This window comes from Streptococcus sp. 1449, assembly GCF_013276805.1.
Classification (GTDB): Bacteria; Bacillota; Bacilli; order Lactobacillales; family Streptococcaceae; genus Streptococcus; species Streptococcus pseudopneumoniae.
The window spans coordinates 1-43184 of sequence record NZ_VMLS01000027.1 but is presented as its reverse complement, the minus strand read 5'-3'; the positions used below and the strand labels follow the sequence as shown (position 1 = coordinate 43184).

44 protein-coding genes are annotated in these 43184 nt (G+C 41.0%); 2 read left to right on the top strand and 42 right to left on the bottom strand.

Annotated elements, in window-relative coordinates:
• Positions 1–204: 204 nt before the first annotated feature.
• The 11 genes from HT687_RS06495 to HT687_RS06445 all read right to left on the bottom strand — a co-directional run bounded on the left by HT687_RS06495 (position 205) and on the right by HT687_RS06445 (position 11605).
• On the bottom strand, positions 205–870 hold the full coding sequence (locus HT687_RS06495; RefSeq protein WP_001283900.1) for a TrkA family potassium uptake protein: 666 nt from the start codon (positions 868–870) through the stop codon (positions 205–207).
• Positions 871–883: 13 nt separating this feature from the next.
• Positions 884–2263 (bottom strand): TrkH family potassium uptake protein, encoded by a 1380-nt coding sequence (locus HT687_RS06490; RefSeq protein WP_000897723.1) that lies wholly within the window; start codon positions 2261–2263, stop codon positions 884–886.
• 213 nt (positions 2264–2476) lie between these two features.
• Entirely contained in the window at positions 2477–3241 is a 765-nt protein-coding gene (locus HT687_RS06485) for a nucleoside phosphorylase (RefSeq protein ID WP_000614982.1), read from the bottom strand.
• A 140-nt stretch (positions 3242–3381) separates the two neighbouring features.
• Entirely contained in the window at positions 3382–4236 is an 855-nt protein-coding gene (locus HT687_RS06480) for a VOC family protein (protein WP_000220696.1), read from the bottom strand.
• A 206-nt stretch (positions 4237–4442) separates the two neighbouring features.
• The gene (locus tag HT687_RS06475) at positions 4443–5480 is read right to left on the bottom strand and encodes an aldose epimerase family protein (RefSeq protein ID WP_138706905.1); all 1038 of its coding nucleotides are present in this window, start codon (positions 5478–5480) and stop codon (positions 4443–4445) included.
• Positions 5481–5595: 115 nt separating this feature from the next.
• Positions 5596–6762, bottom strand: a complete 1167-nt coding sequence (locus tag HT687_RS06470) for an SIS domain-containing protein (protein ID WP_023932934.1) — start codon at positions 6760–6762, stop codon at positions 5596–5598.
• A 436-nt stretch (positions 6763–7198) separates the two neighbouring features.
• Positions 7199–7603, bottom strand: a complete 405-nt coding sequence (locus HT687_RS06465) for a PTS sugar transporter subunit IIA (RefSeq protein ID WP_023932930.1) — start codon at positions 7601–7603, stop codon at positions 7199–7201.
• A gap of 6 nt (positions 7604–7609) precedes the next feature.
• Positions 7610–8425: a PTS system mannose/fructose/sorbose family transporter subunit IID gene (locus HT687_RS06460; protein ID WP_000185298.1), complete on the bottom strand. Its 816-nt coding sequence runs from the start codon at positions 8423–8425 to the stop codon at positions 7610–7612.
• On the bottom strand, positions 8412–9317 hold the full coding sequence (locus HT687_RS06455; RefSeq protein ID WP_000617007.1) for a PTS mannose/fructose/sorbose/N-acetylgalactosamine transporter subunit IIC: 906 nt from the start codon (positions 9315–9317) through the stop codon (positions 8412–8414). The genes HT687_RS06460 and HT687_RS06455 overlap by 14 nt, the downstream gene beginning before the upstream one ends.
• Positions 9318–9344: 27 nt before the next feature.
• Complete coding sequence (locus tag HT687_RS06450) at positions 9345–9821, bottom strand: PTS system mannose/fructose/N-acetylgalactosamine-transporter subunit IIB (RefSeq protein ID WP_000156972.1); 477 nt, start codon at positions 9819–9821, stop codon at positions 9345–9347.
• A complete protein-coding gene (locus tag HT687_RS06445) occupies positions 9818–11605 on the bottom strand; it encodes a beta-galactosidase (RefSeq protein ID WP_023932928.1) in 1788 nt (595 codons plus the stop codon). The genes HT687_RS06450 and HT687_RS06445 overlap by 4 nt, the downstream gene beginning before the upstream one ends.
• A 346-nt stretch (positions 11606–11951) precedes the next feature.
• On the opposite strand from HT687_RS06445, the gene HT687_RS06440 reads away from it, so the two are divergent.
• Positions 11952–12668 (top strand): GntR family transcriptional regulator, encoded by a 717-nt coding sequence (locus HT687_RS06440; protein ID WP_001007202.1) that lies wholly within the window; start codon positions 11952–11954, stop codon positions 12666–12668.
• Between the two features lie 314 nt (positions 12669–12982).
• Positions 12983–16936 (top strand): LPXTG-anchored beta-N-acetylhexosaminidase StrH, encoded by a 3954-nt coding sequence (gene strH, locus HT687_RS06435; protein WP_119919952.1) that lies wholly within the window; start codon positions 12983–12985, stop codon positions 16934–16936.
• A gap of 54 nt (positions 16937–16990) precedes the next feature.
• Here strH and purB read toward each other — a convergent pair whose 3' ends face one another.
• From purB to HT687_RS06290, 31 genes are all read right to left on the bottom strand, one after another.
• Positions 16991–18289: an adenylosuccinate lyase gene (gene purB, locus HT687_RS06430; protein WP_000610743.1), complete on the bottom strand. Its 1299-nt coding sequence runs from the start codon at positions 18287–18289 to the stop codon at positions 16991–16993.
• Positions 18290–18352: 63 nt separating this feature from the next.
• Positions 18353–18580, bottom strand: a complete 228-nt coding sequence (locus HT687_RS06425) for a hypothetical protein (RefSeq protein WP_000614702.1) — start codon at positions 18578–18580, stop codon at positions 18353–18355.
• A 9-nt stretch (positions 18581–18589) separates the two neighbouring features.
• On the bottom strand, positions 18590–19681 hold the full coding sequence (purK, locus tag HT687_RS06420; protein WP_000099011.1) for a 5-(carboxyamino)imidazole ribonucleotide synthase: 1092 nt from the start codon (positions 19679–19681) through the stop codon (positions 18590–18592).
• A complete protein-coding gene (purE, locus tag HT687_RS06415) occupies positions 19668–20159 on the bottom strand; it encodes a 5-(carboxyamino)imidazole ribonucleotide mutase (protein WP_000165489.1) in 492 nt (163 codons plus the stop codon). The genes purK and purE overlap by 14 nt, the downstream gene beginning before the upstream one ends.
• A gap of 193 nt (positions 20160–20352) precedes the next feature.
• The gene (purD, locus tag HT687_RS06410; RefSeq protein WP_172924116.1) at positions 20353–21615 is read right to left on the bottom strand and encodes a phosphoribosylamine--glycine ligase; all 1263 of its coding nucleotides are present in this window, start codon (positions 21613–21615) and stop codon (positions 20353–20355) included.
• 121 nt (positions 21616–21736) lie between these two features.
• On the bottom strand, positions 21737–23284 hold the full coding sequence (purH, locus tag HT687_RS06405; protein WP_000161907.1) for a bifunctional phosphoribosylaminoimidazolecarboxamide formyltransferase/IMP cyclohydrolase: 1548 nt from the start codon (positions 23282–23284) through the stop codon (positions 21737–21739).
• A 1-nt stretch (position 23285) separates the two neighbouring features.
• The gene (locus tag HT687_RS06400) at positions 23286–23750 is read right to left on the bottom strand and encodes a GNAT family N-acetyltransferase (RefSeq protein WP_023935456.1); all 465 of its coding nucleotides are present in this window, start codon (positions 23748–23750) and stop codon (positions 23286–23288) included.
• A gap of 43 nt (positions 23751–23793) precedes the next feature.
• The gene (locus HT687_RS06395) at positions 23794–24162 is read right to left on the bottom strand and encodes a hypothetical protein (protein WP_002224354.1); all 369 of its coding nucleotides are present in this window, start codon (positions 24160–24162) and stop codon (positions 23794–23796) included.
• A 2-nt stretch (positions 24163–24164) separates the two neighbouring features.
• On the bottom strand, positions 24165–24719 hold the full coding sequence (gene purN, locus HT687_RS06390) for a phosphoribosylglycinamide formyltransferase (RefSeq protein ID WP_002256676.1): 555 nt from the start codon (positions 24717–24719) through the stop codon (positions 24165–24167).
• Positions 24716–25738 (bottom strand): phosphoribosylformylglycinamidine cyclo-ligase, encoded by a 1023-nt coding sequence (purM, locus tag HT687_RS06385; RefSeq protein WP_023935458.1) that lies wholly within the window; start codon positions 25736–25738, stop codon positions 24716–24718. The genes purN and purM overlap by 4 nt, the downstream gene beginning before the upstream one ends.
• Before the next feature lie 216 nt (positions 25739–25954).
• The gene (purF, locus tag HT687_RS06380) at positions 25955–27397 is read right to left on the bottom strand and encodes an amidophosphoribosyltransferase (protein ID WP_000220653.1); all 1443 of its coding nucleotides are present in this window, start codon (positions 27395–27397) and stop codon (positions 25955–25957) included.
• Between the two features lie 92 nt (positions 27398–27489).
• Complete coding sequence (locus HT687_RS06375; protein WP_023935460.1) at positions 27490–31215, bottom strand: phosphoribosylformylglycinamidine synthase; 3726 nt, start codon at positions 31213–31215, stop codon at positions 27490–27492.
• A 55-nt stretch (positions 31216–31270) separates the two neighbouring features.
• A complete protein-coding gene (locus HT687_RS12345; RefSeq protein WP_079211609.1) occupies positions 31271–31414 on the bottom strand; it encodes a phosphoribosylaminoimidazolesuccinocarboxamide synthase in 144 nt (47 codons plus the stop codon).
• 1 nt (position 31415) lies between these two features.
• Complete coding sequence (gene purC, locus HT687_RS06365; protein WP_000043297.1) at positions 31416–32123, bottom strand: phosphoribosylaminoimidazolesuccinocarboxamide synthase; 708 nt, start codon at positions 32121–32123, stop codon at positions 31416–31418.
• A gap of 169 nt (positions 32124–32292) precedes the next feature.
• Positions 32293–33642: a competence pheromone export protein ComB gene (gene comB, locus HT687_RS06360; protein WP_023935462.1), complete on the bottom strand. Its 1350-nt coding sequence runs from the start codon at positions 33640–33642 to the stop codon at positions 32293–32295.
• Positions 33643–33654: 12 nt separating this feature from the next.
• Positions 33655–35808, bottom strand: coding sequence for a peptide cleavage/export ABC transporter ComA (comA, locus tag HT687_RS06355; protein ID WP_023935464.1), 2154 nt, complete (start codon positions 35806–35808; stop codon positions 33655–33657).
• A 381-nt stretch (positions 35809–36189) separates the two neighbouring features.
• Positions 36190–36681 (bottom strand): hypothetical protein, encoded by a 492-nt coding sequence (locus HT687_RS06350; RefSeq protein WP_000671988.1) that lies wholly within the window; start codon positions 36679–36681, stop codon positions 36190–36192.
• A complete protein-coding gene (locus HT687_RS06345; protein WP_000687786.1) occupies positions 36662–37258 on the bottom strand; it encodes an ATP-binding cassette domain-containing protein in 597 nt (198 codons plus the stop codon). The genes HT687_RS06350 and HT687_RS06345 overlap by 20 nt, the downstream gene beginning before the upstream one ends.
• Positions 37255–37737 (bottom strand): stage II sporulation protein M, encoded by a 483-nt coding sequence (locus tag HT687_RS06340; RefSeq protein ID WP_001232096.1) that lies wholly within the window; start codon positions 37735–37737, stop codon positions 37255–37257. The genes HT687_RS06345 and HT687_RS06340 overlap by 4 nt, the downstream gene beginning before the upstream one ends.
• A complete protein-coding gene (locus HT687_RS06335; protein WP_000698830.1) occupies positions 37734–38870 on the bottom strand; it encodes a hypothetical protein in 1137 nt (378 codons plus the stop codon). Before HT687_RS06335 ends, HT687_RS06340 begins: the two co-directional genes overlap by 4 nt.
• 6 nt (positions 38871–38876) lie before the next feature.
• On the bottom strand, positions 38877–39173 hold the full coding sequence (locus HT687_RS06330) for an uberolysin/carnocyclin family circular bacteriocin (RefSeq protein WP_000837727.1): 297 nt from the start codon (positions 39171–39173) through the stop codon (positions 38877–38879).
• Positions 39174–39714: 541 nt separating this feature from the next.
• Entirely contained in the window at positions 39715–40608 is an 894-nt protein-coding gene (locus HT687_RS06325; protein ID WP_000343893.1) for an XRE family transcriptional regulator, read from the bottom strand.
• A gap of 20 nt (positions 40609–40628) precedes the next feature.
• Positions 40629–40823: a hypothetical protein gene (locus tag HT687_RS11910; protein ID WP_000757185.1), complete on the bottom strand. Its 195-nt coding sequence runs from the start codon at positions 40821–40823 to the stop codon at positions 40629–40631.
• Between the two features lie 496 nt (positions 40824–41319).
• Complete coding sequence (locus HT687_RS06320; protein ID WP_000673799.1) at positions 41320–41526, bottom strand: bacteriocin immunity protein; 207 nt, start codon at positions 41524–41526, stop codon at positions 41320–41322.
• Positions 41527–41603: 77 nt separating this feature from the next.
• On the bottom strand, positions 41604–41783 hold the full coding sequence (locus tag HT687_RS06315) for a hypothetical protein (RefSeq protein WP_000846995.1): 180 nt from the start codon (positions 41781–41783) through the stop codon (positions 41604–41606).
• A gap of 80 nt (positions 41784–41863) precedes the next feature.
• Positions 41864–42079, bottom strand: a complete 216-nt coding sequence (locus tag HT687_RS11905) for a bacteriocin immunity protein (RefSeq protein WP_079247587.1) — start codon at positions 42077–42079, stop codon at positions 41864–41866.
• 3 nt (positions 42080–42082) lie between these two features.
• On the bottom strand, positions 42083–42250 hold the full coding sequence (locus HT687_RS06310) for a class IIb bacteriocin, lactobin A/cerein 7B family (RefSeq protein WP_001047582.1): 168 nt from the start codon (positions 42248–42250) through the stop codon (positions 42083–42085).
• 8 nt (positions 42251–42258) lie between these two features.
• On the bottom strand, positions 42259–42459 hold the full coding sequence (locus HT687_RS06305) for a hypothetical protein (RefSeq protein WP_000478865.1): 201 nt from the start codon (positions 42457–42459) through the stop codon (positions 42259–42261).
• Positions 42460–42486: 27 nt separating this feature from the next.
• The gene (locus HT687_RS06300; RefSeq protein WP_000180814.1) at positions 42487–42681 is read right to left on the bottom strand and encodes a class IIb bacteriocin, lactobin A/cerein 7B family; all 195 of its coding nucleotides are present in this window, start codon (positions 42679–42681) and stop codon (positions 42487–42489) included.
• A 34-nt stretch (positions 42682–42715) separates the two neighbouring features.
• On the bottom strand, positions 42716–42871 hold the full coding sequence (locus HT687_RS06295; protein ID WP_001004586.1) for a hypothetical protein: 156 nt from the start codon (positions 42869–42871) through the stop codon (positions 42716–42718).
• An 11-nt stretch (positions 42872–42882) separates the two neighbouring features.
• Positions 42883–43011 carry a smi_0059.1 family bacteriocin-like peptide gene (locus tag HT687_RS06290; RefSeq protein ID WP_000658224.1) on the bottom strand — a complete coding sequence of 43 codons (129 nt, stop codon included), beginning with the start codon at positions 43009–43011 and terminating at the stop codon, positions 42883–42885.
• Between the last annotated feature and the right edge of the window lie 173 nt (positions 43012–43184).

Here is a 43184-nt window from a genome sequence, read left to right as displayed (position 1 = left end):
TAAGACTGACGAAGTCAGTTACCTATACCTACGGCAAGGTGACGTTGACGTGGTTTAAATTTGACTTTCGAAGAGTATTACTCTCTCTTGTCACTGCTTTCTATTCTACCATAAAGTCCAGCCTTTGAAGAACTTTTACTAGAATACAAGGCTTCTGTCTCTATTTACCATCTTAAGCATCAAAAAAGAGGGAAGCTCCCTCTTTTACAAATTCAATGCTGCTAGGGTATCCAAATACTGGTTGTTGATGACCGCCAAAATATAGGTATCTGCCTTCAAGAGGTCATCTGGTCCAAATTCAACATCCAATGGGGAATTTTCCTGCTCTCGGAAGCCCAAAATATTCAGATTATATTTGTCACGGAGGTCTAATTTACTCAGACTTTGACCTGCCCAAGACTGAGGAATTTTCATCTCCACAATAGAGACATTTTTATCCAACTGAAAGACACCAACACTATTATGGAAAAGAATGGTATGTGCTAGAGACTGCCCCATTTCATACTCTGGCGAGACAACCGAGTCAGCTCCAATCTTTTCTAGCACTTTCTTAGCAGTCTGACTTTTGACCTTAGCAATAACAGTCGGTACCCCCAAACTCTTACAGTGCATAACCGCAAGCACACTCGACTCCAGATTTCCACCTGTCGCGACGACAACGGTATCGCAGGTATCAATCCCTGCTGATCTCAATAATTCTTCATCTGTGATGTCACCAATCACTCCACGCGCCAAAACTGGCTCAAACTGATTGATGCGCTCTGCGTGGTCATCAATAGCGATAATATTCATATCCTGCTTGGCTAGGGCAGCTAGGACACTGCTCCCAAAAATTCCCAATCCTAAAATTCCAATCGTACGATCTGACATTCTCTTTCCTTTCTTAACCAATACTAATATCTGCTTTCATATAGTGAATCATATCTTTCTTTTCTGGATGGTAATCTGCCAAGCTAACAAACAAGGTCAAGGGACCAATTCGTCCCATAAACATAAGTGGCATGATAACACTGAGAGCCAATTTCCCAAGATCAGAAGTCAAATTTGCCGTTACACCAACTGTACTAAGAGCTGAAATGGTTTCAAATATGAGGTGGATAAAGGGAGGATTGCCTTTGGCTGTCATCCCTAGCAGAATCAATCCTACCAAGAAGCTCATCAAAAAGATAATAAAGACACTAAAGGATTTTTGAACCGTTCGCGGCGCAATCGTTCGTCTCGCAACATTGGCATGAGGCAAGCCCAAAAGCTCACTTCGCGCAAAGACCAAGAGGACAAAAAATGTCGTAATCTTGAGCCCCCCAGCCGTTCCCCCAGGTGCCCCACCTAGAAACATCTGTAAGATATAAATCAAAAGAGTCACAGGATGAGCCTGAGTATAATCTATCGTAGAAAAGCCTGCTGTTCGCATCGTCACTGTTTGAAAAAAGCTAACTAAAACCTTATCGGCAACAGGGAGATTGCCAATCGTTCCAGCATTGTTCCACTCAAGAAAGAGAGTAGTTGCCGTTCCAAATAACAACAAACCTAGAGTCAATAATAGTACAAGCTTCGTATGAAAGTGCAGGCGCCCTTTTTTCTTTCTTCCTACATGACCAGCCAAATCAAACCAGACCATAAAGCCAAAACCACCTGTAATAATTAAGCCTGCAATCACCAGATTGACCAGTAAATCGGTCTGAAAAGCAAATAAACTGGTGCTCCCCAAATTATCAAAACCTGCATTACAGAAGGCGGATATAGCTAGAAAAATGGAACTAAAAAGACCGCGCCCCCAGCCAAGTTGTGGAACAAAACGAAAACTGAGGAATAGAGCTCCCAAACCCTCAACTAGAAAAGTTGTGAGAAAAATAGAATGGACAAACTTTCTCAAAGATCGAGTTTCTCCATAACTAAAACTATCCTGAATAGTTGCACGGCTACGAAGACTAAGCTTTTGCTTGCTCTGGATATAGAAAACTCCAATAAAGGTCATGAGTCCTAGACCACCGATCTGAATCAAGAGCAAACAGATTATTTGACCCCAGATATTATATGTGTGAGCTACTGGAAGGGTTGAAAGACCTGTCACACAGACTGCAGAGACAGCAGTGAAAAGATGATCAAAATAAGTCGCTCGTGAGCTTTCAACTTGGACAAAGGGCAAGCTCAAAAGAAGAGAGCCTAGTAAAATGACCAAGGCAAAACTCAAAAAAATACGACGGGCTGGCGATAAACGAGATAAGCCTAGCTCTATTTTTTCCTTAGATAATTTGAATAACATGTTTCCATTGTACCATAAAACAAAAGAAATATCTCAAATAGGAATGGACAAAACATCGCGTACGCTTATCCTAAAAAAGAGGTTATCCAAACTCGTCCATTTCTAGAAACGTCTAAAAACTACCGACTTCCTATTTTATTCGGCAAAAAATAATCATCAATCAAGCTTTTAAAGTTCTCCTTCACTAAGATAAGAAACTGCCGAGAAAAGCGACTAAAGTTGCACAACACTTGCTAAACTCAGTTCTAACGCCTTCTCAAAAGCTTCCGATCCCCAGTCACGACTATCGTACTGGTCCAAGTCTGCTAAGGAATCAGCTGTGAACAACAATTCTCCCCAGAGAACCCCTCGCAGTTGGGCTACTGCCACAAGCGCAGAACACTCCATCTCCACAACAGCACAGCCCTCTTCCTTACGATAAGCCACCTTTTCAGCCGTTTCTCGGTAAAAACCGTCTGTCGTCCAGGTCAGGACTTCTTCATAGGGAATCCCTCTGACTTCCAAAACTTGCTCAATGGCAGCAATAGCCTCTGGCTGCATTTCCATATAACGAGAAGGTGCCACATAGTGGTAACTGGCTCCTTCATCTCGCAGAGCGCGAACAGGGACTAGAAAGGCATTTTCCTCTATATCGGCTAGCACACCACAGGTACCTGTGGAAATAATCTGCTCCACACCATAGCCAATCAACCAATCCATAAACTGGGCTGCTGGAGCTGAACCAACAGGAGCCTGAGCCAGACAAATCTCCTCGCCTTTGTAGTTCACGACATAGACTGGATAGGTCTTGGTGGCTGAAACGAATTCGCCGACACAGTCCGCCCCTACTTCCCTCGCATAGCGGTCAATCTCTTCACCTAAAAATGCATAGACACATTTCTTGGGCAAGTGCAAGTCCAGCCCCTCGTGATTGGGCATGATAACCGCCTGAGGATTATCATCAAACTCTAAAATGGGAATCGCATGTTTCTGAATCATAACCCACCTCCTCTAATTTTGTACTATTGTATCAAAAACTGACAAAGTGTCAAGGAGGAAGCTGATGAACTGAGGAAAAGCTAATACTAGAATAAAAACCACTTTCTACAATTGATGCTCTGATTTTCATCACATCCTGTCTATCGAGCTAAACGAATACGGGTCACGATGCCATCTGAGTCTGTGATTTCCAATTTGCTCGATGTCATCCATTTGATTGGTGCGTCAACTTCTTGTGCTCGTTGGGCAATCGTTAACAGTTCTTTTTTATGTGCGACTTCGATGACATAGTAGGCTAAACCTGGTAAGCCTTGCTTACGCGAAGCCAGACCTTTTCCTCTCCATTCGTTAACTGCTAAATGATGATGGTAATCTCCAGCCGCAATCCAACTAGCGCCAGGCACACTGAATTTATTCTCTAGCCCTAACACCTTTTGATAAAACTGGCTGGACTTTCGACTATCCTTGACGGAAAGATGAATATGCCCCATTCTTGTACCTTCTGCCAGGATAAAGGGCTCTACTCTTTCCCCCAACTCATAAATGTCCTGCGCCGCAAGAGCCTCCGTCACTCCGATAATGCGTCCATCTTCTCGAATATCCCATGTGGAAACTGGCTTATCTCGATAGAGTTCAATGCCATTTCCCTCCAAATCTTCCAAGTAAATAGCTTCACTGTAACCATGGTCTGCACCGCCGACAAGAGGAATTTGCAAATCTGTCAGGTGTTTCAAGACATCAGCCAAAGCCTTGCGTGTGGGCAAGAGAATGGCCAAATGGTAAAGACCATAATGTTCCCTCACTTCTCCGCTCTCTTGTGCTTGAATCAGCTGTACCAAGACTTTTCCACCAAGGCCTAGAATGGACTCTGTCTCAGTTTGAGATAAGATTTCTAAACCAATAACTTGCTGATAAAAGGCTGTTTGACTGGCCAAATCCTTTACATTTAAAGCTGTCTCTGCCAAATAAATGTGACTCTTATATTCATAGGTCATAAATGGTCCTCTTTTCTCGTTGTAATTATTATTATTACAACTATTATATAATTTCCATCAAGAAAGTCAAGCCAGATAACTCAAAAATAACACCATTTCAGGATAATATAAAGTAAATCATTTCATAATAAAACGCATATTATCAAACTTTTCATCACCTGACAATATGCGTTATTTTAATTTTAAAGACTTTTTGACCAGCTTTTTTATTTCACAACAAGTTCATAACGTGTCTTACTGGTGAAGGTTTGACCAGCTTTAAGAATGACTTGGCCTTTAAGGTCACTGTGAATGGCATCTGGTAAAGCTTGCGCTTCAAGAGCAATCCCATTGTGCTGTAGCATTGGCTGACCTCCTATGATGACACTTTCATCCACAAAGTTTGCTGTGTAGACCACAAAGCAAGGAGCTTCTGTCTTGAAAAGCAGGAAGCGACCTGAATTTTGGTCATAAAGGAATCCAGCATTGTCATGGCCTGCAGGAAGGGCAAATGGATGATCCAAACCTGATGCCAGCTGGATTTGCTCATCTTCTTCTGCAAAGATATCCTTCAACAAGGTACCATTGTAGACGTGTTTGACCACATCACGGTTGGCTTCTGGAGTTTTGGCAGGAACACCGTCAGGAGCGATTGAGTAAATGCCCTCTGTGTTTAGTTGGAAGACATGACGGTCAATCGTCTGCGTGAAATCACCAGACAAGTTGAAATAGCTGTGGTTGGTTGGATTGACCAGCGTATCCTGATCGGTCATTACCTTGTAGCTGATTTCATAGGCACCAGTTTCTTCCAAGTTGTAGCTAATCCAAATCTTGAGATTACCAGGAAATCCTCCTGTCCCATCTGTACGCTCTGTGTAGAGGGTCAAGCCATGGTCGCTCACTTCAACCAATTCAAACAAACTCGAATCCCAACTAGTTGAACCACTGTGGTTACAGTTGCTAGCATTGTTGACTTCAAGGTCATAGGTCTTGCCATTAAGCTCAAAGGTCGCGCCAGCAATACGACCTGCCACAGGACCTACGCTAGCTCCATGCTTGGGGCTATTACCTACATAGCTATCAAAGTCATCAAATCCCAAAATAACGTTGGCAAAATTTCCAGCCTTATCAGGTGTGACATAACGCAAGATAGTCGCACCATAAGTCATGACTTCAAGCTGGTAGCCACCGTCCGTCTCAAAACGATAGGCCAAGACATCCTTGCCCTCAACATTTCCAAACACACGCTCTGTGTATGCTTTCATTCTGTTCTCCTTTTACTATTTCTCTCAAGCAAACAAACCATAGAAAGCCTACTGACAATCTATGGTTTATCTGATAATTTACAAATCCTCTTGTCAAGAATTCATAAACACTGTCTTACTTTTGATATTCGTGGATGATAACACCTTGTACCACACGGTTTACGGTACCTGTAGGAGACGGTGTATCTGGTTTATTTTCTACCTTGAGTGAAGTCAATAGAGCAAAGAGTTGGGCATAAACGATGTAAGGGAAGACACGATAAATATCATTCAAGACACCGCCACAACCAAGGACCACTTCTTTGACATTTTCAAGACCAAAAGCTTGATCACTCAAAAGCACAACACGACGAGCAATCTGGTCACCAGCAACTTCACGAACCAAGTCTAAGTCGTACTTGCGAGTGTAGTCTGTCCTTGTACCAAAGACCAAAACAACTGTATTTTCGTTGATAAGAGATTTTGGACCGTGACGGAAGCCAACTGGGCTTTCATACATGGTCGCAACTTGACCAGCAGTTAATTCCAAAATCTTGAGCTGAGCTTCATGAGCAAGTCCAAAGAAAGGACCAGCGCCTAGATAGATGACACGGTTAAAGTCTAAATCAACGAGCTCTTTGACATCTTCTACCTTGTCTAAAACTTTACGGGCAAGACTAGATACAACTTCAAAACGTTCAGACTTAACAGCAAATTCTGTAGGATCAAAGACCAAGAGAGCTGTCAACATCATAGACGTAAAGCTAGAAGTCATGGCAAATCCAGCATCATTAGAGACAGCTGGTTGCAAGAGCAAGAGATTACGGTCATCACCGTGAGCTTGAAGAGCCAATTTACCATCTGCTGCACAAGTAATCGTCACTTGATAAAGCTCATCCACCAAGGATTTGGCCAAATCAACAGTCGCCACACTTTCAGGCGAGTTCCCACTACGAGCAAAAGACACAAGGACAGTTGCCACATCTTTTTTCAAATAGGTTGCTGGATTGGCAACGATATCTGTTGTTGCAATGGCATTGAAATTCCATTTGCGTTCGTCATAGACTTCCTTAAAATAAGGTAGCAAGGTATCTCCCACATAAGCAGAAGTCCCAGCACCTGTCAAGATAACCTTAATATAGTCATGTTTATCAGCGATTTCTTGTAGGAAGGCTGCAATTTCTTCACGTTTTGCTTGATAAAATTCAAAAGCTTCTCTCCATACATCAGGCTGTTGGTAGATTTCACGCGTAGTGATTTCTGCACCCAATTCGAGCAAGTCTTCTTTTGTATAATATAGCATTGAGTTCCTCTTTTTCTATTAAAGATGGGAATGGGAGTAAACTCCATTCCCATGTATATTCTATATAAAATGCTCTAACGATTTTCACGTTGTCACATGAATTGAATCGAGTTCCAACTAAAATCTGTAGGAAACTAGCCGCAGGCTGCTCAAAGCACTGCTTTGAGGTTGTCGGATAAGACTGACAAAGTCAGCTCAAAACACCGTTTTGAGGTTGCCGGATAAGGCTGACGAAGTCAGCTCAAAGCACTGCTTTGAGGTTGCCGGATAGGACTGACAAAGTCAGCTCAAAACACCGTTTTGAGGTTGCCGGATAAGATTGACGAAGTCAGCTCAAAACACTGCTTTGAGGTTGCCGGATAAGACTGACGAAGTCAGTAACATATACCTACGGCAAGGCGACGTTGACGTAGTTTGAAGAGATTTTCGAAGAGTATTATTCATCTTCGTCATCATCGAAGTCCGCTAACAGATCATTAACTTTCACAATGCTTTCTGCAGCACGGATCTTATAGTCCGCATCTGCGCCTGTCAGGCTCGCATTGATAAATTCAATCACCATTGGAAGATTCATCCCTGCGTAAAGTTCGATGTCACGACCTTCCATAATCAAACGACTGACCACGTTACACGGTGTTCCACCGAGAAGATCCGCAAAAACTAGGAAATCATCTAACCCTTCAATAACAGCTTCAAATTTAGCAGTAAATTCTTCTGGGCTATCTTCTGGAAGAAGAGCTACTGTGTAAATGTTGTCTTGTGGGCCCATAATCATTTCTGTGCTACCTCTAAGCTCCTCACAGAAGCGACCATGGCTCACCAAAATTAATGATTTAGTCATAAGAAATTACATTCCAAGTGCAAAGTGACCAAGGGCAGAAAGAGCTAAAGCAAGTACGATAATAATACCGATAGCTTTAGTAGAGTTCATACCTTTCTTACCAAGCAACCAGAAGATAAAGGCAGTAAAGATTGCTGGAAGCAAACGTGGGAAGATTTGGTTCAAGATGTCTTGGAAATCAATCATCTTTTCACCGATTGGCAACTTGTAAGAAATTTCAAAGTTAATCACTGTTGCTACAAGAGCACCCATCATGAAGACACCAAGTACAGATGCAGCGTCAATCAAAGCTGTCAAGGTACTTTGCATATTGTTGATAAGGTTAACCCCTTCTTTGTAAGCAAATTCCAACTGTTTCCAACGGAAGATGTCATACGCTACTGCAACTGCAATCCAAAGGAAGATCCCCCAAGGTTGGCCAGCGATAGCCATAGTTGCTGCGACTGACCCCATGATAGCAGGTACAAGTGAACCAAAGATTGTATCCCCAAGAGGAGCGAATGGTCCCATCAAACCTGTCTTGATACCGTTAACGGCGTCTTTTGAACCTACACCATCTTTTTCTTCCATGGCAAGGTCAAAACCAGCGATAATAGTATGGAAGAATGGTGAAGTATTGAAGAATTGAGTATGAACTTTCATCATTTCTTTCAATTCAGGAGTTCCATCCCCATACATTTTACGCAACTGAGGCAAGATCATGTAAAGGTAACCAGAAGCTTGCATACGTTCGTAGTTCCAACCTAATTGGAAAGTAAACAAGCTACGTTTGTTGATTTGATTAAAATCTTCTTTTGTTAGTTTGTAATTAGAATTCGTCATCTTCGATTTCCCCACTTTCTGATGGTGTAGAAGGTGCTGCTACAGCTACTTTTTGGCTATTTTTGAAGTGAAGCACTGCAAGGAAAATACCTACGATAGAGATACCAATCATAGACAATCCTTTGAAGTTGTTCACGAAACCAATTTTTTCAGCAACTTCAGCAGGAAGAGTACCTACGATACCAGCAACAGCGCCACCAAGACCTGTTACATATGAGTAAAGAACAGTCAACATAGCTGTCAAACCAAATCCCATAGCAAGGTAATGAAGGTTACGTTTAACTGGAAGGTAACGAAGCAAGATTGCAAATCCAAGACCTGGAAGCATACGTCCTGCGAGTGTCAAACCATCTGCAATCCATTGGTATTTTGTAACGAAGTCTACTACGCCTTGTACAAATTCACCACCAAAAGCAAGGGCAAAGAAGACTGGAAGGGCACGAGATAAAGCCCAAGGAATCGCACCAAGCAAGTAGTTGCGTTCAATACCTTTATAGTCAAAGCGTTCGATGGCAGCATCCACACGGTGAGCGAAGAAGGTAGTAGTCATACGACCAAGAACGTCGAAGTAAGTCAAGAGAGTTGCTACTGGTACAGCGATTGTAGTAATGGCAAGCGGTGCATCAATTCCTTGTGAAACAGAGAAGGCTGTCGCAAGAACCGCACCAGAAGTTGCGTCGATACGAGAAGCACCACCGAAGGTACCAACCCCAAGAACGAACAGTTGCAAGTTACCACCGATAAGCAAACCAGTAGTCACATCTCCCATGATTAAACCAGTAATGAAACCAGCAAATACAGGGGAACCTGCAGATGAAACGATCGTCAACTCATCACAGATTTGATAAGCTGAGTACAAAGTGAGAAGTAAAATTTGCCACCATTGTATCATAACAATGACCTCCTAAAAAATTTTTTCCTATTTTAATAAGCTCAAAAAGTCTGAAATTGGATCATTTGGAACCATTTGAGCAGTAAGTTTAACACCTTTTTCTGCCAATTTGTGGAAATCTTCCACATCCTTGTCTACTACGTTGATAGAACGTGTGATAGGGCGAGTTTCTGGTGTTTGAGACATATTCCCAACATTAAGGGTTTCAAGTGGTACACCTGCTTCTACCAAACCAAGGAAGCGGTCTGGTTTACGAGCAACGATAAAGAGACGTTGGCTATCGTATTTACCAGCAAGAATATTGGCTGCCGCTTTCTCAATTGGCAAAATACTCAATTTTACACCTGGTGGTGTCGCAAGTTTCAAACCACTCTTTTCAACATCGTTGTTGACAACTTCGTCATCTACAACCATAATACGTGAAACATTTAGTTTTCCAGCCCAAAGATTGGCTACTTGTCCGTGGATCAAACGTCCATCGATACGGCATCCTACAATTGTCATAAGTTTTCCCCCTTTATGTGTTTTAGTGTAGGTTTACGAGTTAAATGAATCTCTTCTTTATATTGGCCCTCTGTTTCAAAGATGATGATGCGGTTGGCACCTTCCTTGAGATAGCTATGAGGGATATAAAGTGAGAGGGTTGGGCCGACGTTCCAAAAACGTCCTAGATTCTGCCCATTGACAAAGGCAACTCCCTTACCAAACTCAGACAAGTCTAGGTAAGTATCTTTTGGCTCTTGGACTGTAAAGTCATAAGCGTAAAAGGCTGGTTGTCCTTGAGTCCATCCTTTTGAAAAATCAATTTTCTTAGGATTGTCTAGTGGGAGTGGATAGTGTTTCCAGTTCAGTAAGAAATGCAAATCCTTACAAACCCCTGTCCGAATTCCCTTACGTTGCGTATCTGCTAAGAACTTATGCCCATAGTTGACACGCCCCATATTTTCTATCAATATGTCAATCCTAGATAACGCTTTCTTTTCACCTTGATAAAAAATATCTTCCCCAATCTCTGTCTGATATTGGGTTTTAATCCACTGACCATCGACATACAGCTGGGCCCTATCTCGACCGTCAATGATACGAAGTCTTTCTTCTTCTGCATCCCAGTTTGTTTCTGTTCGATAGAGTAAGTAACCATAGCTTTGTCCCAGCTCCTCCATCTTTTTAGGATAGAGGCTTTCTACTGGACTTGACAAGCTATCCAAGGTTTCAAACAAGGAAACTTTTTCTACTATTGGTATAGCATCCAACTCCATACTCTCTTTGTAGAGTGGTTCCAACTGCGGATACTCTGAAAAATGTGTTGCCATCATCTTCTTGACTGCAAGATATTTAGCAGTTGGATTTCCTTCTTCATCCAGAAGGGCATCGTAATCATAAGATGTAACTTGTGGCAGGTCCAAAGTTCCTCGAGCTGAGCAACCATTCATGAAACCAAAGTTTGTACCACCGTGGAACATGTAAAGATTGATAGAGCCTTGTTCCAAAACCTCTCGAACTGCATCTGCCAATTCCTTAGGATCCCGTGTGATAATCGGTTCTTTCCAGCGATTGAACCAACCATCCCAGAACTCCATACACATGAGTGGCCATTTCTTACCATGTTCATCAAAGAATTCCTGCATCTGCGAAAAGTTGTAAGGTGCCTTAGAACCAAAGTTTCCTGTTACAAAGAGGTCCTCTTCAATTAAGGTTCCAGCTTTCAGAGTAGCTCGCCATGGACCATCTGATGTAAAGAGGGGACAGGTTACGCCACACTCTTCCATCAACTGTCGAACAGCTCTTAGGTAAGCCTTATCTTCTCCGTAAGAACCATACTCATTTTCAACCTGCATCATGAGGATATTGCCACCATTGTCCAACAGATGTGGAACCAGTCGTGGCAAGAGCTGGTCATAATAGCGACCGACAGCCTCAATATAGGCTGGATCTGAGGAACGAATCCTCATATCCTTGGTTAAAAGCCAAGCCGGTAAGCCACCGAATTCCCACTCCGCACAGATAAAGGGAGAGGGCCGTACAATAGCGTAGAGACCCAAGTCTTGCGCTGTCTGTAGAAATCGCTCCAAATCCAGAGCCCCTTCAAAGTGAAACTCGCCCTCACGAGGCTCGTGTAAATTCCAAGCCACATAAGTCTCTACCGTATTAAAACCAAGAGCCTTCAAGTTATAGAGCGAATGATACCAATCCTCTGGAGGAACCCTAAAATAATGAATGGCGCCAGATAAAATCTTGAACGGTTTCCCATCTAAATAGAAATCGTCTCGTATCTCAAATCGTGTCATAAAACTACCTTCTGACTGCGAAAGTTTGCACTTTCATTTGTTGTTATAGTCATTATAAACCAATCTGTTTGAATTGTCAATAGAAATTGTAGGGATATTTACTGCAATTTTACTATTATACACACGTTCAATTAATTTCAAACATTTTCAGACCCATTTCAAACGCTCTTTAAATTCGGAATAGAGAACCTAAAATAATTTTGCACAAAATACATTTATAAAATACGTACAATGCCTATGTAACTTAATTTTTTAATCTGTTATCTAATTTTTTATTCAAAAGACTACTATTTTTTTCGCTTTTATGGTAAAATTTTCTATGGAGAAGGAAAATAGAGGTAAAAATATGGCAATTCCCAAATATCAATACATAAAAGACGAATTAAAAAATAAAATCATCTCTGGGCAGTTTAGCAGTGGAGATAAATTTTACACTGAAGCAGAGCTCATTTCAATGTACGATGTCAGCTCTATCACAGTTGTCCGCGCCTTAAACGACCTTGCTAAAGATGGCTATATTGTCCGCCAACAAGGAAAAGGAACCTTCGTTTCACGTGCACGCAAACACAAGCTTGTAGAGTTTTCAGATATTGAACTCTTTAATGCTAAAGATGATAAGGTAACTGTTCTTTCAATTGAACGCGGAAACAAGCTCGTTTACTTGGAAAAATTGGGTCTACGTGGCGATCAATTCTACTACAAGATTGAACGTATCCGCGAATCAAACGGTGTCGTTTATATCTACCATACATCCTACATCCCAGAACAATATATCAACGCAAATTATCCAAACCTTGAATACTATAGTTCTATCTATAATCGTTTCAAGTTAGACTACCACATTCACATGAATGATGAACACTTTGAAGAAATCAACGAAATAGTCTTTCCAACTCCAGAACATGCGGCTTCAGTCCTCGGAGTCGATGAACAATTCCCTACTGTCCTACAAACTAAAATCACCAAACTCGAATCAACTGGCCAAGTTTTAGAATACAGTGAAACTTACAAACGATCTGATTACTACAAGATTAAATTCATCTCATGTGACCGTGATCACTAAGAAGAAAGCCTGAGCTAATCGCTTGGGCTTTTTCTATGCTTATTATACCACACCAAAAAGGTAGCGCTTACCTATTTTTGGAAAATTCTATAATTTGTGGAATATTTTATAGAAATAGAACCAAAAATTATACTAGATATATATACATATTTTTTCTGACCAATCTGAAATCTTAAGTTTAAATTTTATATTTTTTTATACTTATTATAGTTTTTTGTCATCTCCTCTTGACTCTCGTTAATATAAGAAATAAAATAAAGGCGTTGATTTATATAATCGCTATCAATATAACAATGCAATCAGGAGGTTTTGCAATGAAACATGAAAAACAACAGCGTTTTTCTATTCGTAAATACGCTGTAGGAGCAGCTTCTGTTCTAATTGGATTTGCCTTCCAAGCACAGACTGTTGCAGCCGATGGAGTTACTCCTACTACTACAGAAAACCAACCGACCATCCATACGGTTTCTGATTCCCCTCAACCATCCGAAAATCGGACTGAGGAAACACCTAAAGCAGAGCTTCAACCAGAAACTCCAAAAACTGTAGAAACAGAAACTCCAGCTACTGATAAGGTAGCTAGTCTTCCAAAAACAGAAGAAAAACCACAAGAGGAAGTTAGTTCAATTCCTAGTGATAAAGCAGAAGTGGTAACTCCAACTTCTGCTGAAAAAGAAACTGCTAATAAAAAGGCAGAAGAAGCTAGCCCTAAAAAGGAAGAGCAGAAAGAGGCTAATTCTAAAGAGTCGGATACAGACAAGACTGATAAGTCAGAAGCTGACAAGGAAAAATCAGCTAAAAAAGATGAAACGAAAGCTGAGGCTGACAAACCAGCAACAGAGGCAGGAAAGGAACGTGCTACAACTGAAAATGAAAAATTAGCTAAACGAAAAATCGTTTCAATTGATGCCGGACGTAAATATTTCTCACCTGAGCAACTCAAAGAAATTATCGACAAAGCTAAAGAATATGGTTACACAGATCTTCATCTCTTGGTAGGTAACGATGGCCTCCGTTTCATGTTGGATGATATGTCTATGAAAGTGGGCGATAAAACCTACTCTAATGATGATGTCAAACGCGCCATTGAAAATGGAACAAATGCCTATTACGATGATCCAAATGGTAACCATCTCACTGAAAGTCAGATGACAGATTTGATTAATTATGCCAAAGATAAAGGAATTGGAGTAATTCCAACTGTCAATAGTCCTGGACATATGGATGCTATGCTCCATGCTATGAAAGAACTTGGCATTGAGAATCCTAACTTTGATTATTTTGGTAAAAAATCGGAACGAACTGTTGACTTAAATAATAAACAAGCAGTCGATTTCACAAAAACTCTGATTGACAAATACGCTAACTACTTCTCTAACAAATCTGAAATTTTCAATATTGGACTAGATGAATATGCTAATGATGCGACAGATGCTAAAGGTTGGAGTGTGCTTCAAGCTGATAAATATTATCCAAATGAAGGTTACCCTGAAAAAGGATATGAAAAATTCATCTCTTACGCTAATGATCTCGCTCGTATTGTAAAATCTCACGGTCTCAAACCAATGGCCTTTAACGACGGTATCTACTACAATGGAGACACAAGCTTTGGTAGTTTTGACAAAGACATCATCGTTTCTATGTGGACTGGTGGTTGGGGGGGCTACGACGTTGCTTCTTCTAAACTACTAGCTGAAAAAGGGCACCAAATCCTTAATACCAATGATGCTTGGTACTACGTTCTTGGACGAAACGCTGATGACCAAGGTTGGTACAATCTCGATCAGGGGCTCAATGGTATTAAAAACACACCAATCACTTCTGTACCAAAAACAGAAGGAGCTGATGTCCCAATCATCGGTGGTATGGTAGCTGCTTGGGCCGATACCCCATCTGCACGTTATTCTCCATCTCGCCTCTTCAAACTCATGCGTCATTTTGCAAATGCCAACGCTGAATACTTCGCAGCCAACTATCAACCTGCAGAAAAAGCACTAGAAACTATTCCAAAAGACTTTAACCGCTATACTGCTGAAAGTTTTGCTGCTGTCAAAGAAGCTGAAAAAGCCATCCGTTCACTCGATAGCAACCTCAGTCGTGCTCAACAAGATACCATTAACCAAGCAATTGTTAACCTTCAAGAAGCTATTAAAAACTTAGTCTTTACACCAGAAGCTCAAAAAGAAGAAGATGCTAAACGCGAACTTGAAAAACTGAATAAGAATAAAGTCATTTCCATCGATGCAGGTCGTAAATACTTCTCTTTAGATCAACTCAAACGCATCGTAGACAAGGCCAGCGAGCTCGGCTATTCTGATGCCCATCTCCTTCTAGGAAATGATGGCCTTCGTTTCCTACTCGATGATATGACCATTACTGCCAACGGAAAAACCTACGCTAGTGATGACGTTAAAAAAGCCATTATCGAAGGAACGAAAGCTTACTACGACGATCCAAACGGTACTGCGCTGACACAAACAGAAGTGACAGAGCTTGTTCAATACGCTAAGGAAAAAGGTATTGGTCTAATCCCCGCTATCAATAGTCCAGGACATATGGATGCTATGCTCGTTGCCATGGAAAAACTTGGCATCACGAATCCTCAAGCCAACTTTGATAAGGTCTCAAAAACAACCATGGACCTTGAAAATCAAGAAGCAGTTGGATTTACCAAAGCCCTTATCGGTAAGTATATGGATTACTTTGCTGATAAATCAAAGATATTCAACTATGGTACAGATGAATATGCCAATGATGCGACCAACGCCCAAGGTTGGTATTACCTCAAATGGTATGGACTCTATAACAAGTTCGCAGATTATTCTAACAGCCTAGCTGCTATGGCTAAGGAAAGAGGGCTACAACCAATGGCCTTCAACGATGGCTTCTACTATGAAGACAAGGATGATGCTGAATTCGATAAAGATGTCTTGATTTCTTACTGGTCTAAAGGCTGGTGGGGCTACAACCTTGCATCACCTCAGTATCTAGCAAACAAAGGTTATAAGTTCTTGAATACCAACGGTGACTGGTACTATGTTTTAGGAAATCACAAACAAGATGAAGCTTATCCTCTTTCAAAGGCAATTGAAAATTCTGGAAAAGTTCCATTCAATCAACTAGCTTCTACCAAATATCCTGAAGTTGACCTTCCAACAGTTGGTAGTATGTTAGCTATATGGGCAGATAAACCAAGCGCTGAGTACAAGGAAGAGGAAATCTTTGAACTCATGACTGCCTTTGCAGACCACAACAAAGACTACTTCCGTGCTAATTATAATGCTCTCCGCGAAGAATTGGCTAAGATTCCTACAAACTTAGACGGATACAGCACAGAGAGCCTAGCTGCACTCAAGGCAGCAAAAGATGGACTGAACCTTAACCTCAACCGCAGCAAACAAGCTGAATTAGACGCACTAGTAGGTAAGCTCAAGGCTGCTCTTCAAGGCCTCAAACCAGCTGCAACTCATTCAGGAAGCCTAGATGAAAATGAAGTGGCTGCCAATGTTGAAACCAGACCAGAACTCATCACAAGAACTGAAGAAATTCCATTTGAAGTTATCAAGAAAGAAAATCCTAACCTCCCAGCTGGTCAGGAAAATATTATCACAGCAGGAGTCAAAGGTGAACGAACTCATTACATCTCTGTACTCACTGAAAATGGAAAAACAACAGAAACAGTCCTTGATAGCCAGGTAACCAAAGAAGTTATAAACCAAGTGGTTGAAGTTGGCGCTCCTGTAACTCACAAGGGTGATGAAAGTGGTCTTGCACCAACTACTGAGGTAAAACCTAGACTGGATATCCAAGAAGAAGAAATTCCATTTACCACAGTGACTCGTGAAAATCCACTCTTACTCAAAGGAAAAACACAAGTCATTACTAAGGGTGTCAATGGACATCGTAGCAACTTCTACTCTGTGAGCACTTCTGCCGATGGTAAGGAAGTGAAAACACTCGTAAATAGTGTCGTAGCACAGGAAGCCGTTACTCAAATAGTCGAAGTCGGAACTATGGTAACACATGTAGGCGATGAAAACGGACAAGCCGCTATTGCTGAAGAAAAACCAAAACTAGAAATCCTAAGCCAACCAGCTCCATCAACTGCTCCTGCTGAGGAAAGCAAAGCTCTTCCTCAAGATCCAGCTCCTGTGGTAATAGAGAAAAAACTTCCTGAAACAGGAACTCACGATTCTGCAGGACTAGTAGTCGCAGGACTCATGGCCACACTAGCAGCCTATGGACTCACTAAAAGAAAAGAAGACTAAGTCTTTTCGATAAAAAATAAACAGCGAGATTGAAGCTCGCTGTTTATTTTTTAATTAATCACCTAGTCCTAGACGTTCAAAAATATCATCCACTCGTTTGGTGTAATAAACTGGGTTGAAAATTTCGTCGATTTCTTCTTGAGTGAGGCGTGATGTCACTTCTGGATCTGCTTCAAGAAGTGGTTTAAAGTCTACTTGGTTGTCCCAAGAGTAGGCTGTTTTTGGTTGCACCAAGTCATAGGCTTGCTCACGGGTCATGCCTTTTTCAATCAATGTCAACATAGCCCGTTGGCTAAAGATAAGACCAAAAGTCGAGTTCATGTTTCGGATCATATTTTCTGGGAAGACTGTCAAGTTCTTGACGATATTTCCAAAACGGTTGAGCATGTAGTCAATCAAAATGGTCGTATCTGGTGTGATGATACGCTCAGCTGATGAGTGAGAAATATCGCGTTCGTGCCAGAGAGCGACGTTTTCATAAGCCGTAATCATGTGACCACGAATGACACGCGCCAGACCAGTCATGTTTTCAGAACCGATTGGGTTGCGTTTGTGAGGCATTGCAGATGAACCTTTTTGCCCTTTAGCAAAGAATTCTTCCACTTCGCGTTGTTCAGATTTTTGCAAACCACGAATCTCAGTCGCCATACGTTCGATTGAAGTCGCAATGCTGGCAAGAACTGCAAAGTACTCAGCGTGAAGGTCACGAGGAAGGACTTGTGTAGAGATTTCTTGGGCACGGATGCCAAGTTTATCGCAGACATACTCCTCTACAAATGGTGGGATATTGGCAAAGTTCCCAACCGCACCAGAAATCTTACCAGCTTCTACACCAGCAGCCGCATGCTCGAAGCGCTCGATATTGCGTTTCATTTCGCTGTACCAAGTTGCTAATTTAAGACCAAAAGTTGTCGGCTCAGCGTGCACACCATGAGTACGCCCCATCATGATGGTGAACTTGTGCTCCTTGGCCTTGTCAGCGATGATATTAGTGAAGTTTTCAAGGTCACGACGGATGATGTCGTTGGCCTGCTTGTAGAGGTAACCATAAGCAGTATCCACCACGTCAGTAGAAGTTAACCCATAGTGAACCCACTTGCGCTCTTCACCAAGAGTCTCAGAAACCGCACGCGTGAAAGCCACCACATCGTGGCGCGTCTCCTGCTCAATTTCCAAAATACGGTCGATGTCAAAGTCCGCCTTCTTGCGAATCAAAGCCACATCTTCCTTAGGGATTTCCCCCAACTCAGCCCATGCCTCGTCAGAGAGGATTTCCACCTCAAGCCAAGCACGGTATTTATTTTCTTCACTCCAAATATTCGCCATCTCAGGGCGAGAGTAACGGTTGATCATGTTGTTCATTTTTCCTTTCTTCTTAAGCTGTTGGGAATAAGCTATCTAGGTAAACCAAGATTTCTACTCAAACTCCTCTTTTCCAATAAACACAGACGGGTAATGATCTAGTGTATTCAAATCCGTATCCAGCGGTACATCATAGATAGCTAAATAATTTTCGGGGTATTGTGCAGCTAGTTCTTCATATTTAGCTTGTACCTTATCTTGGTCAGCACTGGCATACAACACTTCAACAACTGCTCCAGTCTTATCCTTTTCAATAAATGTATTAACGATAATTTGTATCATAGACTTGTCCTAAAAATCAATCCCTTCCCCAAGCTCATCCACACTATCCGGTACATCACTAAACAAGGTCACATGTCCCATCTTGCGGTTGTGCTTCGCTTCTATTTTACCATACATGTGGAGGTGGGCGCTTGAATTTTCTGTCACATATTGCTCAGCAGCCTCGACATGCTGACCGAGGACATTAAGCATAACGGCTGGCGCATGGAGTTTGATGGCTGGCAATGGTGCTCCGAGAACACCGAGAATATGGGTGTCAAACTGAGAGAAATCACAGGCTTCAATAGAGTAATGGCCTGAGTTGTGTGGTCGTGGAGCAATCTCATTGACAATGATGTCATCAGCTGTCGCAAACATTTCCACACAGAGAGTTCCAGACAAGTTGAGTTGTTCTGCGATTCGCACTGCCATAGCTTTAGCCTTGTCTGCTAGACTTTCAGAAATGCGGGCTGGTACGATGGTCTTAGACAGGATATTGTTGCGGTGGATATTTTCCTGAACTGGGAAAAACGTCACCTCCTTGCCATTTCCTGACACGATGACAGAAATCTCAAGGTCAAAGTTGATAAATTCTTCCAAGACGCAGTCTGCTGAGTCTGCTAGCGCATAGGCTGCTTCCAAGTCTGCTTCTGAACGAATAACCTTTTGTCCATGACCATCGTAGCCACCAGTCGCAGTCTTGAGGACATAGTTTTTCGACAAGTCGATATCTGCCAAGTCTAGGCTAGAAGTCACGACCTTGTAGGGTGCCACAGTGACTTGAGCCTTGTTTGACAAAAAGTCCTTTTCAAAAATACGATTTTGCGAAATGCGGAGCAGATCTGTTCCTTGAGGGAGTTGTCCATCCTTGATAACGGCATCCAAACCGTCAGCGTCGACATTTTCAAACTCGTAAGTGAGGACATCGCAACGGTCTGCCAACTGACGGAGGGCGTCCACATCGTTATAAGGTGCCACAATGATTTCCGCCACGCGAGAAGCCGGGCAATCCGCCGCAGGATCCAGCGCGATAACCTTGTGCCCCATGTAGATAGCAGAAATGGCCATCATCTGACCCAGTTGACCGCCACCGATAATTCCGATTGTTTTAGATGAGCTCATTTGACGACTCCTCTGCGATTTTTCCTTGTTCTTCAGCAAAGTTGGCAAGTGCATCCGCAATGGACTTATCTTCTACAGAGAGGAGACGGAGGGCAAAGAGAGCTGCGTTAGTCGCTCCAGCTTCACCGATAGCCATGGTCGCAACAGGCACCCCACCCGGCATCTGAACGATAGAATAGAGTGAATCCACTCCACTAAGAGCACGAGACTTGACTGGCACACCAATGACTGGAAGGGTTGTTTTGGCAGCTACCATTCCTGGCAAGTGGGCTGCGCCACCTGCACCTGCGATAATGACCTTGATGCCACGGCTACGAGCTTCTTCGGCATGTCTGAACATGAGGTCTGGTGTGCGGTGGGCAGAGACAACCTTCTTCTCGTAGGCTACACCGAAGCGGTCTAGGACTTCTGCTGTTTTTTGCATGGTTGCCCAGTCGGATTTTGAGCCCATGATGATGGAAATAATTGGTTTAGTCATAATTTTTCCTTTTTTCTTCTTTTTTGATAATGGTCTTAGGTGGTGGGGACGGAAGCAAACCTTCGGTTTCATTCCTAAACTTTGAGCCTAAGGTCTCAAAGTTTCCCCCTGACCAGAACATTCACTGTTCTGGTCTTTTCACCACGACGACCATTATCGTGTTTGGCGACTACGGCGCGTTATTCTTATATCTTTACTTAATTGCCTTGCTTCCGATATCTGTTCGGTAGAAGAGTCCTTCTATTTTTTGTTGGGATAGTTCTTGGTAGATGCTGGCTTGGGCTTCTTTGACGGTGGCTGCTGTGGTAACGAGCATATAAACTCGTCCGCCGTTTGAGATCAGTGCTCTGCTATTTTCCGCAAACTTAGCCCCTGCATAGTAGGTGATGACATCGCCTTCTGTCTTGGCTGGCAACTCAACGCCCCTTTCATAGTCTAGCGGGCAGCCCTTGGATGCGACAACCACACCCAGAGTCACACCCTTGTCCGTCCACATGATATTTGGCTCCTTGCTATCCAGGATATCTGTGATATTTTGAGCAAAGTCAGAGGTCAAGCGAGGCAAGATAATCTGAGTTTCTGGATCTCCGAACCGAGCGTTGAACTCAATGACTTTGGGTCCATCAGCTGTCAGGATAAGCCCTGCGTAAAGAACTCCCAGATAAGGGCGACCTTCTTTAATCATCCCTTCTAGAACTGGCTTGACAATGGTGTCAACCGCTGTATCAACTACACTCTGTGGTAAGTGTGGAACTGGCGCATAGGCACCCATACCACCCGTGTTAGGCCCTTTGTCGCCATCGTAGGCACGTTTGTGGTCCTGAGCCGTTGGCATGATGTAGAACTTATCACCATTGACAAAGGCAAAGAGTGAAAATTCCTCTCCTTCAAGGAATTCCTCAATAACCACGCGCGCACCTGAGTCACCAAATTTATTGTCCAAAAGCATCTCATGAGCGGCTTCGACCGCTTGCTCAACCGTCTCAGCAACGACGACACCCTTCCCAAGCGCCAAGCCATCCGCCTTGACTACGATAGGCGCACCCTGCTTTTCGATATAGGCCTTTGCTTCCTCGAAATCTGAAAATGTGCCATAGGCTGCTGTCGAAACACCATATTTGACCATGATTTCCTTAGCAAAATCCTTGGACCACTCCAGCTCCGCTGCCAATCTTGTCGGACCAAAGGCTTTGAGACCAGCTGCATGGAAATCATCCACGATACCAGCCGCAAGGGCGTCATCTGGACCGATAAAGGTCCAAGCAATATCGTTGGCCTTTGCGAAGTCAATCAATTTAGAATGTTCGGAAATAGAGATATTTACCAATTCCAGACCATCCAGAGTCATACCGTCATTCCCAGGAGCTACAAATACTTTTTCAACGTCTTTTGACTCAAGCAACTTCTTAGCAATCGCATGTTCACGACCACCCGAACCGACAACTAACAGCTTCATCCCTCAACCTCTTTTGCGAATTATTTAATAATATTATACCACAAACGTTCGTTTTAATCTTGTTTCAATCCGCATTTTTACGCAAAAAAGGAAAGAAACTGTTTTCTTCCCTTTAACGTTCTTAATGTCTAAAATGTCTCACACCTGTAAAGACCATTGTCAAGCCATATTTGTCAGCAGCTTCGATAGACTCTTGGTCACGGACGGATCCACCCGGCTGGATGATAGCCCTGATCCCTGCTTTGGCGATTTCTTCCACATTATCCGCAAATGGGAAGAAGGCATCCGAAGCAAGAACAGCGCCGTCAAGACGGTCTTTAGCTTGCTCAATAGCGATGCGAACAGAAGCCACACGGTTAGTTTGACCCGGACCGACACCAAGTGTCATGTGGTCATTGGTTACGATGATACCGTTTGATTTGACGTACTTGATAGCTTTCCAAGCAAACTCAAGAGCAGTCGCTTCTGTCTCAGTTGGCTGGCGTTTGGTCACCACTTGCCAGTCAGCTGGGCTTTCTTTGACCACGTCTTGGTTTTGTACCAGAAGTCCACCGACAACACCTGTGTATTCTGCTTCCACTTCGCTAGCCTCTTGAGCATCAAATGGCAAGGCAAGGATACGCAAGTTTTTCTTTTTATTGGTCAAAATAGCTAGCGCTTCATCCGTATAACTTGGTGCGATGATGATTTCAAGGAAAACACCATGCATCTTCTCAGCTGTCGCAACATCCAACTCACGGTTGAGAACGACGATTCCACCGAAAATTGAGACTGGGTCAGACTCATAAGCATAGTCCCAAGCAGTCTCGATGTCGTCAGCTTGACCAATTCCACATGGATTCATATGTTTGAGAGCCACAACGGTTGGACGATCTTTGAAATCACGAATGATACGAATGGCAGCATCCGCATCACGGATATTGTTGAATGACAATTCTTTCCCGTTAAGCTGTTTAGCAGATGCAATCGAGTAGTCAGTCGGCAAGGCTTTTTGGTAGAAATCTGCATCCTGTTGAGGATTTTCCCCATAGCGCATGGCCTGCTTGAGGTCATAAGTCAAGGTCAGCTTTTCAGGTTTGCTTTCACCCACTTGAGTTGTGAAATACTCTGCAATCAAGGCATCATAAGCCGCTGTGTGACGGAAAACCTTGGCTGCCAAACGTTGGCGAGTTTCGTAAGTGGTTTCGCCGTTAACTGACAACTCGTCCAAAACCACTGTATAGTCAGCAGGGTCTACCACAACCGTCACACTGGCATGATTTTTTGCTGCTGAACGAAGCATAGATGGCCCACCGATGTCAATGTTTTCAACTGCATCAGCGTAAGTCACATCCGGTTTGAGGATTGTTTCCTTGAATGGATAAAGGTTGACCACAACAAGGTCGATGAACTCAATCTGATTGTCCTTAGCTGCTTCCAAGTGACTATCCAAGTCACGACGAGCCAAAAGTCCCCCGTGGATATTTGGGTGAAGGGTCTTGACACGACCATCCATCATTTCTGGGAACCCAGTCACATCATCAATCGCAATGGTATCTACCCCAGCATTATTAAGGGCAACCTTGGTCCCACCTGTTGAGATGATGTCCCAACCGAGTTTTTTAAGTTCTTGGGCAAATTCAACAATACCCACTTTGTCTGAGACGCTGATTAAGGCTTTTTTCGTCATTCTATTCCTCTTTCTTTAAGTCCAAGCGCATAGCGACTTCGTTATTTTCTTCTATAAATCCTGTTTCCTGAAAACCCAAACTAGTCAACAGGTGCTTCATTTTTTCATTTCCAACCACATAATCTGCAACAATATGACTGCAGACTCTATCCATCTGAGCCTCTTTGATTAGAACTTCCAAGGCTTTTCTACCATAACCTCTTCCTTGGTACTGCTGACCAATCATTATCCGCCAGATAAAGTATTCCGCTTCATCCTTGTCTATTTCCAGCAGGAGAAAGCCAACCACTTGCTTATCCCAATAGATTGCCCTCGGAAACACATCTTCATTTTCCCGGTAGAGCCATGCGTCAGCTAAAGAGCGTACATTTGGAGCCACAAAACGTGCTCGTTCATCAGCTTCAGATATTTTCAAATCCAGCACTGCCTGAAAACTGCTCTCATCTACTAATTTCATCTCAATCATTTTTTCTCCTTTTGAATAAATAGGGTTTTGAGGTGATTAAAGACTAATCTAACTCATATAAAAGGTAGTTATCAAAATTTATGATTCCTTTGAGGTAATCTCGGTCTGCTTTAGACAACTCAAATTCTGGAAAAGTCGCAATTAAACTGGACAAATAAAAATAATTCGGGTGCCTACGATAAGAAAAACCTGCTTGACCGAATTTCCCTTGACAAAAATCATAGGCAAGTTTCAATTCTTGACTTGTGACACCGTCTAAAATTTTATCTAACTCTGAAAGCTGACTTTTATCAGTATTTTCTATCATAGCTTTCACTGTATTTACTAAAACAAAAAGAAAATCATTAGTATTATCCAGTAGGATTGGTCTGTTAGATAACTTATTCTTTAACTCCATATAGTATTGGTCCATAATCATTTCTTCCTCTCCACTCCCAAACTATCCAACAATTCTGGATACAGTTTGTACTCTGTTTCGTGTATGCGAGTCTCGAAAGTATCTAGGGTATCCCCTTCAAGCCGTGGCACACGCACTTGTTTGATAACCTTTCCTGTATCCACACCTGAATCCACCCAATGAATGGTCACGCCGCTCTCAGCAACGCCAGCATTCCAAGCATCCTCAATCCCATGAGCTCCTGGAAATTCTGGCAGGTAGGCTGGATGAATGTTGACAATCCTGCCTTCATAAGCCGCCAATAAGGTTGGCCCAACGATTTTCATGTAGCCTGCTAGACAAACCAAGTCAATCTGGTGTTCTTCCAAGAGTTCGACAAGGGCCGCTTCGTAGTCTGCCTTGCTCTCAAACTCCTTGAGTTCAAAATCATAGGACAGAACGCCGAGCTTGTCTGCACGTTCGAGCACATAGGCGTCACGATGGTCTGAAAAGACAAACTCTACTGGAAATTGTTCCGCTATCACCTGAAAATTTGAGCCATTACCAGAGGCAAAAACCGCTATTTTTTTCATTTGATGATGACACTTTCGTTTTCTTTCTTGACGATGTGACCAATTTCATAGACTGGTTCATCCAGCAATTCCTTGACACGACCTACATTTTCAGGGCTGACTGCTAGCATAAGTCCCACACCCATATTGAAGATTTCAAACATTTCTTCATGTTTGATTTTACCATATTTTTCAAGAGCTTTGAAAATAGGAAGCACTGGAACTTTGCTTTCATCAATCTCAGCAGCTAGGTCATCTGCAAACATACGAGAGACATTTTCGATAAAGCCACCACCAGTGATGTGGGCAATGCCATTGACCAAGCCTTCCTTGATGAGTGGTAAGACAGCCTTGACATAGATACGAGTCGGTTCAAGAAGAACTTCCTTGAGTTGCTTGCCTTCCAATTCTGGCAAGATTTCCTCACCTGTGTAATCCGCAAAGACACGACGAACAAGAGAGTAACCATTGGAGTGAATCCCACTTGAAGCAAGTCCGAGAAGAATATCTCCTTCTGCCACCTTTGAACCGTCAATGATTTGAGATTTTTCAGCCACACCGACCGCAAAACCAGCCAAGTCATAGTCATCTTCGCCGTACATGCCAGGCATTTCAGCCGTTTCTCCACCAATGAGGGCAGCGCCTGCCTGCACACAACCTTCTGCCACACCAGCGACAACTTGTTCTAGCTTAGCTGGTTCATTCTTCCCTGTCGCTACGTAGTCAAGGAAATAGAGGGGTTCCGCACCCGCAGCGATGATATCATTGACACACATGGCCACACAGTCCTGACCGATAGTATCGTGCTTGTCGTATTTGATAGCCAACATGAGTTTGGTTCCGACACCATCAGTTCCTGAAATCAAGACAGGTTCTTTGACACCTGTTTTTGAAAGGTCAAACATACCACCAAAGCCTCCCAGAGCTCCCATGACACCTGCACGCTCCGTACGAGCCACGTGCTTTTTAATCCGTTCAACAACTTCATAACCCGCTTCAACATCCACACCAGATTGAGCGTACGCATTTTTATTTGCCATTTTATTTTTCCTTTTCTTTTTTGGGAAAGACTGCGACGTATTTTTAGATAAACAATTATTTTATCTAAAAATACTAGTCAGGTCTCTAGCTTTGGTCCCATAGGAGAAAGCGTCTACTGACAAATGCTTTAACTTTTAGTCAGTAGTGAGACGTGAAGCATAAGCATTCTTATTTGTCATTTTTATATTCCTTTTCTTTAATGGAGAATCTGTCATCTATTTGTAAAAACTGGTCTTTTCTTCCAAACTTCGACGATAGTCTTCTTCATAGTCGTAGAGAGGCGTTGGGTAATCACCGTCAAAGTAAGCGACACAGAGACCGCCATTTGGCGCATCCGTTTCAATACCAATTGAATCAATCAACCCTTCAACAGAAAGATAAGTCAGACTGTCCGCACCAATGATTTGGCGAGTTTCTTCAACAGTATGATTGGCCGCAATTAGCTCCTGACGGGTCTGGATATCAATCCCGTAGAAGCATGGATAAGCAAGCGCTGGACTACCAATGGCAACGTGAACCTCAGTCGCACCAGCTTCTTTCAAGAGCTGAACGATACGACGAGAGGTTGTTCCACGTACAATAGAGTCATCAATCATAACCACACGCTTGCCTTTGACAACACCAGAAACAGCAGATAGTTTCATCCGCACCCCTTGCTCCCGCAATTCTTGAGTCGGTTGGATAAAGGTCCGTTGGGTGTATTGGTTCTTGATAAGTCCCATTTCATTTGGCAAGCCTGATTCTTCCGCAAATCCCATAGCCGCGCTGAGGGAAGAATTGGGTACACCGACCACGATATCCGCCTCATGCTTGAATTCACGCGCCAATTGGGCACCCATACGTTTACGTGCCGTATGAACATTGACACCATGAATGTTAGAATCAGGGCGGGCAAAATAGATATACTCCATAGAACAGATTGCTAACTGAGTATCATCTGTATAGCTATCATACTGGATGCCCTTGTCATCAATGATCACAATCTCACCTGGCCTCAAATCACGAATCCATTCAGCACCAATAACCTCAAAAGCACAGGTTTCAGAGGAAACAACCACCGCTCCGTTAGCCATTTTCCCGATAGAAAGCGGACGGAAACCATTGGGGTCAAGAGCCGCAATCAACTTGTCCTCAAACAGCAAGATATAGGCAAAACCACCTTTGACAAGGCTGAGCGCTTCCTTGATTTTGCCCATCAGGCTAGGATTATGACTGCGACGAATGAGGTGAGCCAAGATTTCAGAGTCCGAAGTCGCACTGAAAATCGCGCCTCTTTGTTCCAGTTCTTTCTTGAGAGAGGCTGCATTGGTCAGATTTCCATTATGAGCCAACCCAAACTGCATATCGTGAAAACGGAAGAGGAAGGGCTGGATATTATCTACAGAAGCTTCGCCAGCAGTCGCGTAACGCACATGCCCAATCGCACCAGTTCCCGTCAATTTATCCAAATTAGCAGGATTTCTGAAGACTTCTGATAAAAGTCCCATGTCACGATGGCGCTTCAATTGCCCCTGATCATTGGAGAGGATTCCTGCCCCCTCTTGACCACGGTGCTGAAGACTATGGAGACCAAAATAGGTCAACTTAGCAGCATCTGGATGTCCCCAAATACCGAAAACACCACATTCTTCATTAAGAGATTTTACTTCGTATGTCATTTTTTATACCTAATTTTCATTTGTAATCATCAAGAGCTAGATTTACATGACTTTTACATTACTGATACCATCTATTAGAAAATCTGTAAGTCTTATTTTCCAGTGAAATGTTTAACCGCTGATGCGAACAGGTGTTGGTCTTTATTGCCTGGGATATTTTGGAAAAGACCATCCTCATAACGTTCTGAGTGGCCCATCTTACCGATGATTTGACCATTCTTGCTGGTAATTCCTTCGATGGCATGGACAGAACCATTCGGATTGTACTTAGAATCCATACTTGGTTTACCGTTAAAGTCAACGTATTGGCTGAAAATTTGTCCATTGTCACGGAGCTCTGCAAATTCCTCAGCCGTCACGACAAACTTCCCTTCACCGTGCGAAACAGGAATAGCGTGGATATCGCCCACTTGCACACCAGCCAACCATGTCGAGTTGCTATTGGCAATACGAGTTTCCACCATCTTGGCCACGTGTTGGTTGGCATCATTGTAGAAGAGGGTTGGACTAGTACTGTTAGCATCTTCAAAGTTTCCGTATGGTAGGAGACCCGATTTGACTAAGGCTTGGAATCCATTACAAATACCGATAATCAAGCCACCACGGGCGATAAAGCTATCAATAGCCACACGCACTTTTTCATTAAGCAGGATATTGACGATAAACTTAGCTGAACCATCTGGTTCATCCGCAGCCGAGAATCCACCGGCAAAGAAGAGAATGTTAGCCTTACCGATGTTGTCAACCATGGTTTCAACTGACTTGACAATGGCTTCTTCATTGAGTGTCACGAATGGCACCAAGTTAACCTCTGCGCCTTCTTTTTCAAATGCCTTGGCTGAGTCATATTCTGAGTTGGTTCCCGGGAATACTGGGATATAGACCACCGGTTTTTCAACCTTTTCTTTTGCTTTAATCACAACATCTGATACCACAGCTGGTACTTCAGCCAGTTCTTTGGCTTGAGCAAATTCTGTTGGGTAAACTTCTTCCAATTTGCCTTGGAAGGCACTGTCAAGTTTGTGTCCATCTAGCTTCACACCGTTGACAGTCAGTGTAAAGGCTGCTTTCGTTTGTCCAATCTTCTCTACTCCAGCAATTTCTTCAGGAGATGTGAAGACAAATCCGCCCAATTGTGCTGTCAAAGAACTTTCAAGTTCAGGCAAGATTACCTCTGCACCGATATGATTTCCAAAAGTAGCAAGAGCCAAACTTTCAACTACACCACCGTATTTGACAGCTGATGCAGACGTCACTTTATGGTCAGCTTGGCTTGCTTCAAACTGAGCAAAATTTTTCTTAATCAAGTCAAAATCAATCTCTGCAGAGAGGGCTTGACCTGGGATGTAGTAGATATTTTCCCCAACATCTTTAAATTCTGGAGAGAGCACCTTACGGCTATCTGCCGTCGTCACCCCAAATGCAACCAAGGTTGGCGGAACGGTCAATTCTTCAAAGGTACCAGACATGGAGTCCTTCCCACCGATAGATGGCAAGCCAAGTTGAATCTGAGCTTCAATAGAGCCTAGAAGGGCGGCTACTGGCTGACCAAAACGCTCTGCTTGCTTGTCCATCCGCTCGAAATATTCTTGGTAAGAGAAACGAGCCTTAGACCATTTGGCACCAGCAGCCACCAAACGAGCAGTTGCTTCGATAACCGCATAAGCAGCACCGTGGTATGGAGACCATTCAGCTACATATGGGTTGAAACCTTGAGCAATGACCGACGCAGTATGAGTCACACCGTGTTGAACTGGCAATTTCTGCACAGATGCCTCAGTTGGTGTAAGTTGGTAACGACCACCAAGTGGGTGATTAACCGTTGAGCGTCCAACAGAGCAGTCAAAGACAGTCTGTAATCCTTTTTGACTTGCATGGTTGAGGTCAGATAGAACCGTAAGGGTATCTGATTCCAGTGTGTCAGCGCTTGTTGTGCGTTCTTCTGGGAGTTTGACATCCTTATCTACAACCTTTGCATCAACGACCACGCGCACACCATTGGTATCAAGGAAACGGCGTTCCAAGTCGACAATGGTTTCACCATTCCAGTGCATGACAAGATTTGGTTTTTCCGTCACTGTCGCCACCACAACAGCGTCAATATTTTCTTTGTTACATTCAGCAACGAAGGCATCTACATCCTCAGGACGAACCACGACTGCCATCCGTTCTTGAGATTCAGAGATGGCAATTTCGGTACCATTCAATCCTTGGTATTTAAGAGGCACCTTATTAAGGTCGATTTCAAGACCGTCTGCCAATTCACCGATAGCTACACAGACACCACCAGCACCAAAGTCATTAGACTTCTTGATAAGACGAGTGACATCGCCATTACGGAACAGACGTTGAATCTTGCGTTCTTCGATGGCATTCCCTTTTTGAACCTCAGCACCAGCAGTCTCTACAGACTCAACCGTTTGAACTTTAGAAGAACCTGTCGCACCACCGACACCGTCACGTCCAGTCTTACCACCGAGGAGGATAATGACATCGCCCGCTTCCGGTTTTTCACGGACAACATTGCCCTTGGGAGCCGCACCAACAACGGCACCAAGTTCCATACGTTTAGCAACGAAACCTGGGTGGAAATATTCACGAACGTAGGTTGTTGCAAGCCCAATCTGGTTACCGTATGAAGAATAACCATGAGCCGCTGTTTTAGAAATGACTTGTTGTGGCAGTTTCCCAGCGCGAGTTTCTGAAATCGGTGCTGTAATATCACCAGCACCTGAGATCCGCATGGCTTGGTAAACATATGAGCGACCTGACAATGGGTCACGAATGGCTCCACCGATACAGGTAGCAGCCCCACCAAATGGCTCAATTTCCGTTGGGTGGTTGTGAGTTTCATTCTTGAACATTAGGAGCCATGGTTCTTTCACACCATCAACGTCCACTTCGATTTCTACTGAGCAAGCATTGATTTCATCTGACACTTCCATGTCGTCCAAACGTCCATTGGCACGCTCATAACGACCGAAAATAGTTGCCATATCCATCAAGGTTTGCGGTTTTTCCGTACGTCCCAACTCATCACGCATAGCGATATATTTGTCATAGGTTGACTGCAATTGCTTTTGGAATTTAGAAGCTGAGAAATCAATCTGTTTCAACTCTGTCTCAAAAGTCGTGTGACGGCAGTGGTCAGACCAGTAAGTATCCAAAACCTTGAGTTCTGTTTCCGTCGGCACGCGCCCGATTGACTTAAAGTAGTCTTGGATAAAGAGCAAATCATCCACTTCCATGGCCATCCCTTGCTCGGCCTTGTAGCGAGCAAAGTCTTCTGCCCTATAGCTTTCAAAGAAAGTCAATTTAGGAATGGTCTTGTCTGACTCAGAAAATTCCTGCTTGGCAATCCCTGTCGTGATGTCCTTGAAACGAGAATCAACTGGGTTGAGCAAGTAGTTCTTGACCGCTTCCAACTCAGTCGCATCAATATCCTTATTGACCAAATACAATTGTGCTGTATTGACCGTTACATCACTCGAACTTCCCAGCAAAAGCAAGGCTTCTTGCGAAGAAGCTGCACGCTGGTCAAACTGCCCTGGCAGGCTTTCAATGGCAAAGAAAGCATAATTAGCAAGATCCGCCTGCACAGATACTTCATCTAAAACATGGTCGGTCACCTGCTCAGAGAAGATGTGCTTCTCTGCAGGTGCAAACAAGTCCTCCGCCAAATCAAAGACATCATAGACTTGCACAATACGAATACTTTTCAAGCTTGAAAGTCCCAAGTTATGCTGGAGTTCTCTCACCAAACTCTCTGACTTGACCTGAAAATCAGCCTTTTTTTCAACAAAAATACGTTTATCCATCAATCCTTATTCCTTTATTTCAGCTCTTGCAATGTTCCCAACGACCTTGAGGTTGTTATTTCAATTCCTGCAACTTTTCCCAAACAATCTCATAAACGTCTGTTAGCTCTCCTAATCCCCTACGGAGTGAAAAGGTCTGGGGGACCTTTTCAGCCTGAGTCCTTTTAGTTGAGAGACGAAGGTTTTCCGTTGCAAACAGATTATTTCAAACCTTGCAACTTCTCCCAGACAACTTCGTAAACGTCGGTTAGTTCTCCCAATCCTCTACGGAAAACATCCTTATCCATGTGGTTGCCATCCGCATCCCACAAGCGGCAGTTATCTGGTGAAAATTCATCTGATAAGATAATCTTGCCATCCTTGTCAAAACCGAACTCTAGCTTAAAGTCAATCAACTTAAGTCCAATCTCAGCAAACCAGACCTTCAAAAGTTCATTGATACGACGAGTTTCTTCCTTCAAGTAGGCGATTTGCTGGTCATCCGCAATCTGTAGGAATTTCACATGTTCGTCATTGATAAACGGGTCATCCAAATCATCATTTTTATAGTAAAATTCGACAATCGGAGTCTCAAATGCGATTCCTTCGTCTACACCAAAACGTTTTGAAAAGGAACCAGCCGTGTAGTTTCGGAGCACGACTTCCAAAGGAATAATCTTAACCTTTTTATTGAGTTGCTCCGTGTCTGAAAGCTTCTCCACAAAGTGAGTCGCTACACCAGCTGCATTTAACTTCTCAAAAATAAAAGATGAAATCTGATTATTCAAGACTCCCTTACCTGCAATCTGCTCCTTCTTGACACCATTGAAAGCAGTCGCCTGGTCCTTGTAAGTTGAAATAATAAGATTTTCATCCTCTGTTGTATAGATATCTTTAGCTTTTCCCGAATAGATCAATTGTTTTGACATTTTAAAGTTCGCCTTTCGTATTACTTGAGCACATTCTACCATAAAAAACCAAAAAATACAAGAATTTAACCGAATAAATAGCGTAGTGACGTCAAAAATCATAAAGAAAAAACTGCAAGAAACATCTTTCTCACAGTTTTAAAATCATTTAACTCTAAAAACACGAACATTACTCTTTGTTCAAAAATTGATCCAAATAATAACGCAGATAACTTTTCTTGCCCGTAATCATCTGCAGGCGACCTTCCACCCCATATCGAAGTTTTTCAGCCTGCTCCGAAGTTAGATTAGTCTCCGCCTCGATTTTAAAGAAATTCCCTTTCTCAGTCTTAGTAGCTGTCGCATCAATACTTGTAATAGTAGAATCTAGGAAAAATTGATTCTTGGCATCATGAGTCGTAGTATAGCGAACAGAATCACCGACCTTGATCCTTGCTACATCTTTCGAACTGAGATAAGCTGTAAGTTTGGCTTTCCCTTCTTTTTCCAAGGACGGATAGAGTTGGGCTAGTAAGGCACCTTCTGCAACCATGCTAGAATCACTGGTCTCAGGATTGAGATGAAGTACCCCATCCTCACTCGCCGTAATTTTCCCCTTGTCTAAAAGATTTCCCTGTACCTTCTTACCTGACTCTGCTTCCAAGATTTTCTGGTCTAGAAGGGTCAATTCCTGACCAACCTTTGCCAAGTGTTGGGATTTGAGAGACTCCAATTGACTGCTTAAACCAGACGCGTAGGCTTGCTGGGTACCTGAACCTGCATACTGAACACGGTAAGTAGCAAGACTAGATTCTAACTGAGAAAGCTGCGCTTCAACCTGCGCAACAGCCTGAGCCTTAGCTTGCGGATTTTCCTCGCCCTGAGACTTGTAGGACTGGTAGAGAGAGTAGGCTAGATTCTGACTGGCCAAGGAAGCACCTGTTTCCATAGCTGACTTAGCTGTCTGGTAATCGCGAATTTTAGCCTCTGTTTGACTGATGAGATTCCCGATTTCAGCTTGGGTTTGACTAGTTGCTGCATTCTGGGACGCGATGGTCTCGTTTTGTTGCGATGTACTAGCCCTAAGACTGCCTGCTTGACTGATGTAGTCGCGAAAGGTGGCTTGGTAGCCAAACTTATCCTCCTCTGGAAAGTGGTTCTCCCCTTCTTGCAGGCTCTTTTGCAAATACTCCAATTGCTTTTTTTGATCCTTAAGCATGTCCAACTGACTAGCATAGGCCTCTGCTTGGATACCCTCCGCCCCTTCCTGATATTGAACCAACAGTTCTCCCTTTTTAACCAGCTTATTTTCTTCCAAATGATTGACAAGAATGCGATTGTTGCTAGTTGACTGGATATTTGCAAGGATACGACTAGGTTCGACAGTAGCCCTAGTAGACAAGCTCATCTCCTTCTCTGCAAATGTTGCAAATCCAAGCAAAAACACGAGCAGAAGGGACATAGGTACAATCACCCGACTGGAAAAATTATGGTAACGACGATTATAAAACTCCGCACTTTCTAAAAATTCTGCTTTCATCCTCTCCTCTTTCTAGCTATTTACCAAATGGGCATAAAAGCCACCCTGTGCAAGCAAATCATCATGCTTTCCTTCTTCGACAATCTTGCCCTGATCCAAAACAACCACCTTCTCTGTCCGCTCAGCAATGGTCAAGCGGTGAGCAATGAAAATCAAGGTCTTGTTCAAAGCCATGAGATTATCAACAATTCGCTTCTCTGTCAAAATATCCAAACTGCTAGTCGCCTCATCCAAAATCAAGACCGGTGCATCTGTCAAGAGAGCACGCGCCAGAGCGATTCTCTGCCGTTGACCACCTGAAATCCCTGCCCCATCCGAAGTCAACTCTGTCTGGTAATTCAGTGGCATCCGCTCAATGTCCTCCCGAATCTCTGCCAATTCAACCGCCCGTAAGATGTCTTCCTGTGTCGTCCCCTCCTTGGCTCCCAAAAGAAGATTGTCCAAAATCGTTCCGTTAAAGACATAGGGCTGTTGAGGCAGATAGTTAATGTACTGGCGCAGGGCTTTTTTATCAATCTGATTGAGATTGACACCACCCAGACTAATCTCTCCCTGACTTGGGTCGTAAAAATTAACCATCATCTTGGCCAATGTCGTCTTACCTGACCCTGAAATCCCCACAAAAGCCACCTTAGAGCCTTGAGGAATGGTCAAATTGATATCCGACAAGACATCTCGACCATAGCCATACTTATAGTAAACCTGCTTGAAAGTCATCTCTCCCTTCATCAAGCTCAAATCCTCAACTGTTTTCTTCTCCTCAAACTCCGAAGCTACCAGATACACTTCATTTAAACGGTTATTGGCAACCTGCGCTGTCTGAAGCTTGGTTTGCAGATTGATGATATTTTCCAAAGGATTGGTAAAGTAAACAAGCAAGGTATTATAGGTAATCAACTGCCCCAAACTCATCTTGCCATCCATGACCAGAACAGCCCCCATCCAGAGAATGCCGACATTGAGCAAGAGATGGGCAACTTTTTTCAGAGCCTTTTGCTGACTCTCTGCCCGACTATAGGTAAAGGATTTCTTCAGATAATCCACAAATTCCTTGTCAATCTTTTGGTAACGCTGACTTTCACTGGTCAAAGACTTGATAGTCTCAATACCGTTGATGTCCTCAATGATAGAAGAAGACAGAACCGCATTGGCTTCCATGGTGTCCCGATTCATCTTTTCAAACGGCTTCATAAAGGCAAAGATAATCACTGTGTAGATAGGCAGCGCCAATAAGGTCATGAAAAAGAGATTGGTATTTTGTGAAAATAAAACAAGGGAAATAATGACAACCGTTGACACATCTAGGAAAATCGAAAGGATGGTCGAAGCCAGCGCATCAATAATACTATTGGCATCTGTAAAACGAGACACGATTTCCCCTGTTCTGCGTGTCGCAAAGAAGGACATGGGCAAGTGAAAAACATGCTTGATATAGGACAAAATCACATCAATCGACAAGCGTTGCCCCAAAACAAGTAAGAGATACTCCTGAGCGTAAGACAAAATCTGCTGGAGAATATAGACGATAACCAGCCCAATAGAAATAATCCCAAGCGTCGAACGCATCTGATCTGGCACATAGGTATCAATGATAGACTGCAGATAATAAGAACCCACAATGTTAATCAAGGTTACCAAGAGTGTTGCCAAAACGATATTGGCAATCAAGCCACGCTGCTTCACTAATATAGGGATAAAAGAGAGCAGACCATTCTTTTGTTCCTTATGAGGCTTGTAGTCTGGACTAGGTGCCATAAAAAGAGTCACTCCTGTCCATTCTTCCGCAAAACGCTCACGTGGCAGTTTGGTCAATTTCACCCCAGGATCTGGATCGGCAATATGAATGCTATCCTTATCCTGCCCAGTCACCACATAGTAGTGGAGCAATTTTCCTTCCTTAAGAACATGGGCAACAAAAGGAAAAGTCAAATCTGGCAAGTCAAAGAGCGTCATATCCGCCTTAATTGCTCGCGTCTCAAAACCAATTTCCTCTGCCACCTTGACCAAGCCCAAAGCCGTCGTCCCATCCATAGTCGTCTTAGCCAATTCTCGCAAGTGAGCCAAAGAATAATAACTACCATAGTAGCCAAAAACCATAGCTAATGAAGCTACACCGCAGTCCATCTGATCCACCTGCGGACGATAGTGACGTTTCCCAAATTTCATCTTCATCTCCTTTTTCCTAATACTCAATGAAAATCAAAGAGCAAACTAGGAAACTAGCCGCAGGCTGCTCAAAACACTGTTTTGAGGTTGTAGATAGGACTGACGAAGTCAGTCACATATATACGGCAAGGCGACGTTGACGTGGTTTGAATTTGATTTTCGAAGAGTATAAACTCATCTGATAACAACTATCTTACCCCAATCCTCAAACAAAAACTGGACTTCCTCCCCAAATGCGCCTATCTCCCTCCCAACTGCACTTTTTGGATAAAGAAAATAGGCAGAACAAACGTTCTACCTAGAAAATATAAGAATTCCAAGTTAATAAAACCGAAATGATTTCGTGTCATTATTAAGTAAAGAAAAGAAATTTTAGTATTTCTAAAAACTATTTATAATAGACACTATAGCATTAAATAAAAATGGTACAGAAAATACTACTGTCAATCTTAAATTTTTAAATCTCGCATAATTTGTTATCCCAATTAGTAATACTGTCAATATGCTGAAATAAGCAAACTTTATATCCGATGGATTAAATAAGTAACAAAGTAAAATGCTAAAACTTAAGGTTATATTTTTAGATAAAAGAATATCTCCAAAGTTCCTCTTATCCTTATCAAAAAATAATGTAATCAGAAAGAGAGAAAATCCATATTCAATAAGAGTTGCTATAAATGTGAAAACAACAGAAATCACTGTCAATATTGTTTCTATTTTAATTGTAAAAAGATTAGATAGTTCAGATAATTTATCAATTTGTTCATCTAAAATTCCCGACTTCATCAGTAAATCAATAAACAAATATAAAAGAAAAAGATAAATAATCAGATTCATTAATTTGTATAAACTATTATTTGTTTGAAATTTCATAAACCCGTCCTTCCTCTATTAAAATCCTTTGAGATTTGCTAATCAATTCTTGATTCAATAAATTATGAGATACATATATAATAGTAGAGCTTTCTTTCATGGAAATTAAACGTTTAGCAATCATATCAATACTTCTTGCATCCACTGTTGATAAGGTCTCATCAATAAAAATATAATCCCAATTTTTAGCAAAAATTAAGGATAAGCCTAATTTGAATTTTGTTCCAGTAGATGCTGTCATATAGTTATCTCCGATTTTATTATCAAAAAAAGTATTAATTTGTTCTTTATCCTCAAATGATAGATGGATTTGAAAAGAATCACACAACAACTGCAAATTTTCTTCTATAGTAAATGGAATAACCCCAAGCTGATTGGTATCAAGGTATAGTACATCTTTGGATACACAATTCTTTAAACCACTATCAAAAGTCTCTAGCCCAGCTAAAAGTTGTAGAAGGGTGCTCTTTCCTGAACCATTCTCTCCTTCAACTCTGTAAATTCCCTTATCAATCTCTAGTGATATATTTTTCAGTATACATTTATCATAACTTTTAGATTCATTTTCAATTTTCATAATTTAATTCCCTCTATCAACGCTGCTAAAATTAATAAAATATAAGAAATGATATACCATTTTAAATTACTTTTTATATAAATAAGTATATTTTCAATTCCCCTATCCTTCAATAATCGGTATAAAAGATACTGACTCATACCTTGATACCAAATAAAATTCGGTATTTCAATAAGACCATGAGGTAATATTCCTTTTATTGTAGCTACTATTCCAATCATCTGACCAGATATACCCAATTGTATTCCTAAAGATAGCAAATCAAAAAGTTGCAATAAGGGCGAAATCGGAAAACAGAATAGATATAGCAAAAAATTTGTAGAATTTGCCTGTAAAACTGTCAATGTAAATTGTAATTCCAGTTTCGGAGGTATAGTAGCAAAAGTCTCACTTTTTAATATAAAGCTTAAAAGTAAACCTAGTGAAAAACAGACCGTACAAAATAACACATAGTAAATCAGAAAACCACTTTTTCTCATCTAATGCCCCCTACTAAAGTTACAAATAATATCAGAAAACAATATAAAACCAGAAAACTCCATCTCAATAAACTAATTGTACCTTTAATTAAAAATAGAGCTTTCTTATAATAGACATAGGCTATAAAATAATTGAATGGAATCAATAACAAATTCAACAAAATACTTTTTATATCATTACTATAACTTGTCACCGGAATCAAACATAACAACAATGAAAATTGTAAGAAAGAGATTAAATGCGTCAACATCATTAGTTGTGCATTCTTAAAAAAGAAATTCATTTTAGAATGATTAAGAGCAGATAATTGAAGTAAAGCTAGATCTACCCCAATTGAGGATTTATGATTCCCTATTATTGCCTCCATTAATGTGATATATATTGAGGTATAAAGAAACAATATTGGTATTTTTGTACCATCAATTGATAACATCGTCATCATATACCAAAATAGATAGGAAAGAAGAATACTAATCAAAATAAAAGAAAAAGTTAACCCTTTATTTAACCAACAAAAACGAAGCAATATAAATAGACTGCTACGAAATCTTTTTTGGCTCATTCGACTGCTTTTAAAATAGAAATTACTCGCATGATTATCTAATATCCCCATGACTAAAATAAAATAATTGAGTAGTATGACATAAATTACAACTTGTCCTTGTTCTATAGACAATAGTCCTATAGATAAAAATAAGAACAATTTACTTATAATTGAAAACAAACTAGGTAGAATTAAAGAAATAATTTGAATAACTATCAAACAAAGAGTAATGTATAAATAAAAATATCCAATAATATCTAGAAAATACAAAATAAATAAATAAATGAATGATTGTAAAATTTGGAAAGAATAATATTTCTTGACAATGGCAAGAAGATAGAGAAAAATATAGTTTTTCCTTATATAGAAAGTATTTATTTTTTTACTTTGGATAGGCAGTTTCATATTATAACGATTCAAAGTAGCGTAATCTACTACCAAAAAAAGTAAAAATAATTTCCCTTGAAAAGGAAGATAGCTTTTAAAATAGATTGACAAACTTATGATAACAAAAAACAAAAGGGTTATCCCAATAAAATTAAGATAACCTAAAATACTTTCACATTCTTTTTTAGAAAGTATTTTCATCTAGTTCTACCATAGAGCTGCTTGAGCAGCACTCTTCTTTTTCAATATATAAAGAACTGTTGCTGCAATACCCGAACCAATAGAACCTACTCCTGTGATTGCACCTACAATTGAAATTACTGCTGTAACTGTACTATAAGCACTAATCAAATTGACTACAGTAGCAGCAGCTTTTGTCGAAATTCCTAATGTCCCAGCCAACATAGGAAAAGAAACAACACCTAAGCTTAACCAACTAATGACTGCTAACATTGCTGAAACAATGAGAAATTTATTATGAAATTCCATTCTTTTAGATTTCATTTTAGTGTACTCCTTTTGTATATTATGTATGTTTTATTGAGAGTTAATTCGCACATGTTGTATTCCTAACTCTCTTCAAATGTTCGTCTATATTTTATACTACTTTTATTAACATATCTATAATAAATAAATTACTACTACATTTTCCTAGATTATCAAATTACTTTTATATCACTAAGACTCAATAAAAGATAATGTCTATTTAACTTTTATACGATTACTACCTCCTTTTTAGTTTACACTTCCTACATCATAAATAAACATACTCAACCCTCACAATCTCCAAATCACTCTTTTATATCATTGAAAATTGAGTTTCATCCTCTATACTAATGTAGGAAACCTATTAAAACATTCCTTTAATCCAATATAAGAATACTTTATTCCATTAATCTCTACCTGATATTATAGATAGAACCAAACTCTTATACTTAAAGGGACAAATAACGTTCCAACCATAATAAACCTCCTTTCTTTTTGAGAGCGTTTTCTTTATAGGTTTAGTATAACAAAAACATGAAAAAACAACATGACTTAGAAGTCAGGTTGTTGGGAAATCTATTTGTTTTTCTTCTAAGATTCTCTGAACTAATATCTGATCATCTAGCAATTCTGCTAGAGAAATTGCCTTTTCATAGAAACTTTCTGCCTCTAAAATATTCTTGTCTACAAATAAAGCATATTTTGCCTTTAGCAAAAATAGATGAGGTCGGTAAAAAACATGTCTTGTTTTAGCAATAATTTTCTCAAATGTTTGAATATATATCAGACTATCTTCTGTCTGAATTTGGATAAATAGGCTCAGAAGAACTTTTTCCATCTGAGCTAGGCTAGCCTTATCTTCATATTCTGAACATAGCAATACTTTTTGAGCTAACTCCTCAAAATGTTCTTTATCTTCTAATCCCATAGCACAACAAAAGAAATACAATTCAATAATCAACAAATCATTTACAGAAAAATATTTCTTTTTTAATAACTGCTGGAAATATTCTTCCACTAACCCTAAACCGTAGGTCACATCTGAACTACCATAAATATCAAAACGAGCTTGTGTCACATCCACAATTAACTGCTCTTCCTCAGGCAAATTCTCATAATAGTTTTCATATATTTCCTCAAGTATAGCTTCTTTTCGTTCGATTCTTCCCTTATCAGCGTAGGTTTGAGAATGAATCAGCTCATCTTTGAGTTTTAGGAATCCTTTTGGAATCTCTATAACCTTAACATCCACAATATTCTGTAATGATACTCCAAGTTTATCCGCAATCAATAATAATTTAGGAAGTGTTGCTAAAACTTGCCCATTTTCAATACGTGCTAGCTGACGAATCGTCAACTCTGATTCATCACCACAAATATCTATCTGAGTTTTTCCACAAGATCGCCTAATAGTTTTGATTTTATAACCAATTTCACGTTTCAACTCATCCATAGTAATACTCCTTAAGTTGATTACAAAGATTTCTTTTTCTTCCTAATTCTTTTGTCAATCATGTACAAAACGATAATCGAAAACAGCGGTGGTACAATATAACTCTTTTCACTCATTGTCAGCTGAAATCCCAGAGTTGCTAGTATCTTAAAGATGAAAATATTCATCAAAAATAGAAAAACAAATACTAAAAAATATCTTAAAACCTTCTTCATTTCTTTTCTTCAACTCTCCTAATTTCTATAACTATTTTATCAAAAATACATGTAATACTCAAGGAAAATCAAAAAGCAAACTAGGAAGCTAGCCGCAAGCTGTACTTGAGTACGGTAAGGCGACGCTGACGTGGTTTGAATTTGATTTTCGAAGAGTATAAAACTCCAAATAAACACCTCAACTACACTTTTTTGGCAAAAAATAGGCAGAACAAACGTCCTACCTACTAAAAATATGCTATTGAAAGGAAAATGATTTTTTTCTGATACCCTAGGCAAGCTTGGGACAAATAAATCATTGATAGTAACCTTTACGACATCCTATTTAAAGTTACTTCAATTTTTAATGTCTCTGCTATTTCTAAGCCACCTCTGGTATGATCTATTCATAGTCAGAATAGATAACACCGTTCTAAATTACGATTCATAGTTACTCCTTTTTTTGATTCGTTACTATAAGACACCTATTCCCTATAGAACGTCTACTACCTCAAATTTATCCATTCTTTTTTTCTTTACTTCTGTATAAAAGAATGAAGACCATCATAAATAATGCAATCGTTGGTATATTGAAACTATCAAACCAAGTAGGTAAAGATACTTTATTCATATCAGCTACTAATCTGATGATGATATAAGACATCGAACTAAGTAATACCATGATTTCAGGCCAAACTTTCAGTATTGATTTAACAAATTTCATATTAAACTCCAATGTGATGCATTCCTAGATTCTAGCCTAGCCATTTTAGCGCAGACTAACAAGTCATTCTTAACTGTTTACTCTACTCGCTTTTTATTGACCTTATATCCTAGATAAAAGAGCCCAAATAAAACAGGGTAAATTTCTGGATAAAATAGGGTATTGATTGGATTTCTCAAAATCAAATACGTTGCGATGTAGATTATGAGCGATACGGTAAAATAACCCTCAGTAAAGCCTAATAAAAATGTTTTCATAGAAAGCTCCTATTTACCTGACAAGAATGGCGGGAAAACGCTACCATTCATATACACAAAATCCTTTTGATTCATGTTCTTCATTTATAGTTTTGATTATTTTTTGACAAATCTTTGCGAAAAATACCAAAATATGCTGAGAAAAGCAAACCAACCAAAGTCCATTGCCAATTAAAGTATACTAACGAACCTGTACGAATCACATGAAGCGCGACATTAAGAATTATTCCCAACAAAGGAAATATAGTGGCTAGTTTAGGTAACAATGTATTGAGATTAAGGTTGCGATTATTCATTATCTAACGCCCACGACGAGCAAAATCTGAACCAAATTTGTAACCAGCATTAAAAATTTGTACAGCAGCATTCAGTACTCCTGCAATCCCAACTGCTTCCGCAAGACCAAAACCACCTTTTGTTCCCACTAATTCATCGTCAGATAATTGATAAAATTGTTCTAAGTTCATATTCGTCATTACTCCTTTGTATTATATTTTATTGCTATGTAAATGATTAAAATGAGTATTGGATAAGTAAATACTTCTGAAATATCCATAAAATTTATACTATACTGTCCAGATAATATTTTATAATCAATTAAAATTTGAACGATAGTAAAAATAATACGTAGCGATAACAATACCCCTAATAATATCACTTCTTTTTTTAAAAACATAGAAATGCCTCTCTGACTACAATCAGATTATGGTCTATTCGCATAATACCCCAAAGCTGCTCCTCCAGCAAAAAGCGCTGCTGCTCCACCTGCTACTGCTGCACCTATCTTCCAGATAGACACTCCGGCGATTACAAGAGGCAATGCTCCCCCATCCACAGCCATCAACTCTTCTTCTGTAAGAGCTACAAAGTTCTGTTCCATTTTGTCAAAATTTGTCATCTTTTTTCTCCTCTTGTTCTATTTTTTCTAAATCTTATCTTCTAAAAAATGGGGTTCCAATAAATATACCGCGTAACAATAGACCTGTAATTAGACCCCGTTGATAACTTTCCTTGCTACCACCCACCAGCAAGGCTAAGTCGCTTTCCTTTAATACCTCAACAGTATACTTATCATTCATTTCATTCATCGCTTATCCTCCTAAAAACCAAAACCTCTACGAAATCCAATGTACCAATCTGCAAGGGTCTTCACCCAACTTTCTCCACCTTGAATATCGGTCAATTCTTCCGAAGTTAGCTCAACAAATCCGTAATAATGTTCTTTCATTATTTTATTCCTTTCTTTTTCTTCTCACTTATCTATTCGAAAAAATTTCAAAAATGTACAACTAAATTAAATTTTATTTAAAAAATAATTTAATGAACCATGAATAGAAAATTGGTAGATACATAAAGCAAACTCCTTTCTTTTTCCTCTTACTTATCTATTCGAAAAAAATT

What these genes read in the sequence shown, in the direction of transcription:
- HT687_RS06495 (WP_001283900.1), bottom strand. Translation starts at nt 870, where the DNA reads ATGTCAGATCGTACGATTGGAATTTTAGGATTGGGAATTTTTGGGAGC.
- HT687_RS06490 (WP_000897723.1), bottom strand. Translation starts at nt 2,263, where the DNA reads ATGTTATTCAAATTATCTAAGGAAAAAATAGAGCTAGGCTTATCTCGT.
- HT687_RS06485 (WP_000614982.1), bottom strand. Translation starts at nt 3,241, where the DNA reads ATGATTCAGAAACATGCGATTCCCATTTTAGAGTTTGATGATAATCCT.
- HT687_RS06480 (WP_000220696.1), bottom strand. Translation starts at nt 4,236, where the DNA reads ATGACCTATGAATATAAGAGTCACATTTATTTGGCAGAGACAGCTTTA.
- HT687_RS06475 (WP_138706905.1), bottom strand. Translation starts at nt 5,480, where the DNA reads ATGAAAGCATACACAGAGCGTGTGTTTGGAAATGTTGAGGGCAAGGAT.
- HT687_RS06470 (WP_023932934.1), bottom strand. Translation starts at nt 6,762, where the DNA reads ATGCTATATTATACAAAAGAAGACTTGCTCGAATTGGGTGCAGAAATC.
- HT687_RS06465 (WP_023932930.1), bottom strand. Translation starts at nt 7,603, where the DNA reads ATGACTAAATCATTAATTTTGGTGAGCCATGGTCGCTTCTGTGAGGAG.
- HT687_RS06460 (WP_000185298.1), bottom strand. Translation starts at nt 8,425, where the DNA reads ATGACGAATTCTAATTACAAACTAACAAAAGAAGATTTTAATCAAATC.
- HT687_RS06455 (WP_000617007.1), bottom strand. Translation starts at nt 9,317, where the DNA reads ATGATACAATGGTGGCAAATTTTACTTCTCACTTTGTACTCAGCTTAT.
- HT687_RS06450 (WP_000156972.1), bottom strand. Translation starts at nt 9,821, where the DNA reads ATGACAATTGTAGGATGCCGTATCGATGGACGTTTGATCCACGGACAA.
- HT687_RS06445 (WP_023932928.1), bottom strand. Translation starts at nt 11,605, where the DNA reads ATGACACGATTTGAGATACGAGACGATTTCTATTTAGATGGGAAACCG.
- HT687_RS06440 (WP_001007202.1), top strand. Translation starts at nt 11,952, where the DNA reads ATGGCAATTCCCAAATATCAATACATAAAAGACGAATTAAAAAATAAA.
- strH (WP_119919952.1), top strand. Translation starts at nt 12,983, where the DNA reads ATGAAACATGAAAAACAACAGCGTTTTTCTATTCGTAAATACGCTGTA.
- purB (WP_000610743.1), bottom strand. Translation starts at nt 18,289, where the DNA reads ATGATCAACCGTTACTCTCGCCCTGAGATGGCGAATATTTGGAGTGAA.
- HT687_RS06425 (WP_000614702.1), bottom strand. Translation starts at nt 18,580, where the DNA reads ATGATACAAATTATCGTTAATACATTTATTGAAAAGGATAAGACTGGA.
- purK (WP_000099011.1), bottom strand. Translation starts at nt 19,681, where the DNA reads ATGAGCTCATCTAAAACAATCGGAATTATCGGTGGCGGTCAACTGGGT.
- purE (WP_000165489.1), bottom strand. Translation starts at nt 20,159, where the DNA reads ATGACTAAACCAATTATTTCCATCATCATGGGCTCAAAATCCGACTGG.
- purD (WP_172924116.1), bottom strand. Translation starts at nt 21,615, where the DNA reads ATGAAGCTGTTAGTTGTCGGTTCGGGTGGTCGTGAACATGCGATTGCT.
- purH (WP_000161907.1), bottom strand. Translation starts at nt 23,284, where the DNA reads ATGACGAAAAAAGCCTTAATCAGCGTCTCAGACAAAGTGGGTATTGTT.
- HT687_RS06400 (WP_023935456.1), bottom strand. Translation starts at nt 23,750, where the DNA reads ATGATTGAGATGAAATTAGTAGATGAGAGCAGTTTTCAGGCAGTGCTG.
- HT687_RS06395 (WP_002224354.1), bottom strand. Translation starts at nt 24,162, where the DNA reads ATGGACCAATACTATATGGAGTTAAAGAATAAGTTATCTAACAGACCA.
- purN (WP_002256676.1), bottom strand. Translation starts at nt 24,719, where the DNA reads ATGAAAAAAATAGCGGTTTTTGCCTCTGGTAATGGCTCAAATTTTCAG.
- purM (WP_023935458.1), bottom strand. Translation starts at nt 25,738, where the DNA reads ATGGCAAATAAAAATGCGTACGCTCAATCTGGTGTGGATGTTGAAGCG.
- purF (WP_000220653.1), bottom strand. Translation starts at nt 27,397, where the DNA reads ATGACATACGAAGTAAAATCTCTTAATGAAGAATGTGGTGTTTTCGGT.
- HT687_RS06375 (WP_023935460.1), bottom strand. Translation starts at nt 31,215, where the DNA reads ATGGATAAACGTATTTTTGTTGAAAAAAAGGCTGATTTTCAGGTCAAG.
- purC (WP_000043297.1), bottom strand. Translation starts at nt 32,123, where the DNA reads ATGTCAAAACAATTGATCTATTCGGGAAAAGCTAAAGATATCTATACA.
- comB (WP_023935462.1), bottom strand. Translation starts at nt 33,642, where the DNA reads ATGAAAGCAGAATTTTTAGAAAGTGCGGAGTTTTATAATCGTCGTTAC.
- comA (WP_023935464.1), bottom strand. Translation starts at nt 35,808, where the DNA reads ATGAAATTTGGGAAACGTCACTATCGTCCGCAGGTGGATCAGATGGAC.
- HT687_RS06350 (WP_000671988.1), bottom strand. Translation starts at nt 36,681, where the DNA reads ATGAAATTTCAAACAAATAATAGTTTATACAAATTAATGAATCTGATT.
- HT687_RS06345 (WP_000687786.1), bottom strand. Translation starts at nt 37,258, where the DNA reads ATGAAAATTGAAAATGAATCTAAAAGTTATGATAAATGTATACTGAAA.
- HT687_RS06340 (WP_001232096.1), bottom strand. Translation starts at nt 37,737, where the DNA reads ATGAGAAAAAGTGGTTTTCTGATTTACTATGTGTTATTTTGTACGGTC.
- HT687_RS06335 (WP_000698830.1), bottom strand. Translation starts at nt 38,870, where the DNA reads ATGAAAATACTTTCTAAAAAAGAATGTGAAAGTATTTTAGGTTATCTT.
- HT687_RS06330 (WP_000837727.1), bottom strand. Translation starts at nt 39,173, where the DNA reads ATGAAATCTAAAAGAATGGAATTTCATAATAAATTTCTCATTGTTTCA.
- HT687_RS06325 (WP_000343893.1), bottom strand. Translation starts at nt 40,608, where the DNA reads ATGGATGAGTTGAAACGTGAAATTGGTTATAAAATCAAAACTATTAGG.
- HT687_RS11910 (WP_000757185.1), bottom strand. Translation starts at nt 40,823, where the DNA reads ATGAAGAAGGTTTTAAGATATTTTTTAGTATTTGTTTTTCTATTTTTG.
- HT687_RS06320 (WP_000673799.1), bottom strand. Translation starts at nt 41,526, where the DNA reads ATGAAATTTGTTAAATCAATACTGAAAGTTTGGCCTGAAATCATGGTA.
- HT687_RS06315 (WP_000846995.1), bottom strand. Translation starts at nt 41,783, where the DNA reads ATGAAAACATTTTTATTAGGCTTTACTGAGGGTTATTTTACCGTATCG.
- HT687_RS11905 (WP_079247587.1), bottom strand. Translation starts at nt 42,079, where the DNA reads ATGAATAATCGCAACCTTAATCTCAATACATTGTTACCTAAACTAGCC.
- HT687_RS06310 (WP_001047582.1), bottom strand. Translation starts at nt 42,250, where the DNA reads ATGAACTTAGAACAATTTTATCAATTATCTGACGATGAATTAGTGGGA.
- HT687_RS06305 (WP_000478865.1), bottom strand. Translation starts at nt 42,459, where the DNA reads ATGTTTTTAAAAAAAGAAGTGATATTATTAGGGGTATTGTTATCGCTA.
- HT687_RS06300 (WP_000180814.1), bottom strand. Translation starts at nt 42,681, where the DNA reads ATGACAAATTTTGACAAAATGGAACAGAACTTTGTAGCTCTTACAGAA.
- HT687_RS06295 (WP_001004586.1), bottom strand. Translation starts at nt 42,871, where the DNA reads ATGAATGAAATGAATGATAAGTATACTGTTGAGGTATTAAAGGAAAGC.
- HT687_RS06290 (WP_000658224.1), bottom strand. Translation starts at nt 43,011, where the DNA reads ATGAAAGAACATTATTACGGATTTGTTGAGCTAACTTCGGAAGAATTG.